The organism is Marinobacterium sp. xm-a-152 (assembly GCF_013282965.1).
GTDB lineage: Bacteria > Pseudomonadota > Gammaproteobacteria > Pseudomonadales > Balneatricaceae > Marinobacterium_E.
Genome location: NZ_WBYI01000007.1, coordinates 112370 through 170040, shown reverse-complemented (window position 1 = coordinate 170040; position 57671 = coordinate 112370). Strand labels below are relative to the sequence as shown.

44 protein-coding genes and 4 pseudogenes (2 of these 48 running past the window's edge) are annotated in these 57671 nt (G+C 48.3%); 34 read left to right on the top strand and 14 right to left on the bottom strand.

Going from position 1 to position 57671, the window contains the following annotated elements; all coding sequences use genetic code 11:
- A protein-coding gene (locus XMA152_RS08760; RefSeq protein ID WP_173480430.1) for an insulinase family protein crosses the window boundary here: on the bottom strand, positions 1-2104 show its 5' portion. The gene continues 641 nt to the left of window position 1, outside the view; only the first 2104 of its 2745 coding nucleotides appear in the window; its start codon is at positions 2102-2104; its stop codon lies off the left edge, out of view.
- A gap of 141 nt (positions 2105-2245) precedes the next feature.
- On the opposite strand from XMA152_RS08760, the gene XMA152_RS08755 reads away from it, so the two are divergent.
- The 8 genes from XMA152_RS08755 to nadA all read left to right on the top strand — a co-directional run bounded on the left by XMA152_RS08755 (position 2246) and on the right by nadA (position 9359).
- Positions 2246-2629 carry a DUF6394 family protein gene (locus XMA152_RS08755; RefSeq protein WP_173480431.1) on the top strand — a complete coding sequence of 128 codons (384 nt, stop codon included), beginning with the start codon at positions 2246-2248 and terminating at the stop codon, positions 2627-2629.
- Positions 2626-4320 carry a TrkA family potassium uptake protein gene (locus XMA152_RS08750; RefSeq protein WP_173480432.1) on the top strand — a complete coding sequence of 565 codons (1695 nt, stop codon included), beginning with the start codon at positions 2626-2628 and terminating at the stop codon, positions 4318-4320. The genes XMA152_RS08755 and XMA152_RS08750 overlap by 4 nt, the downstream gene beginning before the upstream one ends.
- A complete protein-coding gene (locus tag XMA152_RS08745; protein WP_217361980.1) occupies positions 4317-5231 on the top strand; it encodes a DMT family transporter in 915 nt (304 codons plus the stop codon). Before XMA152_RS08750 ends, XMA152_RS08745 begins: the two co-directional genes overlap by 4 nt.
- Positions 5232-5249: 18 nt before the next feature.
- Positions 5250-6113 (top strand): Tim44 domain-containing protein, encoded by an 864-nt coding sequence (locus XMA152_RS08740; protein WP_173480433.1) that lies wholly within the window; start codon positions 5250-5252, stop codon positions 6111-6113.
- Positions 6114-6208: 95 nt separating this feature from the next.
- Positions 6209-6727 (top strand): peptidoglycan-associated lipoprotein Pal, encoded by a 519-nt coding sequence (gene pal / locus XMA152_RS08735; RefSeq protein WP_173480434.1) that lies wholly within the window; start codon positions 6209-6211, stop codon positions 6725-6727.
- Positions 6727-7569 carry a tol-pal system protein YbgF gene (gene ybgF / locus XMA152_RS08730; RefSeq protein ID WP_173483364.1) on the top strand — a complete coding sequence of 281 codons (843 nt, stop codon included), beginning with the start codon at positions 6727-6729 and terminating at the stop codon, positions 7567-7569. Before pal ends, ybgF begins: the two co-directional genes overlap by 1 nt.
- Positions 7570-7583: 14 nt before the next feature.
- Positions 7584-8258, top strand: a complete 675-nt coding sequence (gene queC / locus XMA152_RS08725; protein WP_217363676.1) for a 7-cyano-7-deazaguanine synthase QueC — start codon at positions 7584-7586, stop codon at positions 8256-8258.
- Between the two features lie 57 nt (positions 8259-8315).
- Entirely contained in the window at positions 8316-9359 is a 1044-nt protein-coding gene (gene nadA / locus XMA152_RS08720) for a quinolinate synthase NadA (RefSeq protein WP_173483362.1), read from the top strand.
- Between the two features lie 44 nt (positions 9360-9403).
- Here the strand turns inward: nadA and XMA152_RS08715 are convergent, their stop codons facing one another.
- Positions 9404-10813 (bottom strand): M48 family metalloprotease, encoded by a 1410-nt coding sequence (locus XMA152_RS08715; protein WP_173483361.1) that lies wholly within the window; start codon positions 10811-10813, stop codon positions 9404-9406.
- Positions 10814-10888: 75 nt separating this feature from the next.
- On the opposite strand from XMA152_RS08715, the gene XMA152_RS08710 reads away from it, so the two are divergent.
- Together XMA152_RS08710 and XMA152_RS08705 are read left to right on the top strand one after the other, a co-directional pair.
- Entirely contained in the window at positions 10889-11125 is a 237-nt protein-coding gene (locus XMA152_RS08710; RefSeq protein WP_173480439.1) for a sulfurtransferase TusA family protein, read from the top strand.
- A gap of 7 nt (positions 11126-11132) precedes the next feature.
- Entirely contained in the window at positions 11133-12206 is a 1074-nt protein-coding gene (locus XMA152_RS08705) for an AI-2E family transporter (RefSeq protein WP_173483360.1), read from the top strand.
- Positions 12207-12262: 56 nt separating this feature from the next.
- On the opposite strand, the gene bcp is transcribed toward XMA152_RS08705, so the two are convergent.
- Positions 12263-12712: a thioredoxin-dependent thiol peroxidase gene (gene bcp, locus XMA152_RS08700; RefSeq protein WP_173483359.1), complete on the bottom strand. Its 450-nt coding sequence runs from the start codon at positions 12710-12712 to the stop codon at positions 12263-12265.
- Between the two features lie 153 nt (positions 12713-12865).
- Between bcp and dapA the strand changes: the two genes are divergently transcribed.
- Genes dapA through purC form a run of 3 tightly spaced genes read left to right on the top strand, consistent with a single transcriptional unit; the run spans position 12866 to position 15860 of the window.
- Positions 12866-13741 carry a 4-hydroxy-tetrahydrodipicolinate synthase gene (dapA, locus tag XMA152_RS08695; RefSeq protein ID WP_173483358.1) on the top strand — a complete coding sequence of 292 codons (876 nt, stop codon included), beginning with the start codon at positions 12866-12868 and terminating at the stop codon, positions 13739-13741.
- A 10-nt stretch (positions 13742-13751) separates the two neighbouring features.
- A complete protein-coding gene (gene bamC / locus XMA152_RS08690; RefSeq protein WP_173483357.1) occupies positions 13752-15110 on the top strand; it encodes an outer membrane protein assembly factor BamC in 1359 nt (452 codons plus the stop codon).
- 39 nt (positions 15111-15149) lie between these two features.
- On the top strand, positions 15150-15860 hold the full coding sequence (purC, locus tag XMA152_RS08685; protein WP_173480444.1) for a phosphoribosylaminoimidazolesuccinocarboxamide synthase: 711 nt from the start codon (positions 15150-15152) through the stop codon (positions 15858-15860).
- A gap of 52 nt (positions 15861-15912) precedes the next feature.
- On the opposite strand, the gene XMA152_RS08680 is transcribed toward purC, so the two are convergent.
- Genes XMA152_RS08680 through XMA152_RS08670 form a run of 3 tightly spaced genes read right to left on the bottom strand, consistent with a single transcriptional unit; the run spans position 15913 to position 19096 of the window.
- Complete coding sequence (locus XMA152_RS08680; RefSeq protein WP_254446080.1) at positions 15913-16515, bottom strand: RluA family pseudouridine synthase; 603 nt, start codon at positions 16513-16515, stop codon at positions 15913-15915.
- A gap of 26 nt (positions 16516-16541) precedes the next feature.
- Complete coding sequence (rlmD, locus tag XMA152_RS08675; RefSeq protein ID WP_173483356.1) at positions 16542-17891, bottom strand: 23S rRNA (uracil(1939)-C(5))-methyltransferase RlmD; 1350 nt, start codon at positions 17889-17891, stop codon at positions 16542-16544.
- A gap of 38 nt (positions 17892-17929) precedes the next feature.
- Positions 17930-19096: a cation:proton antiporter gene (locus XMA152_RS08670; RefSeq protein WP_173483355.1), complete on the bottom strand. Its 1167-nt coding sequence runs from the start codon at positions 19094-19096 to the stop codon at positions 17930-17932.
- A gap of 137 nt (positions 19097-19233) precedes the next feature.
- Here XMA152_RS08670 and nfuA point away from each other — a divergent pair, with 137 nt between their 5' ends.
- The 3 genes from nfuA (at position 19234) to XMA152_RS08655 (ending at position 22959) form a co-directional block, all read left to right on the top strand.
- A complete protein-coding gene (gene nfuA / locus XMA152_RS08665) occupies positions 19234-19830 on the top strand; it encodes a Fe-S biogenesis protein NfuA (protein WP_173480448.1) in 597 nt (198 codons plus the stop codon).
- Positions 19831-20111: 281 nt separating this feature from the next.
- A complete protein-coding gene (lon, locus tag XMA152_RS08660) occupies positions 20112-22532 on the top strand; it encodes an endopeptidase La (RefSeq protein ID WP_173483354.1) in 2421 nt (806 codons plus the stop codon).
- Positions 22533-22683: 151 nt separating this feature from the next.
- Complete coding sequence (locus XMA152_RS08655; protein WP_173480450.1) at positions 22684-22959, top strand: HU family DNA-binding protein; 276 nt, start codon at positions 22684-22686, stop codon at positions 22957-22959.
- A 702-nt stretch (positions 22960-23661) separates the two neighbouring features.
- Here XMA152_RS08655 and XMA152_RS08650 read toward each other — a convergent pair.
- Positions 23662-23964: pseudogene (locus XMA152_RS08650) on the bottom strand (transposase); the annotation flags it as partial.
- Positions 23965-24525: 561 nt separating this feature from the next.
- Here XMA152_RS08650 and XMA152_RS08645 point away from each other — a divergent pair.
- The 10 genes and pseudogenes from XMA152_RS08645 (at position 24526) to XMA152_RS08600 (ending at position 36679) form a co-directional block, all read left to right on the top strand.
- The gene (locus tag XMA152_RS08645; protein ID WP_173480452.1) at positions 24526-26313 is read left to right on the top strand and encodes an acyl-CoA dehydrogenase C-terminal domain-containing protein; all 1788 of its coding nucleotides are present in this window, start codon (positions 24526-24528) and stop codon (positions 26311-26313) included.
- 120 nt (positions 26314-26433) lie between these two features.
- A complete protein-coding gene (locus XMA152_RS08640) occupies positions 26434-26751 on the top strand; it encodes an SCP2 sterol-binding domain-containing protein (protein ID WP_173480453.1) in 318 nt (105 codons plus the stop codon).
- 67 nt (positions 26752-26818) lie between these two features.
- On the top strand, positions 26819-28489 hold the full coding sequence (locus XMA152_RS08635; protein WP_173483353.1) for an AMP-binding protein: 1671 nt from the start codon (positions 26819-26821) through the stop codon (positions 28487-28489).
- 18 nt (positions 28490-28507) lie between these two features.
- Positions 28508-29065, top strand: coding sequence for a DUF2889 domain-containing protein (locus XMA152_RS08630; RefSeq protein ID WP_173480455.1), 558 nt, complete (start codon positions 28508-28510; stop codon positions 29063-29065).
- Positions 29066-29085: 20 nt separating this feature from the next.
- Positions 29086-29811 (top strand): enoyl-CoA hydratase-related protein, encoded by a 726-nt coding sequence (locus XMA152_RS08625; protein WP_371731416.1) that lies wholly within the window; start codon positions 29086-29088, stop codon positions 29809-29811.
- Positions 29812-30216: 405 nt separating this feature from the next.
- Entirely contained in the window at positions 30217-30966 is a 750-nt protein-coding gene (locus XMA152_RS08620) for an electron transfer flavoprotein subunit beta/FixA family protein (protein WP_173483352.1), read from the top strand.
- Between the two features lie 12 nt (positions 30967-30978).
- On the top strand, positions 30979-31908 hold the full coding sequence (locus tag XMA152_RS08615; RefSeq protein ID WP_173483351.1) for an electron transfer flavoprotein subunit alpha/FixB family protein: 930 nt from the start codon (positions 30979-30981) through the stop codon (positions 31906-31908).
- A gap of 69 nt (positions 31909-31977) precedes the next feature.
- Positions 31978-34140, top strand: coding sequence for a fatty acid oxidation complex subunit alpha FadB (gene fadB, locus XMA152_RS08610; RefSeq protein WP_173483350.1), 2163 nt, complete (start codon positions 31978-31980; stop codon positions 34138-34140).
- A gap of 12 nt (positions 34141-34152) precedes the next feature.
- On the top strand, positions 34153-35328 hold the full coding sequence (fadA, locus tag XMA152_RS08605) for an acetyl-CoA C-acyltransferase FadA (protein ID WP_173483349.1): 1176 nt from the start codon (positions 34153-34155) through the stop codon (positions 35326-35328).
- Positions 35329-35577: 249 nt separating this feature from the next.
- A pseudogene (locus XMA152_RS08600) lies at positions 35578-36679 on the top strand (IS3 family transposase).
- A gap of 131 nt (positions 36680-36810) precedes the next feature.
- Here XMA152_RS08600 and XMA152_RS08595 read toward each other — a convergent pair.
- From XMA152_RS08595 to XMA152_RS08580, 4 genes are all read right to left on the bottom strand, one after another.
- The gene (locus tag XMA152_RS08595; protein ID WP_173483348.1) at positions 36811-39177 is read right to left on the bottom strand and encodes an RND family transporter; all 2367 of its coding nucleotides are present in this window, start codon (positions 39175-39177) and stop codon (positions 36811-36813) included.
- Positions 39174-40280, bottom strand: coding sequence for a YCF48-related protein (locus XMA152_RS08590; RefSeq protein ID WP_173480462.1), 1107 nt, complete (start codon positions 40278-40280; stop codon positions 39174-39176). The genes XMA152_RS08595 and XMA152_RS08590 overlap by 4 nt, the downstream gene beginning before the upstream one ends.
- 249 nt (positions 40281-40529) lie before the next feature.
- Positions 40530-42554 (bottom strand): FAD-dependent oxidoreductase, encoded by a 2025-nt coding sequence (locus tag XMA152_RS08585; RefSeq protein ID WP_173480463.1) that lies wholly within the window; start codon positions 42552-42554, stop codon positions 40530-40532.
- 27 nt (positions 42555-42581) lie between these two features.
- Positions 42582-43430, bottom strand: a complete 849-nt coding sequence (locus XMA152_RS08580) for a crotonase/enoyl-CoA hydratase family protein (protein WP_173483347.1) — start codon at positions 43428-43430, stop codon at positions 42582-42584.
- Positions 43431-43528: 98 nt separating this feature from the next.
- Between XMA152_RS08580 and XMA152_RS08575 the strand changes: the two genes are divergently transcribed.
- The 3 genes from XMA152_RS08575 (at position 43529) to XMA152_RS08565 (ending at position 45243) form a co-directional block, all read left to right on the top strand.
- A complete protein-coding gene (locus XMA152_RS08575) occupies positions 43529-44155 on the top strand; it encodes a TetR/AcrR family transcriptional regulator (RefSeq protein ID WP_173483346.1) in 627 nt (208 codons plus the stop codon).
- Positions 44152-44913: an alpha/beta fold hydrolase gene (locus tag XMA152_RS08570; RefSeq protein ID WP_173480466.1), complete on the top strand. Its 762-nt coding sequence runs from the start codon at positions 44152-44154 to the stop codon at positions 44911-44913. Before XMA152_RS08575 ends, XMA152_RS08570 begins: the two co-directional genes overlap by 4 nt.
- 153 nt (positions 44914-45066) lie before the next feature.
- Complete coding sequence (locus XMA152_RS08565; protein ID WP_173483345.1) at positions 45067-45243, top strand: hypothetical protein; 177 nt, start codon at positions 45067-45069, stop codon at positions 45241-45243.
- A gap of 125 nt (positions 45244-45368) precedes the next feature.
- Here the strand turns inward: XMA152_RS08565 and XMA152_RS08560 are convergent, their stop codons facing one another.
- Positions 45369-46709 carry a DUF1329 domain-containing protein gene (locus XMA152_RS08560; protein WP_173483344.1) on the bottom strand — a complete coding sequence of 447 codons (1341 nt, stop codon included), beginning with the start codon at positions 46707-46709 and terminating at the stop codon, positions 45369-45371.
- Between the two features lie 29 nt (positions 46710-46738).
- Complete coding sequence (locus XMA152_RS08555; protein WP_173483343.1) at positions 46739-48631, bottom strand: DUF1302 domain-containing protein; 1893 nt, start codon at positions 48629-48631, stop codon at positions 46739-46741.
- A gap of 280 nt (positions 48632-48911) precedes the next feature.
- On the opposite strand from XMA152_RS08555, the gene XMA152_RS08550 reads away from it, so the two are divergent.
- From XMA152_RS08550 to XMA152_RS08540, 3 genes are all read left to right on the top strand, one after another.
- Complete coding sequence (locus XMA152_RS08550) at positions 48912-49970, top strand: AraC family transcriptional regulator (protein WP_173480469.1); 1059 nt, start codon at positions 48912-48914, stop codon at positions 49968-49970.
- Positions 49971-50172: 202 nt separating this feature from the next.
- Positions 50173-51951, top strand: coding sequence for an acyl-CoA dehydrogenase (locus tag XMA152_RS08545; protein ID WP_173480470.1), 1779 nt, complete (start codon positions 50173-50175; stop codon positions 51949-51951).
- Between the two features lie 27 nt (positions 51952-51978).
- Complete coding sequence (locus XMA152_RS08540) at positions 51979-53637, top strand: electron transfer flavoprotein-ubiquinone oxidoreductase (RefSeq protein WP_217361981.1); 1659 nt, start codon at positions 51979-51981, stop codon at positions 53635-53637.
- Between the two features lie 13 nt (positions 53638-53650).
- On the opposite strand, the pseudogene XMA152_RS08535 reads toward XMA152_RS08540, so the two are convergent.
- Positions 53651-54829, bottom strand: a pseudogene (locus XMA152_RS08535) (IS3 family transposase).
- A gap of 31 nt (positions 54830-54860) precedes the next feature.
- On the opposite strand from XMA152_RS08535, the pseudogene folE2 reads away from it, so the two are divergent.
- Positions 54861-55553: pseudogene (gene folE2, locus XMA152_RS12615) on the top strand (GTP cyclohydrolase FolE2).
- A 582-nt stretch (positions 55554-56135) separates the two neighbouring features.
- A protein-coding gene (locus XMA152_RS08520; protein WP_173483342.1) for a SurA N-terminal domain-containing protein crosses the window boundary here: on the top strand, positions 56136-57671 show its 5' portion. It continues 321 nt past the right edge of the window; 1536 of the gene's 1857 nt are visible here — the first part of the coding sequence; its start codon is at positions 56136-56138; the stop codon falls past the right edge of the window.

Sequence of the window (57671 nt, the reverse complement as noted above, 5' to 3'; positions counted from 1 at the left end):
CTTGTTCACGACTGATATTACCGTGGATAAACAGTTTTAACTGACCTTCAGCAAGCAGTTTCTCTCTCTGCTTGGAAAGATCAGCCAGTGTCATCGAATCAATCACCGCCAGTTTCTCTTCACTGCTCCAGCTATTATCCAATAACTCTTGGTAGAGCAGGGCAAAGGTTCGGTTGTAGGGTTTCTCTTTAAGGCTGTTGGCAAGATCCTCTTTAAGGTTCTGCTTCAATCGAGCAAACAACGCCTCATCCTGCAAAGGCATACTCAGAGACCTGAGCAGTGTTTCTAACAGACGATCCAGACGCTGGTTGTAGCCACTCACTTTAATGGATAGGCCTCGCAGGTGAGGGTAGATCTCGGCGTTCAGTCCAGCCAGTGCGGCATCGTAGAGCGCTTCGTTGAGCTGTTCATTGATCATGTCGGTCAACAGTGAATTGGCGACGGATGCGGCTGCATCAGGCTGAGCATTATTCGACAGTATCGCCAGATTGATTGCTCCTCTGGGCTGCTTGTAGCTGACATCAACCTTGTGCAGCGCAGTGAGATTACCCTCTTTAAAAACAGTCTCAGGCAACTCTGCTTGCGTCTCTTCGAGAAGATCGAACTGATCAGCAATATAGGGATTCAAGGGTTTAATGCTGAGGGCCGGAATGAGTTTTGGACTCTTCCAGCGCTCTAGAAGGGCGGAGTCGATCGTTTTAATGCTGTAGTCGATCTCATATCGAGGTTCTTGCTGATCGGTCTCAACCTGCTGTGAATAGAGGCCTAGCACTAAGTTGTCCGGCGTCATGTACGAGAGGTAGTCATTAATCAACGCGGCATCAAACTGATCAAACGCGTAGGAGGCCCTGATCAATTCAGCCTCAGGGTAGTCCACCATCATCTTAGAAAGACGCATCACGTTGTGGATCGGTTCTGAACTCTGCTGGAATCGGAACTCATTCATCGCAAGAAGAGCTTGTTCATCAAAGAGTGACTGTTGAACACCGGCCTGTTTAATAAGCTCAATTTTGCTAAACACTGCCTCAATCACACGCTCTTTCTGCTCCAGACCTTTTAGGGTGAGATCGATATGGATATCAAAGGTCGATTGTTCGGGTTGATCGATGCCAATCCAAGCCCCGACGCTGTCGGCTAGACCTTCATCCTTAAGGTAAGAGAGGAGTGACCCTTTGCCCTCATAGCCGATTTGGTTTGCAATAAAGTAGAGCGGTTTTTTCTTCCAGTAACCTTCTCTGGGGGGAACAGGAAAAGTGAGCGTTAGTTGGCGGCTCTCTTTGAGGGTTTTGATGCGAATCTCACGACCTATCTCGTTCTCTGTGAACAGCGGCACCGCATCGCTGTAGGGCGTGGCGTTGCTGTTTTTAACCTTAGAGAAACGCTGAGTTACTAGCGTCTCTAGTTCGTCTAAAGAGAGCGGTGCGCTGACCACTAGTGTCATCAAATTGGCCGAGTAGTAACGGTTGTAAAAGTCGATCAAATCGGGGCGGATGGGGTTCTCTGGCGTGTTTTCCAGAGTATCGAGGTTGCCGACCGAAAACTGGGTCCAGTTGTGCTCTGGGTTCATCGCCTCTTTTTTAGCCACGTAGATGCGACGTCCATCATCCAGCCGTTTTGACTCGTACTCAGAGTGGACGGCATTTCGTTCACGATCCACGTAAGCCTCAGTGAAGAGTGGTGCTATGAAAAATTGAGCGAAACGATCGAGCGCTTCTGGGAACGCCTCTGCTCGGACATCAAAAAAGTAGTTCGTATCATCGTAGGCGGTGAAGGCGTTGTGGCTGCCGCCATTAGAGTTAATGAACGCTTGATAGGCGTCCGCCTCTGGGTATTTTTCGGTGCCTAAAAAGAGCATGTGCTCTAGGAAATGGGCCAGTCCTGCACGCTCCGGTGGGTTGGCGCTACTACCTACTTGTACATTCAAGGAGGCGGCTCCTTTGTCGCTCTGCATATCCGAGATCAGCAATGCTCTTAACTGATTGTCCAGCTCAAGAATTCGATACTCACGAGTGTCGTTGAGGCTTTTGATTACGTCGGCACCAACGATCGACGACAGTGATAAAAAAACGAGAAATAGAAGAGAAACGATCGATTTCTTGATCACGATGTGAAATACCCCCTAGATAAACAGTCACGATAAGTGTTAGCTTCAGTCATTAATATTAAGCCTAACTTAAACGTCGTTAAGATGTTGAACAGAAATACGTTTTAAGCTGACTAACTGGATTATTGGGAGCGCTTGTTGATGAACCGTGAAAAGGTTGTATTTGGATTCTTTATCATCTTAGCCCTGACGCTGAATGTCGGCTTTGTTCTTGGGGATATCGATAATCCTGCACATCATGAAGTGTTTGAGCTCTTTTTGGCCCTGGTAGTTAGTTTAATTTGTACGGTGTTGAAGTTTGGTGACCGCAGCCACCTTGGAGCACTGTTGCTGGCGACCAGTTTGGTTGCCGATTTGCAATTGATTGCAGCTGCGGTGGTCTGGGCGTATGCCGAGCAGATCTCGTCACTGGGAATGACGGATGGGACGATGGCGAGTATTGTGTCGCTTGCTGCTGGTGCACTGGTGGCGAATGTTGTGTCGGTGGTTCTGCTAGTGGTTGAGAGTGCGTCGATTCGTCGATGAATACACTGCTTTATATTCTACTTAGGCGGCTAAGACTGCCCCTGAGCGTTCTAATCGGCGTTTACGCCGTCTCTGTGCTTGGGTTTGTTTTAATACCTGGGCTTGATGATCAGGGTCAGCCTTGGCGTATGGATTTCTTCCACGCCTTCTACTTTGTCTCGTTTATGGGTTCCACCATCGGTTTTGGTGAGATTCCTTACCCATTCACCAGTGCTCAGCGGATGTGGACCCTGGTCTGCATCTACGCAACCGTCATTGCTTGGCTCTATGCCATCGGTGCCATGTTGAGTGTGCTGCAAGATCAAGGATTCTCGCGTCTGTTGCGCACTCGCCGTTTTGCTCATCAAGTTCGATCGATTCGAGAGCCCTTCTATCTAATTTGTGGCTTTGGCACAACGGGCCGAGATGTGGTGGCTGGACTAGAGCAACAGGGTATCAAGTCAGTGGTCATCGATATCGATCAGAGCCGAATTGATGCTTTAGAACTTGAACAGTATTCACTGCCGGTGGTGGGTCTATGTGCCGATGCTTCACTGCCAGAAAATCTCGATCTGGCCGGTTTGCAGAACTCAAGTTGTCTGGGTGTGTTGGCCCTGACCAATGATGATAACGTCAATCTGTCGGTCTCGATTGCCAGCAAGCTGCTCTATCCGAAACGCATTGTGGTGAGCCGCAGCGAAAATGATACGACCACTGCCAACCTCTACTCCTTTGGCACCGATCTGGTAGTTGACCCCTTTAAGCAGTTTGCCGAGTACCTTGGCCTAGCGGCCCACAGCCCGCAAAAGCACCTGATCGTTGATTGGCTAATTTACTCTGAGCACCGCTCAATCGCATCAACCTATAAGCATCAATCGGGTCGATGGATTTTATGTGGCTATGGTCGCTTTGGTCGCGCGTTAGCTGGCTCAATGCGTGCTGAGGGGACAGAAATTACGTTAGTGGATCCTCATATGGATAGCTTCAGAGGTGATGAGCCCACATCGATTGTCGGTATAGGTACTGAGGCGTCTACCCTGATTCAAGCGGGTGTTGAAGGGGCGGTGGGTATTATTGCCGGTACCGGTAATGATGCGGATAATCTGTCGATTATCATGACCGCTCGCGAATTAAATCCTAGGTTGCAGACGGTTGTTCGCCAAAACTTGGACTCTAATGAGTTAATTTTTGAGCGACTTAAAGCCGATTTTGTCATGAACCCAGGACGTACCATTGCCAGTCGCATTCTGGCTCATCTCCGTACACCCTTGCTAGCTGAGTTTTTAGACCAATCGATGGCGCTTGATGAAGTGGATGCCAGAGAGCTTATTCAGCGCCTCAATCGCTTGGTAGGTGATGGCCAGGTTCGCATTCAAGCCTTTACACTGGGCGATGAGACGCCTGCTGTAAAAGAGTGGATAGAATCTGGTCAGATCCTGACGTTACGATCACTACTCAAATCCCCAGCAGATCGAGCAAAGGAGCTGAAATGTTTGGCTCTGCTGGTGAAGCGTGGTGGTCAATTTATGATCGAGCCGGGTGAGCTGACTGAGCTGCAGTTGGGAGATCAGATCCTGTTTGCCGGGAGAGGGGCGGACCTGTCTCAACAGCGCTGGTTGTTTGAGAACGCTCGTACTCTCAATTACGTTGTGACAGGTGAAGAGCCGCATTACGGTCTGTTGAGTTATTTTGCTAAAGGAAATGCACGTTGATCGCCTATCTATTGTTGATCTTAACGCCACTATTTTGGGCGGGTAATCATGTCGCGGCTAAAGGAGTGGCTGATATTGCCGACCCACTATTGATGGCATTTTTACGCTGGGGACTCGCCTTTTTGATCCTATTGCCTTTCTGGCTGCCCAAAGCGATTCGACAGTGGCCGATTATAAAAGCGCATTTTCCACTGCTCTTTTGGTTATCACTCACCAGTGTGGGGTGTTTCAATACTTTCATCTATTTGGGGGTTGAGACGACCACCGCTACTAACACGACCTTGATGCATGCAATTATTCCCGTTCTAATTTTGCTCTTGAACCGACTCTTTTTCAAAGAGTCTGTGGGCGGGCTGCAGTGGTTAGGGATAGCGGCTTCACTAATGGGAGTTCTTGTACTGATTACCCAAGGTGAGTTACAGCGAATTGCCTCACTGCACCTTAACCCAGGGGATGTCTGGATATTGGCTGCGATTGTGACTTGGGCTCTCTATTCGATCACCTTAAAGTTCAAACCTAAAGAGCTAGAGCCGTTCACCTTTTTCGGGCTGTCGGTTTTGATTGGTTTGCTTGTGATCTTCCCATTCGCACTGTTTGAGCAGGGTGGCTTTGTCGTGCCGACTCTCGAGACGCCGGTCTGGGCGGTTGTGGTCTATATTGCTATCTTTCCCTCGATACTCTCTTACTCTTTCTGGAATCGTGGTGTGGCGCAGTTGGGCGCGTCGACCGCTGGGCTGTTTATCTATCTGATTCCGGTATTCGGTACCCTCTTGTCTATCTTGGTGTTGAATGAGACTATGCACAGCTTCCATTTAATCGGAATTGCCCTCATTGTGCTCGGCATCTGGTTGGCCGTCGTAAGACGAGTGATAGCAGGTATTCGACAAAACCGTACTAAAACCGTTAATTGATCTGAGGTTTATAAAATAATGAAACAACTCTTTACGCTCCTGTTTGCATTTTGTTTGGTGGCAGCTATTCCCCATCAAGCGGAGGCTAAACGTTTTGGTGGCGGTTTTAGCTTGGGCAAAAGCTACTCCATGCCTAAGAAGGCGGCTCCGGCTCCGACCAAACAGGTTGCCCCTTCTCAAACCGGATCAAAAACGGCACCGACCTCAACGGCAGGCGGTAAAGCGGGTATGGGTGGTTTAATGGGTGGACTATTGGCCGGCGGTATTCTGGGAGCTCTCTTTTTCGGTGGTGCCTTTGAGGGTATCCAGCTGATGGATATGCTGTTGATTGGTCTGGTCATCTTTATGCTGTTTAAACTGTTCGGGTCGCAAAGAAGGGCTGCTTATGCTGGCGCCTCTCAGGGAGGTTACGCCCCGAATGAAGTACCCATGGCTAGAAATGCTGAACAGGGATTGGGTGGTGCTTCAAACGCTTCAGGTATGAGCGCGACGTTCGCTAAGATTGATACGCCTGAGTGGTTTGATGAAGACGCTTTCCTGGCCGGCGCTAAGGATCACTTCAAAAATTTGCAGAGTGCATGGGATCGTCAAGATTGGCAGGAGATCTCTTCTTACACCTCACCAGAGCTATTGCAGTCGCTTAAAACCAATCGAATGGTGTTACCAGAAAACCAAGTAACTGAGGTTTTGTCAGTTGATGTTGAGTTGGCTAACTTCCAAACGCTGTTGGGTGAACACATTGTAAGCCTCTATTTTGAAGGTGAAATTCGTGAAAACGGTTCGGCCACCACTACACCGTTTGCAGAAGCATGGCACCTCAGTCGAGATGCGGATTTAGACTCTGGAAACTGGACTCTGGTCGGGATTGAGCAGGTTTCTTAAGTTTTTTTAGGTAGTCGCTTGAAATCCTTTAGCTCAGCCTATAGTTTAAGCACTATCCAATAGGACCAATAAAAATTTATTTTAGGAGATTGACGATGCGCGCAATCGCAATGACTCGAGTAGCAGCACTTGCAGCAGCCGTAGCGCTTGTTGCAGGTTGTAGTTCAACTAGCACAACAACGGATGGCGGTGCAGATGGTGCAGCTACCAATAATGCAGCAACCACTCAAGGCGCTGATGGCAGCAATGTGACTGCTGGCTCTTTTGCTGAAGTTGCTAAACTGCGCACCGTTTTCTACTTCGACTTCGATCAGGCTGTTGTTAAACAAGAAGGTTTCTCTGATCTTGAAGCGCATGCTAAGTATCTATCGAACAACCCAGGTGCAACTGTTCGTCTAGAAGGTCACGCTGATGAGCGTGGTACTCGTGAGTACAACATTGCACTGGGTGAACAGCGTGCTAACGCCGTTGCTCGTCTTCTGATGGTTAACGGTGCTGGTAGCAACCAGATCGAAACTATCTCTTACGGTGAAGAGAAGCCAGCTATGCTTGGCCACACTGAAGCTGAGTGGGCGCTAAACCGTCGTGTAGAACTGAGCTACACTAGCCGCTAATGAAATTGCGTCTACTGATTGCTCTACTGACTGCTGGCACTATTGCCAGCAGTTCTGTTTCTGCAGCACAACATTCTCAATCAGCTAACAGCGAATTGGTTCTTCTTCTGCAGCAGCTGCAGGCTGAGGTTCGCCAGTTGCGTGGTGAGATTGAGACACAGCAGTATCGTTTACAAAAGCTCGAAAAAGAGCAGTTGGATCGTTACCGTGATATGGATCGCCGCCTAAGCTCTTTAGTGCTTCAACAAGCTGACCCGCTTGCTGCGCCGGCTCCTGTTGCTGCTGACCCAGTTACTACTAACCCTGTTGTTGAGACAGCGTCTCCAAGTGTGGCTCTTGGTGAGAATCGGGCTGCTTCCGAAACAAATGCACCCGTATCAAGTAGCGCTGCTGCGACACAGCCAGTTGAGACGACCGTCGCTGGTTCTCCTGTTGAGGCGGAAGCACCTGTAGCCCCTGCTGAACCTACAGTCAGTGATCGAGTGGCTTACCAGCAGGCGTTTACACTGGTTCGTGAACGTAAGTTTGATGAGTCAGTTCAAGCCTTTGAACAGTTTATTCAGACCTATCCTAGCAGTGATAACCTAGCGAATGCCTACTACTGGATTGGCGAAGTGAAGCTTGCTCAACAGCAACTAGATTCAGCTAAAGCCGCATTTGAAACGGTGGTTTCTCAGTTTGTTGGCCATCGCAAGCGCCCAGATGCACTTTATAAACTGGGTGTTGTGCAGGATCGTTTGGGTGATTCTGCAGCGCAACAGAGCAGTTTTAAACAGCTGATTGATGAGTATCCTAAAAGCTCTGCTGCTGGCCTAGCTCGTAACTACAAGCCTCGCTCATAACTATGAATCAAAAGATGAAACGTGCGGTCGTCCTGCTATCAGGCGGCCTTGACTCTGCTACGGTATTGGCGATTGCTGCTGATCAAGGTTATGAGTGTTACGCGCTAAGCTTTGACTATGGGCAGCGCGCTTTGACTGAACTGAATGCGGCCAAGGCGGTTTGCGCCTCTGTTGGTGCAAAAGAGCATCGTGTCTTCTCGCTTGATCTTGCTCAGTTCGGTGGCTCTGCCCTGACCGATAGTTCGATTGAGGTGCCTGAGGGTGAAACCGAAGGTGTGCCTATCACCTATGTGCCAGCTCGTAATACGATTTTTCTCTCCATGGCGTTGGCCTGGGCGGAAGTATTGCATGCCGATGCGATCTTTATAGGTGTTAATGCCGTGGACTATTCGGGCTACCCTGATTGTCGTCCAGAGTTCATTAAAGCCTACGAAGAGATGGCAAATCTAGCGACTAGAAACGGCATCACGGGTGAGCCATTCAAAATTGAGACCCCTTTGATCGATCTTACCAAAGCAGAGATCATTCAAGCCGGTCATCGCTTGGGTCTGGACTACGCTTTGACTGTCTCCTGCTATCAGTCAGACGATGATGGCAGGGCTTGCGGTCGCTGTGACAGTTGCCGCTTGCGAGCGAAAGGCTTTGATGATGCGGGTGTTCCCGATCCGACACGTTATATCTCAGTTTAACTCTTAACTAATTGACTCGTTACGACGTCGCTTGAAACGTCACTTTTTGAGGTTGCTATGCAAACAAAAGCAGATCTTGATCAACGCATTATGGTGCAAGAGCATTTTGCTCAAGAGCATCTGCCAAGTGATCTCACGCCTGCTCAAGTCGCTGATCTTGAAGAGCAGATAGCGGTTGAGCTGAAAGAGCGCGATGCATGCCTGGTTGCTCACTATTACACGGATCCTCTGGTTCAAGCACTGGCCGAAAAGACCGGTGGTTGTGTCGCTGACTCGCTTGAGATGGCGCGCTTTGGTGCAAATCATTCTGCATCCACTTTAGTGGTTGCTGGCGTTAAGTTTATGGGTGAGACGTCTAAGATTCTTAGCCCGGATAAGCGCATCTTGATGCCTACTTTGGAGGCAACCTGTTCACTTGATATCGGTTGTCCTATCGATGACTTTAGTGCGTTTTGTGATGCACATCCTGATCATGAAGTAGTCGTTTATGCGAACACCTCTGCCGAAGTGAAGGCGAGAGCGGACTGGGTGGTGACATCGAGTATCGCACTGCAAGTCGTTGAACATCTGGTTGATCAGGATAAAAAGATCATCTGGGGTCCTGATAAGCACCTAGGCAGTTACATCGAGAATCAAACGGGCGCTGAGATGCTGTTGTGGGATGGCTCGTGTATTGTTCACGAAGAGTTTAAAGCGAAAGGGTTGTTGGATCTTAAAGCGGTCTACCCGGACGCTGCGGTGCTTGTTCACCCAGAATCGCCCGCCTCTGTTGTTGAGCTTGCCGATGCAGTAGGCTCCACCAGTCAGCTAATTAAAGCGGCTCATGATCTACCAAACGATACGTTCATCGTAGCAACCGATCGAGGCATCTTCTTTAAGATGCAGCAGGCTGCTCCAGGCAAAACCTTTATCGAAGCGCCCACTGGTGGTTCTGGTGCAACCTGTCGAAGCTGTGCTCACTGTCCCTGGATGGCAATGAACGGCCTTCAAAATATTTTGAATGGACTGCGTCATGGCCGTGAAGAGGTCTTTGTCGATCCAGAACTTCGTCAACGTGCGCTTCGCCCACTTGAGAGAATGTTGAGCTTTCAAGCCCGCTAATCTCTAATTGAGTGAGTGACTTTCTCAGTTGCTCACTTCAATCTTTATTTAAACAGTTCATCAAACCTCAGTTGGTCTGATCGAATCTCTCTCTCCCTCTGTTCGAGCCAACCCAGTTGAACTCTATTGTTCCTAGCATCCCTGCGGGCAAACTCTACCTGCCTGAGCGCTAGATCAAACTCAGCTCGCTGAAAAAAGAACTCAATTCGGGTACGGTGAAGCTGCTCTATATCATTGATCAAGCCATAGAGCTCGGCGAGATGGTATAAAAACAGTGTATTGTTGGGGTGATCTCTAAGCAGTTTTCTGTAGAGGCTGATCGCTTGTGAGACGTTTCCCTGCTCTCTATAGGTCTTGGCCAGTGCCGCTTGCACGGCAAGGTCATTAGGGTAGAGGTCCGTTAGCTCATCCATTAACTGTCCAGTCGCTTGCCCGCTGAGAGAGAGTTGAGTTAAACGACTGAGTTGCACCCAAGGGTGTTGTTGCCAGCTTTTGGAGAGTGCCTCCCAGTGGTTTTGCGCTTCCTCGTTGTTATTCACAGAGAGCGCTTTTAAGTAGTGAGTAAAATGCTTGGCTGACTCATCTAATTCTGAGTTGTTAAGTAGCTGATTTTCAGCGCCATACTTAACAGCCACTCTCGATTTGGCAATCATAAAGTTTTGGTGGTCACGATTCTCTGTGCTTGCGCTCGGTAAATTCATGGCACGGTTAGTGGAATCAGCGATTCTCGATTCAGTCACTGGGTGGGTTCGTAAAAACTCGGGTACAGCGCTGCCCGAAAAACGATTGGCTTGCGCTAGCTGTGCAAACATCTGTGGCATCGCTTGAGGGTCATACCCTGCGGCAACCAGCGTGCGCATACCTGCTTGGTCTGCATCGAGCTCATTTTGTCTACTGAAACTAAGTCGCGCATTTTCTGAAGCACCAATAGTGCCTTGAAGTGCGGCCGCTCCTGCGTTGGGATTGATGCTGGAGAGTAAAATACTGCCGACGATGCCTGCTAATACCAGTGGTTGTCGCTGCTCGCTGGCCGCCTGTTGTTGTGCAAAGTGACGCTGACTTAAGTGGGCAAACTCGTGAGCGATCACCGACATTAATTGATCTTCTGTCTCTGTTGCTAATAGCAGTCCCGCATTGATACCAATGATGCCACCCGGTGCGGCAAAGGCATTAACCTCCTGTTGGTCGATGACCAGGAGATCTAACCGCTTATCTTGTAGCTCAGAAAAGGGTGATAGGTACCACAGTCGATCCTTGAGATAGCTCTCGACAATCGGATCGTCCAGAAGCTGGGCTTGGGCTTTCATCATGCGCATCCAGGCTTGGCCAAGTGCTCGTTCTTGCTCAAGCTGATAGCTCGAGTTGGTGCTGCCTGCTAGGGAGGGCAGGTTCTCTGAGCCTTGCACGTTAAAGCAGATAAGGCTGGATAGTAGAATGATTAAAGGGGTTCGCATCAGAGGTAGCATAGCCTTTGTTCTGTATATCAGTTACATTGCGCCGATAGATTCGCTTTTTACACTGACTTTAGTATGACAGAGATTCACATTGATAAAAGAGTCGACGCGACCGGTTTAGCTTGTCCGCTGCCGTTATTGAAAGCCAAGCAGGCGCTGAACACCCTTGAAGTGGGGCAGGTCCTTGAGTTGATTGCGACGGATGCGGGTTCTGTACGTGACTTTAAAGCTTATGCTGATCTGTCGAATCATGAGTTGATCTCTACGACAGAGAACAACCAAACCTATATTCACCTTCTTCGCAGAGGTTAATTGAGCGATGCAAAAGATTTTTAGTAAATGGGTACAACGTTACTTCTCAAATGAGGAGGCACTGTTGCTGTTTTTACTGCTGTTTGTCTCTGGTTTGGTGATTTGGCACTTAGGTGGTGCGCTGATTCCGGTCTTTGCAGGGCTCATTCTTGCTTTCATGATGCAGGGCGGTGTCAATCGATTGAAAAGCATTGGCTTGGGTCACAAAAGTGCCGTTGCAACGATGTTTATCGCCTTTACCGGTTTTGTTGTAGCAATGTTCCTGTTCATTCTCCCTGCTGTTTGGACGCAGTTGGTGAACCTGTTCAATGAGCTGCCCGGCATGGTGACCAAGCTGCAGCAGGTATTGATGCTGCTCCCTCAGAACTACCCTGAATTGGTCTCTGCTGAACAGATTCGCAACCTTATCGGCACCGCTGCCGCTGAGCTGAGTCAGTTAGGGCAGTGGCTACTTAGCTTCTCGTTAAGCTCTCTAACGGGTGTGTTAACCGCGCTGATCTACTTCGTTTTGGTGCCTTTTCTGGTGCTCTTCTTCCTGTTGGACGGTGATCGTTTGATCGCTGGTTGGACCGCATTTCTGCCTAAGAAGCGGGAGATGATGGATCAGGTCTGGAACGAGATGGACTCTCAGTTGGCTAACTATATCCGCGGTAAGGCGATTGAGATTTTAATTGTTGGTGTCGCAACCTTTATCTCTTTTGCACTGCTGGGTATTAACTATGCCGCGCTACTCGGTTTGTTGGTTGGTCTGTCGGTGTTGATTCCTTATATTGGTGCTGCGGTGGTGACCGTTCCAGTGGCGCTGATCGCCTTCTTTCAATGGGGTTGGAGCGATCAGTTTCTCTACCTGATGCTTGCCTATACGATCATTCAGGCGATCGATGGTAACGTGATCGTGCCCTTGCTCTTTTCCGAAGCGGTTAATTTGCACCCGGTCTCTATTATTGTCGCTGTATTGGTGTTTGGAACGCTATGGGGGTTCTGGGGTGTGTTCTTTGCTATCCCGCTAGCGACTCTGGTTAAGTCGATTGTTTCAGCTTGGCCTACAGCGGATGAACTGCCTCCACCTGATGCAGGGTGAGTTGAACCGTCGATGTTAAAAAAGAAGGGGTGCTGAGCCACCCCTTGTTGTATCGGCTACTCGCCCAATATTTGAGCGGTGTGCTCTTTGGTTTTGACTTTGGCAATCACATCAGAAACCTTGCCCTGCTCATCGATGATGAAGGTGGTTCTGACCGTGCCCATGTACTCTTTGCCGTAGTTCTTTTTCAGCTGCCAGGTTCCGTAGAGTTCATGAACGGCATTGTCTGTATCGGCAATAAGTGGAAAGGGAAGATCATACTTTTCGATGAAGTTACGATGCTTGGCCTCTGAATCTGTGCTCACCCCGATCACTTGATAGCCATTGTCCGCCAATCGCTCAATATTATCTCGTAGGTCACAAGCTTGAGCGGTGCAGCCAGGTGTGTTGTCACGCGGGTAAAAGTAGAGAACAACCTTTTTACCCTTGTACTGGCTTAGCGTGATTGTCTCTCCATTCTGGTCTTTTGCTTCAAAGTCCGGAGCTGTTTGACCGACTTCAACCATCTTTATCTCCTAGTAATGCAATAAAAAGTTACTGTGCCTCTACGAATGTTACCCGGAAATCGTTTAAAATGGTTGGCTAAATAGTATTCTTGCTGATCATTAAAAGGATAACTCCTTAGAGATCAGCAACCGAGCCATAATAAGGTGAAATATATGATTCTTGGCAGCCTCGTTGCGCTGGTAACACCGATGCACAATAACGGTGATATTGATTGGCAGGCTTTAGATCGCATTGTCGATATGCACATCGAACAGGGCACAGCCTCAATTGTTGCTGTAGGCACCTCTGGAGAGTCTGCGACACTGGATTATGATGAGCACCTAGAGGTGGTGGCTCGCGTTGTTGAACGTTGTAAAGGCAAAATGCCGGTCATTGCCGGTACAGGCGCTAACTCTACTCGTGAAGCGATTGAGATGACTCGCGGTGCCAAAGAGGCGGGTGCTGATGCCTGTCTTTTGGTGACCCCTTACTACAACAAACCGACTCAAGAAGGTCTCTACCAACACTACAAAGCGGTCGCTGAAGCCGTTGATATTCCTCAGATTCTCTACAATGTTCCCGGTCGTACGGCCTGTGATATGTTGCCAGAGACAACGCTTCGTCTGGCTGAGGTGAAAAATATCGTCGGAATCAAAGAGGCGACCGGTGATATCGAGCGTGCTCAATACCTGATCGATAACGCACCAGCCGACTTCGCAATCTACTCAGGCGATGATGCCACCGCGATCGAGCTCATTCTTGCTGGCGGTCACGGGAATATCTCTGTTACCGCTAACGCAGCGCCTAAGGCGATGGCCGAGTTATGCCAGCTCGGCTTGGATAAAAAGTTCGACGAAGCTCGAGCACTACAGCAGAAGCTGATGCCGCTGCATAAAGATCTATTTGTTGAATCCAACCCTATTCCAGTGAAATGGGCCATGTATGAGATGGGTTTGATTGGTCAGGGGATTCGTCTGCCTTTGACGCCGCTATCTGAAGAGAATCGCCCAACGGTTGTTGCTGCGCTGAAACAGACAGGTTTGATTTAAGGTCCCTACTATGAACGCTCGCTTTTGGATGCTGTGTGGAACGTTGGTTGTATCGGGTTGTACGATGCAGGATGCAATCAAGTCGAACCCGATATACGGCGAGAAGGGTGTTATCCGTGATCGCGGTCAAGAGTACGCTCTTGCACAGCCGGGTAAACGTCTTGTCATCCCTGAGGGTATCAATGCCAAGAGCACTGAAGATCTACTTCAGGTTCCTGAGATAAATGAATCAGAAGCCGTATCAAACGAACTGGTTCCAGAAGCGCCTCGCCCAGAGTTCTTTTTTGCCGTTGATGGCAATGATCGTGCATCGATTCGACCACTTGAAGGTGAGCGTGTCATTCTGGTCGATGAGCTGATTGACCAGGTGTGGGTTGAACTAAAGCCATTCTGGCAGGATGCCAACATCAACCTGGCCATTGCAGACCCAAAAACGGGCGTGATGGAATCTGAGTGGATAGAGGTTGCAGGCGAGGATCTTAACTACTTTCAGCGTCTATTGAATACCGTTAAGTTTAACTCTGAAGCAAATGAGCCCTCACTCAACAAACTGCGAGTGCGTTTGCGTCCTGACCCTGATAACACCGAGAGAACAGCCATCAGCATGGAGCATGCTCAGATTGCATTGAGTGCTGATAAGAGTGAACTTGATTGGAGCAGTGATGCGACTGAGTTGGCGTACTCTAATGAGATCATGTTTGCTATGTTGAACTACCTGGGTAAGGGGGATGTTGCTTCTACCGCGCCTACTCTATCTCAGTTCCAAACTGCCGACCGTTTAACGGCGACTATGGGGCGTGACTCACGTAACCGTCCCTTGTTGAATGTTAAAACCAGTGGTGATCAGGCTTGGGAACTTGTGAATAAAGCTCTTGATAGTGCCGGCGTCGACGTAGGTACTCGCGATCGAGACGAGGGTATCATCTATCTAACCTTTAAACAGACTGTAGCAGAAGAGAAACCTAAAGGTTTCTTGGAGTGGCTCCGTTCCAACGAGATGGGCCCTATCACTCTGGACACCGAACTGCTGTCAGGCAAAGCAACTGATGAGCAGCCCTCTGATGTGGTTTATAGTTCAGACCCCAATGCGATTGTCGCTGGTGCGCAAGCAACTCAGGAAGAGCTTCAGGCAATGGAAGGCTTTAAAGTTTGGATGGGCGGTCGAGTCGTTTATGTCTTTGGGCAAGATAACCAGAAGCGCCTAAACGATGCGACTGGTGAACTTGAGTTGATTAAACGTTTTCAGTTGAGCTTCAATCGTGCTCGTACTGGTGTTTTGTTGACGGTCAATGATGATAAAGGTAAGCCTGCTGACGCGGGTGGTGCTGAACAGCTTCTATGGTTGATTAAGGATAATCTGCCTCTTTGATTATAAGTTGCAATAGATGCAGCTGCTTTGGAGTTTTGAATGGAAAAGCGTGAAGAGCTATATGCCGGTAAAGCGAAATCGGTATTTACGACTGATAACCCAGATCTAATGATCATGGAGTTCAGAGACGATACCTCGGCGTTTGATGGCAAAAAGATGGAACAGCTTGATCGTAAAGGTATGGTCAATAATAAGTTCAACGCTTTTATTATGACGGCTCTTGCGAATGCGGGTATACCTACTCATTTCGTTGAGCTGCAGTCTGATAACGAATCTGTGGTAAAACGACTCGACATGATGCCTGTTGAGTGTGTTGTTCGTAATATCTCAGCGGGTTCGCTTTGTCGCCGTATCGGCGTCGAAGAGGGGCTGGAGCTGAATCCGCCGACCTTTGAACTATTTCTTAAGAACGACGCGTTGGGTGACCCGATGGTCAATGAGTCTCTTGTTGAGACCTTTGGTTGGGCTGAGCCTGCTCATCTAGCCACAGCAAAAGAACTGACCTTCAAAGTTAACGATGTGTTGAAGAAGATGTTTGATGATGCTGGTATGTTACTGGTGGATTACAAACTTGAGTTTGGCGTCTTCAATGGTGAAGTGTTATTAGGTGATGAGTTCTCTCCAGATGGCTGTCGTCTGTGGGATAAAGAGACCCGTGAAAAGATGGATAAAGACCGCTTCCGTCAGGGGCTGGGTGGTGTCATCGAAGCCTATGAAGAGGTGGGTCGCCGTCTTGGAATTACTTTTTAATTCCAATCAAAACGCATCAAGAAGCCGGCTTAATATGCCGGCTTTTTTGTCTTTAGAAGGGAGCGGGGGATGAAAAGCTCAGGCGTTCTCCAGAAATAGGGTGGTGAAGCTCAAGTAGGTCAGCGTGGAGCATCAGTCTATCTGAACAGGTCAACGCTTCCCCTTCAGCATATAGGTTGTCGCCTAATATTGGCTGACCCAGGTATTGGCAGTGGACTCTAAGCTGATGGGAACGCCCAGTAATCGGGTAGAGTGATAATCGAGTGGCTGTGTGCCCATTGATTAGCTCCAGGCCTCGGTTACGGTAGAAGGTGAGCGCATGCTTTCCCTGTTCGTGATCAATGATCTGAAGGGGACGGCGATCCCAGTCACAACGAAGGGGTTGTTCAACCCAGCCATCAGCTTGACTCATTTCGCCGCTGACTAGGGCGGCGTATCGTTTGAATGGAATACGATTTTGAAACTGTATGCTGAGCTCGCGATGAGTCATTTTTGAGCGAGCAAGCACCATCAGCCCTGACGTTGAACAGTCGAGACGATGAACGATCAACGCATCAGGCCACTGTTCAACGGCACGACTCCATAAGCAGTCTTGCTTATCCTCTCCTCGTCCAGGAACAGAGAGCATTTCAGCCGGTTTTTCTAAGATCAGCATATCCTGATCTTCATAGTGACACTGGATCATGGTGTCGGCTCAAACAGTGCAATTGATTCGACGTGATGAGTCTGCGGGAACATATCAGCGACTGTGAATCGCGTCATTGAAAAGCCAATATCAGACAGTGTTTTACTGTCGCGCACCAGCGACATTGGGTCACATGCGATGTAGAGTATGGCTCTTGCTCCAAGATTTTGCAGGTGAGGAATCAGGTCAGCTGCACCACTTCTTGGCGGATCAAGAAGAATAAGATCGTACTGGCTATTCAACCAAGCTGTCTCTGTATTGACGTTGCTAAGATCTGATTTGATGGATGTTAAGTTGTCGATCGCATTGAGTGCTGCATTGGCTTGTGAACGTTTGACCATAGCTGAAACACCCTCTACTGCCACCACCTCTTTGGTTAGTTTTGCCAAAGGCAGGCTAAAGTTACCGAGCCCTGAGAATAGATCGAGAAGACGATCCTCTTGTTTAGGCTTTAGCCACTCAATTGCGCACTCTACAAGAGCTTCGTTGACAGAAGCATTCACCTGTATAAAGTCATTGGTATCAAACTGATATCGGATATCACGCTGTCGATTAATGAACTCCGGTTCTTCAATGCTATTCAGAGTCAGGGTTTGATCATTAAAACTGACTCGTAAGTTGATGCCCTCAGTGACGGCTAGTGAGGTTAGGGCACCTATAATCTCGTCTGATGGGCGCTTTTTAGCACGGATCTCAACCGCCAGTAAGTTGTCGCCATCGCTCAAAGAGAGGTGCGTTAATGTCTTAAGTTTATCCAGTCCATCCAGGCGTTCGCGCAGTGCAACTAAAAAACGGTTACACCGATCGGTCAGGACGGGACAGCTAGGTATATCTATTAGCTTATTAGATTCAGAACGCCTAAAACCGATGATTAACTCACCACTCTCACGTTGATTAATACCGACACGAGCGGAGCGGCGGTAGTTGAGTTTTTGTTCCGAGACGATAGGGGGCTCAGTGATCTGTGGCTCAAGATTGGATTGACGCTTAAGTGTGGTGAGTATATGGTCACGCTTCAATTCTACTGCACGCTCAGGGTCTAAATGCTGAAGATCACAGCCGCCGCACTCACCAGCATAATCACAGCTAGGTTGGATGCGGGCATCTGAACCCGTTTGAATCTCAGTTACAACCGCCTCATCAAAGCGCTTACCTGCTTTAGTCAAAGTAGCACTGACCGTTTCACCTGGTAGTGCTCCCTGGATAAACAGTGCCTTGCCGTCGACTCTTGCGACTCCGCGACCTTCCAAAGAGAGAGATTCAATCTGAATACTCTCTGGCAGGGAACGAGTGGCTTTTGCAGGGGCCTTTTTAGGGCCTCCATATCTAACGGTGCGTCTGCGCATGGGAACTTAGTACTCTTAAATGTCGGCTTTTAGGCCAGTTAATCTTTTCTAAGCGAATCTTTAACTGCGATCGGTGAAGGGTAGTTAAATATGACAATGTAGGTCGACAACAGGAAGCTCAAAATCGCGGTGGCTTGAATAACGTGGGACGCTTCAGTGCCAATTAAACCGGATGCAAACGCGAGATAAGCGATCAGTAACGAAAACTCAGAGATTTGTCCCAAACGAAAGCCTATCTCCCAGCCTGTTGAAGGTGATTCACTGATTCGACCTAAAAGCAGTCGGAAAATAACCGGTTTTAATAGCAGAACGGCGATGGTTAAGATCAGCGCAGGTACTATGATTAATCCAATTAAATTTAAATTGAAGCTGGCGCCGACTGAGAAGAAAAATAGAATCAGGAAAAAATCGCGCAACGGTTTTAGATTGGTTGCGATGTATTGCGAAATTGGGCTGGTTGCCAGAGCAATGCCCGCGATAAAGGCACCCATTTCGGCCGAAAGGCCACCCAGTTTTGCCGCCTCAGCCATGCCAAGACACCAGCCAATCGCCACTAAGAAAATGTATTCATGAAAACGGTCAAACTTCATCAGTAAGGGCAAAATGACATAGCGAACGCCTGCCCATGCAAAAATACCCAATGCCGGTAGTGCGATGGCCGATTTGACGAAACTGCTCATCGGATCGCTGTCACCTCCCGAGTTGAGTATCAACAGGACAATAATGGCGATCACGTCCTGCAACAGTAGAAGACCGACGACCAGTTCTCCGGTGTGTTTGTGGTGTAGGACGGTCGTGGGTAGCAGCTTAATCCCTATGATCGTGCTGGAGAACATCACTGCAGCACCGATGATAACTGACTCAGCCTGACTGAATCCAAACAGGCTACCCACGCTAAAACCTAAGCCTAAGAACAGTGCCGAACTGGCAATCGCCACCAGTGTTGCCTTCTTGAGCATATGGATCAGATGGGCAGGCTGCATATCCAAACCCAGTAAGAACAGCAGAAAGATAATGCCGATATGAGCGATATCGCTGAGTAGATTAGTATCGGAGACCAGTTCAAGACCGTAAGGTCCGAGCAGTGCCCCAAGCACAATATAAGCAACAAGCAAGGGCTGGCGTGTAAACAGTGCTACAGATGCTAGCACCGCTGCGCCGGTAAAAATAAGAAAGAAAGATGTAAACAGACTGTGCTCTAGCATGAGTGCTCTCCGGTGGATGAGCAAATTGTAACAAGTGAGAGAGAAAATCGTTACGTTTAAATAATTGAGTGTTTTACTCGGAATTAATAACTCGCTATCCTATAGCGCATTATCGGTACGACTACTGGAGAGTTTTGATGTTAAATATTGAAGTGACAGAAGGTGCACAAGGTTACCTTGCCGAGCTTCTAGAGAAGCAGAACGTTGAAGGCATTGCGGTCCGTCTGTTTGTGACACAACCGGGCACAACCTATGCGGAAACTTGTCTAGCTTACTGCCGTCCTGATGAGGTCAATGATGAGGACGAGGTGATGCAGCTTGAACAGGTTCGCTTCTACATTGAGAAGAACAGCATTCCCTACCTTGATGAAGCGTTTATTGACTATGCTACTGATCGTATGGGCGGTCAGTTAACGATTAAAGCGCCGAATGCCAAAGTGCCTAAGGTGTCTGCCGACAGCCCAATAGAAGAGCAGATTAACTACATTCTCTACTCAGAGGTTAACCCTGGTTTAGCTTCACATGGTGGTGAAGTTAAGCTTGAAGAGGTCTCTGAAGAGGAGGCTGGACTTGTCGCTATCCTTCGTTTCGGTGGTGGTTGTCAGGGTTGTAGTGCCGTTGATATGACCTTAAAAGACGGTGTTGAGGCGACGCTAATTGAAAAAGTACCTGGTCTGGTCGGCGTTCGAGATGTCACAGACCATAGTCAGCGTGAACAGGCTTACTACAAATAAACTTGATCAGTTACAAGACACAGCGCCTCATTAGAGGCGTTTTTCAATTTGTAAGCCCCGTAGGGCGCGACGTGAAACATCCATCTACAGCGTTGGATCGCTTATTAAGGACGACGGCCATTAATTGCGCAATCCGCCTTGTATCTGAATGTTTCAGATCGCGCTGAGAAATTATGGACTTGTTCGTAGGGTCCCTCGCTTGCATTTTCGTAACGGATCCCCATAAATGACTTATAGTCAGTTTAAAGATCGGTAAAAGATTCACTACAGAGGTATGCATCATGGAAAATAATCAGAGCAGTGTTCAAATTGAACTACCGGTTCTCCCGCTTCGAGACGTGGTTGTATACCCTCACATGGTCATCCCTCTGTTTGTTGGGCGCGAAAAGTCGATCCAAGCACTGGAAGAGGCTATGCAGCGTGATAAACAGATTCTGTTAGTTGCACAACGCAGTGCATCCGAAGATGAGCCTAAGATGGATCATCTTTTTCATACAGGTACGGTCGCGACCATACTGCAAATGCTTAAGCTTCCCGACGGCACTGTAAAAGTGTTAGTTGAAGGTGAGTACCGAGCTTCTATTAGTGACTTCTTTGAAGAGGCGGAGCACTATGCGGCTCACCTTCAAGTGCTTGAAGAGGAGGAGGTTGCCCAGTCTGAGGCCGAGCTCTACAAGCGCTCGACGCTAGAACAGTTCGAGAAGTACATCCAAGTTAACAAAAAGATCCCTAATGAGGTGATGACCTCGTTGAACAATATCGATGAGCCAAGTCGTTTGGCCGATACGATCGCGGCTCATATGTCGCTTAAGCTTGATCAAAAACAGTCCATTCTCGAAATGCTGGATGCGAAAGCTCGCTTAGAGCATTTGATGTCACTGATGGAGTCTGAAATTGATCTAGTCGAGGTTGAAAAGCGCATTCGCGGTCGTGTTAAGAAACAGATGGAGAAGAGCCAGCGCGAGTACTATCTGAATGAGCAGATGAAAGCGATTCAGAAGGAGCTGGGTGATCTGGATGAGAATGGCGGTGGAGAGCTCGACGAGCTAGAAAAACGCATTGATGAAGCGGGTATGCCGCAAGAAGCGTTGGATAAAACTAAAGCTGAGTTCAATAAGCTAAAAATGATGTCACCAATGAGCGCTGAGGCGACCGTTGTTCGTGGCTACATCGATTGGATGCTACAGATTCCTTGGAGCAAACGCTCTAAAGTTCGTCTGGATATGAAGCGTGCTTCAGCAGTATTGGATAAAGATCACTTTGGCTTGGATGAGGTCAAAGAGCGTATTCTTGAGTACCTAGCGGTACAGAAGCGTGTACGTCAGCTGCGTGGTCCAATTCTCTGTTTAGTCGGACCTCCTGGCGTCGGTAAAACCTCTTTAGGGCGTTCTATCGCCCGAGCGACCAATCGTGAATACATCCGTATGGCGCTGGGTGGTGTGCGAGATGAAGCCGAGATTCGTGGTCACCGTCGAACCTACATTGGCTCTATGCCAGGTAAGCTAGTTCAGAAGATGGCCAAAGTCGGTGTTAAAAACCCGCTATTCCTTCTTGATGAGATCGATAAGATGGGTATGGATCAGCGTGGCGACCCTGCATCTGCTCTACTAGAAGTGCTGGACCCTGAGCAGAACAGCACCTTCAATGATCACTACCTAGAGGTGGATTATGATCTCTCTGAAGTGTTGTTTGTCTGTACCTCTAACTCGATGAACATTCCGGGTCCATTGTTGGATCGTATGGAGATTATTCGCATCCCGGGTTACACAGAGGATGAAAAGCTGAACATCGCACGTCGCTATTTGATCCCTAAACAGATCAAACAGAATGGCCTTAAGGTGAAAGAGTTGGAGATTGATGATTCAGCGATCATCGATATGATTCGATACTACACCCGTGAAGCGGGTGTGCGTGGCCTTGAACGAGAAGTGGCTAAAGTCGCTCGTAAAGTCGTTAAAGAGATTGCGCTCGGTGAATCAACCGCTAAATCCGTTCTTGTGAACAGTGATAACCTTGAGCACTACCTTGGGGTTCAGAAGTTTAACTTTGGCCGTGCAGAAGATGAGCATCAGGTGGGTCAAGTAACAGGGTTGGCTTGGACGCAAGTCGGTGGTGATATTCTGACCATTGAGAGTGCAGTAGTTCCAGGTAAAGGCCGTCAGGTTTTGACAGGCTCATTAGGCGATGTCATGAAAGAGTCGATCCAAGCCGCTTTGACGGTCGTTCGGAATCGCGCTCAGTCTCTAGGCATCGCACCCAACTTCCATGAAAAACAGGATATTCATATCCACGTTCCTGAAGGCGCAACACCAAAAGATGGTCCCAGTGCTGGTATCGGTATGTGTACGACTCTTGTTTCAGCGTTGACAGGGATTCCTGTTCGCTCAGATGTGGCCATGACGGGTGAGATTACTCTGCGAGGTCAGGTTCTTCCTATCGGTGGTCTCAAAGAGAAGCTACTTGCTGCGCACCGCGGTGGTATTAAAACGGTGCTTATTCCAGAAGAGAACCGCCGAGATCTGAAAGAGATTCCAGATAACATTAAGGCAGATTTAGAGATTAAGCCGGTTAAATGGATTGATCAGGTGTTGGAAGTTGCATTAGTAGAGCAGCCTGTTCCATTGGATGATGCCGAAGTTGAAGAGCTAACCAGTGAGACTAAAGGTGAAAAATTAACTACTGGGTCAAGAACGGCACACTAGACTTAAGTGTCAATTTTATGAAACTCGCTGAAAACACCGTATTTTCTGGGTTTTTAATGTTGACACTGGTTTTAAACAGTTGGTATAAAGTGTTTACGGTTATTTCATAACACAAAACAAACAAAACATACTCTCTTTTAAGGGGCACAACGTGAACAAATCAGAACTTATCGATTCTATTGCTGCATCTGCAGATCTTCCAAAAGCAGCTGCTGGCCGCGCTCTAGACGCCGCTCTAGAAGCAATCACTGGCGCACTAGCTAAAGGCGACTCTGTTGCACTAGTTGGTTTTGGTACTTTTGGTGTTAAAGAGCGTGCAGCACGCACTGGTCGTAACCCACAGACTGGTCAGCCAATCCAGATCTCTGCAGCGACTCTACCATCTTTCAAGCCAGGTAAGGCTCTGAAAGATGCCGTGAATAAATAAGAAACTGTTTCAATAGCTGTTGATAGATTTCCAAAGGCTCCTGTTCATAGGAGCCTTTTTTGTTTCTTGCCTTTCTTGTTCTAAATTGAAGTGTTTCATTCTTCAATCGAAGTAAAAATATTCGTTCATAAACCGATCGTTTCAAATAATTTCTTAATTTTATACTAAGCTGTCTTAATCGAATCGTTTAATAAACAGGGTGTTTCATTAGATGGCAGAGATCAAAATTGAGGATGTTAGATTTGAAAAACTAGGTGGTATCACCTTACCAATTGTGATGGTAGGCGGTCTTGTTGATCCGCTAGCGGCTTCTTATACTTTGCAGAGGTTCCAATCAGGAAAGCGGGTTAATACTGTTAGAACGGATCAGCGAGCGATTCAACACCTCTATCGCTTCTATGATGAGCGTTCATTGAATTTTAAAGAGGAACTTAGGAAGCTTAAGCCGTTAACGGCAGGAGAAATTGAAGAATATTCTTCATCATGCAGTGTAAATTCGGTTACGGGTGAGCTTTATAGTTCTAGTTGGTATGCAATTCGTTTTCTAGGGGCTGAACGTTATCTAAAGTTTGTTTGGATGTTTTATCAATCATTAGAACATGACCCGGAGAAGCTATTAGTCAGTGAAAAGCATTGGGAAAGAATGAAAAGGGGATTTTCCCTTTATGCCAAGGCACCCTATAACTCTGATGGGAAGATGAAGGTAGCCGCTTCACAGATCGCCTCAGCATCATTGCGATCGTTCTTATCACTTTTACGATACGGCGCTACAAACTGGGGTGCCATCATGCGAACTTCATGTCCGAGCTTCTGAAGCTCTCTGGCCCAGTAGTGTGCCCCTCCGCAACTTTCCATGCCCACAATACAGGGCTCCTGTTGAGCGAAAAACTCTAATACCTTGGCGCGCTTGATCGTTTTCCGTACAACAGGCTTTTCTTGGTGATCGACAGCAAAAACTTCAAAGACGTTTTTGGCCAAATCGAAACCGATACGTATACTTTTCATGGTGGACTCCTGCTATTCGATTGATTATCTCACCTTCAATGTGGCACAAGATGCCGGGATTGGGGGAGTCCATCCCATTTCCCTAAGCTAGTGGAGCTTTTTCATTTTGCTTCCAGCTTTGTTGGTGTGGTTTCTATGCTGTTATCGGTTGTTTTTGGTTCCCTGATCGAGCAGTTATATAACCAGACGCTTCTGCCGTTGGTTGTTTTTTTTTTTTGCTCTTATCGATTTGCTCCTATGCCGTCACTTGTTGGGCAGTTTGTCATAGGACTGGCGAATAGCTCCTCCCGGGTAAAAACATCTTCTGATTGAAATTGTCATTTTCTTTGGCTGTTTATGTAAGTAAACAGCCCCTCAATCCCTCGTAATTCTTGGCTTTAATGGTTTCTGAAATCTTTTGTCAGTAAAACTGGTGGGTTTTGTCATTGGCGGATCATGCCCTTTGAACCAAGCTTAATAAAACCAATAAAGCTTAGTTGGACCAGTAAAAAGGTTCAGCGAGACTATCAGTATTACCCTCTAAGAACTGGTAGTCATAACAAGAATGATGAGGATGATGTAATGCCAGAATATAAAGCGCCACTTCGTGACATGGATTTTGTGCTGAACGAAGTATTGAATGCAGAGCAGCACTATCAGAGCCTGCCTGGGTGCGAAGATGCGACTCCGGATATGGTGTCTGCGATCATGGAAGAGGGTGCTAAATTCGCGGAGCGTGTTCTTTCACCATTGAATCAGATTGGTGACCAGCAGGGCTGCCAGTGGAGTGATGGTGCAGTAACGACTCCAGAAGGATTTAAAGATGCCTATCAGCAGTTTGTTGAAGGTGGTTGGCCATCGCTGGCTCATGAAGAGGAGTGGGGTGGTCAGGGCTTGCCTGAATCCATTGGTATCATCATCAACGAAATGGTGGGTACAGCCAACTGGTCCTGGAGTATGTATCCGGGTCTGAGTCATGGTGCGATGAATACGCTGGATGCTCACGGCACCGATGAGCAGAAAGAAACTTATCTGACCAAACTGGTGTCTGGTGAGTGGACCGGCACGATGTGCCTGACTGAGCCTCACTGTGGTACCGATCTGGGTATGCTACGAACTAAAGCAGAGCCTCAGGAAGATGGCAGCTACAAACTAAGCGGCACCAAAATCTTCATCTCGGCCGGTGATCACGATATGGCAGACAACATTGTGCATATCGTACTGGCACGTCTTCCGGATGCACCTGAAGGCACTAAAGGTATATCCCTGTTTATTGTGCCTAAACATCTTCCACAGTCTCTGGGTGAGAACAACGGTGTGTCCTGCGGTTCGCTTGAACACAAGATGGGCATTCACGGTAACGCAACCTGTGTCATGAACTTTGATGATGCAACAGGTTATCTGATTGGTCCGCCAAACAAAGGTCTGAACTGTATGTTCACCTTTATGAATACTGCACGTCTGGGTACCGCATTGCAGGGCCTGGCTCATGCCGAATGGGGTTTCCAGAACTCTCTGGTCTACGCAAAAGACCGTTTGCAGATGCGTTCATTGAATGGTCCTGCAAGCCCGGATAAACCTGCCGATCCAATCATTGTTCACCCTGAAGTGCGTAAGATGTTGCTGACCCAGAAAGCCTTTGCAGAGGGTGGTCGGGCATTAATCTATTACTGTGCACAGCTCGTAGACCAGGTGAAGCTGACAGAAGGTGAGGAAAAAGAGAAAGCAGATGCGCTGCTCGCATTCCTGACACCAATTGCCAAAGCCTTCCTGACTGAAGTGGGTTTCGAATCCGCTAACCACGGTTTGCAGGTCTTTGGTGGTCACGGCTTTATCTCCGAATGGGGTATGGAGCAAAACGTACGTGATAGCCGCATATCAATGTTGTATGAGGGCACCACACAGATTCAGGCGCTGGACCTGTTGGGTCGCAAAGTGCTGATGTCTCAGGGTGAGTCTCTGAAAGGCTTTACCAAAATCGTACACAAGTTCTGTCAGGCTGAATCAGATAACACTGAACTGCAGGCGTTCATCAAACCTCTGGTTGAACTGAACAAAGAGTGGGGTGAACTCACTATGCAGATCGGTATGAAAGCAATGCAGAACCGAGATGAAGTGGGAGCTGCTTCGGTGGATTACCTTATGTACTCCGGCTATGTGGTACTGGGTTATTTCTGGGCTCGAATGGTAAAAGTGGCTCAGGAAAAACTGGCTGCAGGCGAGGGTGATCAGGCGTTCTACGAAGCCAAACTGGCAACCGCTAAATTCTACTTCGAACGCATCCTGCCGCGCACACGTTCTCTGGTGGTAACTATGCAGTCAGGCTCAGATAACCTGATGGCACTGGATCAAGAGAAGTTTGCGTTTTAGGGCGGCAGTATGAAAAGAGTTCTGAACAACCCAGTAGGCCGCACAATGTTGCGCGGCCTGCTCAAACTGAACGCCAAACGTTATCAACTTAAAAATAAAAACAGTTCCGGGAGTACACAAATGGCTGATATGAATTCAATCTTTACCGAAATGAAAAGTCGCTTTAATGCAGATGCTGCAGCGGGCACAGATGCAGTGTTCCAGTATGAAATCAGTGACGGTGGTGAATGGTTTGTAACTGTACAGGACGGCAGTTGCGAAGTGACAGAAGGTAGTAATGATGATGCGACCGTTACCCTGCGAATGGACACTGAAACACTTGAAGAGGTGATGTCAGGAGAAACTGACGGCATGCAGGCGTTTATGAGTGGCCGTATCCAGGCAGATGGCGATATTATGCTGGCAACTAAACTGGCTGCGATTTTCCCTGTAGCCTAAAATTTATTACAACAAATAAATTTGAACCTTCAGGTTCTCTATAAGAATAACTATTGAGGAGCCCACGATGGTGCAGCAGCTACCTGCGGCGGATACTATTCCGGCTGATATAAATTCATATGGCTTTCAGACCGTACCCGATGTCCTGCGGTACAGTGTCGAAAAATATGCAGCGCGCCCTGCATTCACCAGCTTTGGACGTACCATCGATTACCAGGAGCTGGATGAGTTATCGGATGCGTTTGCAGTCTATCTACAAAAAGAAACCAGTCTTCAGCCCGGTGACCGCGTCGCTATCCAGCTACCCAACCTGATTCAATACCCTATTGTGCTGTTTGGCATTCTCAAAGCGGGGCTGGTGGTTGTGAATACCAACCCGCTTTATACCTCCAATGAGATGGAACATCAGTTTTGTGATTCCGGTGCCAAGGCGCTGATCATTCACAAAAGCATGGCGCACAAAGCAGAAAAAATATTGCAGAACACCGCCATTGAACATCTGATCGTGACGCAGGTGGGAGACCTGCATGATTTCATTAAGCGTAATCTGCTTAATGCAGCCGTTAAATATCTCAAGAAAATGGAGCCGGATTACAACCTTCCTCAGGCCGTGCCACTGCGTAAGGCTTTAATGCAGTATGTGGGTGAATCACCCGAAGCAGTTGAGGTAAAAACGGCGGATGTTGCCGTGTTGCAGTACACCGGGGGTACAACTGGCGTGTCCAAGGGTGCGGTACTCACTCATGCAAACCTGATTTCCAATATGCTGCAAGCTGAAGAGCGATTGGTGATGCCGGGTGTGAACTGGGCTGAAACCGTTATTTCACCGCTGCCTCTTTATCATATCTATGCCTTTACGGTTGCCCAGGTGGTCTCCCTGTTGGGTGGTCACAGCGTACTTATTCCAAATCCGCGTGATATTCCGGGTTTTGTTAAGGAGATGGGCAAGTGGAATATGAGTACCTTTGTGGGCTTGAACACTTTGTTTGTTGCACTCTGCAATAACGAGGATTTTCCAAATCTGGATTTCAGCAGCCTTAAATTCACCGCATCCGGTGGCATGGCCCTGAATCCATCAACCGCAGCTTTGTGGAAAGAAAAAACCGGCTGCGAAATCATTGAAGGATACGGTCTGACCGAAACTTCTCCAGCCGTATGCTTCAACGATCCAAACCAGACTCATTTGGGCACTATTGGTAAACCAATGGTACATACCGATCTGCGTCTGATTGGCACAGATGGCGAGGATGTGCCAAATGGTGAAGCGGGTGAACTTTGCGTCAAAGGGCCGCAGGTAATGCGTGGTTACTGGCAACGTGAACGCGAAACCAGCTCCGCATTCACAGATGATGGTTACTTCATTACTGGTGATATCGCGACCCGGGATGATGAAGGCTATATCCGCATTGTGGATCGTGCCAAAGATATGATTCTGGTATCCGGCTTCAATGTTTATCCAAACGAAGTTGAAGATACTCTGACCCTGCACCCGGATATCGTTGAGTGTGCCGCCATTGGTGTACCAGATGATATCTCAGGAGAAGTAGTGAAAGTCTTTGTTGTATCCAGTAATCCATCTCTTACCGCAGAAGAAGTGCGCGGATGGTGTAAGGATAAGCTGACCCGCTACAAGGTCCCTAAACAGGTTAAGTTTGCACAGGAACTGCCCAAATCCAATGTAGGCAAAGTTCTGCGTCGAATGCTGAGAACACCTGAAACTAAATCTGATGCTGCCTGAATAGCGAGAACATTGCTTATGCCGCTCTCAAAACCCGTTCGTCGTAAAAAGCATCATAATCGTAATGTGATGTGTAATGGCTTCGAACGTGATGATCAGCTATGGGATATTGAAGCAAGAATGACCGATATCAAAGCCTATGATATCGATAACCTTGAGCGGGACGGTTATGTCTCTGCAGGTGAAAACTACCATGATATGAGCATCCGGGTAACTATGGATCGCCGGTTCTTAATTTATGAAGTGGAAGCCTGTATCGACAGCAGCCCCTTTCGCATGTGCCCCAGAATTGCGGATGCCTTTCGTAAGTTAGAAGGTACCCGTATTGGTCCTGGGTGGCTAAGGCAGGTAAAAGAGAAGTTGGGTGGCGTTTTAGGCTGTACCCATATGAATGAGCTGTTGCCAGTGGTAGCGACCACCGCCGTACAGACTCTATGGCCTGTGAGCAAAGAGGATGTTCTGGAAACCGGAGCTAAGCTCATGCTCAATAGTTGCCATACCTGGGGGCAGAGCAGTGAGATGGTAAAGACCTACGCGCCGCAATTTTACCAACCGGAAAGTGAAGTGAACGGATGACGGACCTGGTTCTATACACGGTGGACGATGGTGTCGCTGAGATTGCGCTGAATCGACCGGATAAAAAAAACGCGATTACCCTGAATATGTACGAACAGGCCGTATCCTATCTGGAGCAGGCCGCTACGGATGAAAATGTCAGAGTGGTCCTGTTGCGGGGAGAGGGACAAAGCTTCTGTGCCGGAAATGATATTCAGGATTTCGTTTCAGGTATGGGTTCCCGCGAAAATCTGAAAGGCGTGGTCAGTTTTCTGCATCATATAGCCACCTATAATAAACCTCTCATGGCGGCTGTTCAGGGCAATGCGGTTGGTATTGGAACCACCATGATGATGCACTGTGATCTGGTGATCGCCTCTGAGGATCTCAAATGCCAGATGCCTTTTGTACATCTGGGTTTGGTTCCTGAAGCCGGAGCGACTTTGATCATCCCTTCGATGTTAGGCCAGAGGCAGGCTTTTGAACTCCTGGTTGAAGGCCGCCCGTTTGGTGCACAAAAAGCACAACAGAGCGGTTTAGTAAATGTGATAGCCGAAGTTGAAACCTATCTCGAGGTTGCCAGAGAAAGAGCACAAGCGCTGGCTCGTTTACCCAAAGAGGCGGTTCTGGAATCCAAGCGTCTGATGAAAAAGCAGTATCAGGAAAACCTGCTTGCTGTGATTGATGAAGAGCTTGAGGTATTTTACGAGAGACTGTTTTCGGACGAAGCGTGTCAGGCGTTTATGGCTTTTTTACAGAAATCATAAAGGGGCAACAGCCCCTTTTCTGTTTCCCTAACTTATTTATTTTTCAATGAAAATTTCCGTTTATAAGGCGCTTTATGTCGCTAAGGATAACGGCCGAAACCGCTACGCTATTGCCAGCTATAGCGATAAAGATAGCAACCAACAGCCCTCGTTTTTCTGACTTTTCATACTTTATCTGCCAGCAGCAGATGTTGCTGTGCAGACCTTTCTGCCTTTTTTGGTGTTTTTTGATTGTTTTTGTTTGTTTGTAAACGCCTCTGTAAGCCACTATTTACGAGGCTTTGTTGCTTAATGCCATTTTTTGTCAGTTATGTAGCTGCTTTTTGTCATTGTTGAATTTTGGTCCGCAACTAGTATTTAAACATAACTAAAAACAACAGCCGGAAAGAAATAGAAGAGGCAGTTATGAAAGTACTGGTCGCTGTAAAGCGTGTCATAGATTACAACGTCAAAGTGCGCGTTAAAGCAGATAGCAGTGATGTTGATCTGGCCAATGTAAAAATGGCCCTGAACCCTTTCTGTGAAATCGCAGTGGAAGAAGCAGTACGTCTTAAAGAGGCGGGCACTGCGGATGAAGTTGTTGTGGTTTCTATTGGTAGCAAAAGCTGTGAAGAGCAGATTCGAACTGCACTGGCACTGGGTGCTGACCGCGGTATTCGTATCGAGACTGAAGATGCACCGGATTCACTTTCCGTTGCCAAGCTCTTGGAAAAAGTCGTTGAGAAAGAAGCACCAGGTCTGGTGATTCTGGGTAAACAGGCGATCGATTCAGACAATAACCAGACCGGTCAGATGCTGGCTGCGCTTCTGGATCGTCCACAAGGTACGTTCGCCTCTGAAGTTAACGTATCGGGTGACAGTGTTCAGGTAACCCGTGAAGTCGATGGCGGCCTGCAAACGGTTGAACTGGCTATGCCAGCCATTGTGACTACAGATCTGCGCCTTAACGAGCCTCGTTATGCAGCCCTGCCAAATATTATGAAAGCGAAACGTAAACCTCTGGAAGTATTGAGCCCGGATGATCTGGGTGTCAGTGTCGGCAGTAATCTCACTCTACTTCGCGTAGAGCCACCTGCAGAACGTCAGGCAGGCATTAAGGTCGGCTCGGTGGATGAGCTGGTCGAGAAACTGCGCAACGAAGCAAAAGTGATTTAAGGAGGTTGAGTGATGACTACGTTGGTAATAGCTGAACACGATAACAAAGAACTTAAACCAGTTACCTTAAATACACTGGCGGCAGCACAAGCAATTGGCGGTGACGTGCACCTACTGGTGGCGGGTAGCGGTTGTGGTGCTGTGGCAGATACAGCGGCACAGATTCCTGCAGTAAGTAAAGTACTCACTGCGGATAGCCCGGCATATGAACATCAGCTGGCAGAAAATGTCAGCAAACTGGTTCTGAGCATTGCTGCGGATTACAGCCACATTCTCGCGTCTGCGACCACAACCGGTAAGAACTTCCTGCCACGGGTTGCTGCGCTGCTGGATGTAAACCAGATCTCAGACATCATCTCTGTAGAGGCGGATGATACGTTCAAACGTCCAATCTATGCAGGTAACGCAATTGCCACTGTGCAGTCGGCTGATGCTGTCAAAGTCATTACCGTGCGCGGTACCGCTTTTGATGCGATTGAAAACAGCGGCGGCTCAGCTGAAATCTCCACTGTAGGCGAATCCTGTGATGCGGGTATTTCCAGCTTTGTCGGTGAAGAACTGGCGGAAAGTGACCGTCCGGAACTGACTGCAGCATCCGTAGTGGTATCCGGTGGTCGCGGTATGGGCAACGGCGAGAACTTTGACCTGCTTTACAAAGTGGCAGACAAACTCGGCGCTGCAGTGGGTGCATCCCGAGCCGCAGTTGATGCAGGTTTTGTCCCTAACGATATGCAGGTAGGCCAGACCGGCAAGATGGTTGCACCGGATCTGTACATCGCGGTGGGTATATCCGGTGCCATTCAGCATCTGGCAGGCATGAAGGACTCCAAAATCATTGTTGCGATCAACAAAGATGAAGAAGCCCCAATCTTCCAGGTGGCAGATTATGGTCTGGTGGCAGACCTCTTTGAGGCAGTACCCGAGTTAGAGGGCAAGTTGTAAGCCCTCAATGAATTCCAAAGTGCCTCGTGAAAACGGGGCCAAAAATAAAAATTAGACGGAGCAACTTAGATGCTTTTCGAAGGAAAATCGATTCAGGTTCAGCCGGTCGAAAACGGAATCTACGAAGTGGTTTTTGACCGCAAAGATGATGCTGTTAACAAACTCGACCGTGCCACCACTGCAGAACTGCATGAAGCCGTAGCTGTCGTGCAGGCGATTGATGACCTGCAGGGCGTTATTTTTACCAGCGCTAAAGAGAGTTTTATTGTCGGTGCCGACATCACCGAGTTCATGGGCTTCTTCACACAGGAAGACGATGTACTGATTGCCGGTTTAATGGAGACCCACGGTCTGTTAAATCAGATCGAAGACCTAAAAGCCCCCACCGTTACAGCAATTAACGGACTTTGCCTCGGTGGTGGGTTTGAGGTCGCCCTGGCGACAGATTACAGAGTACTGGGTGATCAGGCCAAAGTGGGCCTGCCTGAAGTAAAACTGGGTATCTTCCCCGGTTGGGGCGGCACCATTCGTCTGCCTCGTCTGATCGGTGTTGATAACGCGAATGAGTGGATCTGCGCAGGTGTTGAAAAACGTGCCGATGCAGCGCTTAAAGATGGCGCGGTTGATGCGGTAGTGACCACAGCACAGGTACGTGAAGCCGCGCTGGATCTGTTGAAAGGCTGTATTTCCGGCAAGTTTGATTATCAGGCCCGTCGTGATGAGAAGAAGAGCCCGATCAAACTGAATCAGGTTGAGCAGATGATGGCGTTTGAATCCGCTAAAGGTGTCATCGGTGGTAAGGCGGGTCCTCACTATCCAGCACCTATGGCAGCTCTGAAAACGGTTCAGAAGCATGCCAACCTGCCACGTGAAAAAGCCAACGAAGTGGAAGCGAAAAATTTCGTCAAAGTGGCTAAAACAGATGTCTGCGCATCACTGGTGGGCCTGTTCCTTAAAGATCAGTATGTGAAAAAAGTCAGCAAAAGCTTTGAGAAACAAGCAGAACCTGTTGCCAAGGCTGCCGTACTGGGTGCCGGTATTATGGGCGGCGGTGTTGCGTATCAATCCGCGGTTAAAGGCACGCCAATCCTGATGAAGGATATTAACGAGGGTGCCCTGCAACTGGGTCTGGATGAAGCCACTAAACTGCTGAACAAACGTGTATCCCGCGGTCGTATGGATGCCATGAAAATGGCAGGCGTACTGAACAAGATCACCCCAACACTGAACTACGGTGATTTCGGTAACGTTGATCTGGTGGTTGAAGCGGTAGTTGAACATCCTAAGGTTAAAAAAGCGGTTCTCGCAGAAGTTGAAGAACAGCTACAGGAAGGCGCGATCCTGACCTCCAACACATCAACGATCTCGATTACAGAGCTGGCTACGGCTCTGAAAAAACCTGAAAACTTCTGCGGTATGCACTTCTTTAACCCCGTGCATCAGATGCCGCTGGTTGAGGTTATCCGCGGTGAGAAATCTTCGGAAGCAGCCGTTGCGCGTACCGTCGCTTATGCAAAAGCGATGGGTAAAACCCCAATTGTTGTGAATGACTGCCCAGGCTTCCTGGTTAACCGAATTCTGTTCCCGTATTTCGGTGGCTTTACGGCCCTGATGGAAGATGGCGCAGACTTCAGGCAGATCGACAAAGTGATGGAAGGGTACGGCTGGCCAATGGGCCCAGCGTATTTGCTCGACGTTGTTGGCATCGATACCGCACACCACGCCGATGCGGTGATGGCGGTAGGTTATCCAGATCGCATGAGCCATGAAGGCGAAAACGTGATCGACCGTATGTTCAAACTGGAGCGTTTCGGCCAGAAGAACAACAAAGGTTTCTACCAGTACGAGCTGGACCGCAAAGGTAAACCGAAGAAAATTGTTGATGAAGACGTCCCCGCACTGCTGGAAGGCATTGCCAAAGAAAGCCGCGAATTCAGCGATGAAGAGATCGTTGAACGTATGATGATTCCACTGTGCATCGAAACGGTACGTTGCCTCGAAGATGGCATCGTAGACAGCCCGGCAGAAGCCGATATGGGCCTGATCTACGGTATCGGTTTCCCTCCATTCCGTGGCGGTGTATTCCACTACCTGGACCAGCTTGGCCTGGATAACTTCTGTGCCCTGGCAGCGAAATACGAATCTCTGGGGCCGTTGTATCAGCCAACAGAGAAAATGAAAAAGATGGCCGCCGCAGGCGAGACATATCTACCAGCAACTGCACAGGCTTAAGGGGTAAGACAAATGAACTTAAAACCAAATGACGTAGTAATCGTTGACGGTGTTCGTACCCCGATGGGTAAATCGAAAAACGGCTCGTTCCGTAACGTCCGTGCCGAAGCATTGTCAGCAGCTGTAATGAAAGGCCTGCTGGAACGTAACCCAGCGGTAAAAGCCGGCGAAATCGAAGATATCATGTGGGGTTGTGTAAACCAGACTAAAGAACAGGGCTTCAACATTGGCCGTAACGCTGCTGTTCTGGCAGGCATTCCTCACACGGTAGCAGCGCAGACCATCAACCGATTGTGTGGTTCTTCCATGGCAGCGTTGCATGCAGCAGCACAGGCGATCATGACTGGCAACGGAGACATCTTTATCGCCGGTGGTGTGGAGCATATGGGTCACGTATCCATCATGCACGGTGTGGATATCAACCCGGAAATGTCTAAGCAGGTGGCAAAAGCGGCCATGATGATGGGCGTAACCGCAGAAATGCTGGGCAAGATGAACGGGATCAGCCGTGAGATGCAGGATGAGTTCGGGGCACGTTCCCATCGTCTGGCGCACGAAGCTCATCTTAAAGGCCTGTGGGACAGCGAAATCATCCCGGTAGAAGGTCATGATGAAAACGGCTTTAAATCCCTGCTGGAAGCGGACGAAGTAATCCGTCCGGAAACCACAGTAGAAACTCTGAGTGCCCTCAAGCCAGTGTTCGTGCCTAAAGTGGGAACCGTTACTGCTGGTACATCCTCTGCTTTCTCCGATGGCGCATCAGCACTGCTGGTGATGTCAGCAGCCAAAGCAGAAGAGCTGGGCCTGACGCCACGTGCCCGCATTGTGAGCATGGCAGTCGCAGGGTGTGATCCATCCATTATGGGTTACGGCCCGGTACCGGCCACTCAGAAAGCACTGAAACGTGCAGGTCTCTCCATCGACGATATCGACTATGTCGAGCTCAACGAAGCGTTTGCAGCACAAGGCCTCTCTGTCCTAAAAGGTCTGAAATTGCTCGATAAGATGGAAGACAAAGTAAACCTCAAAGGTGGTGCAATTGCACTGGGTCACCCTCTGGGCTGCTCCGGTTCCCGTATCACCAACACGCTGATGAACGTACTGGAACAGAACGATGGCACATTAGGTCTGGCGACCATGTGTATTGGTATGGGCCAGGGTATTTCCACCATCATAGAGCGTGTTTAACCCAGCCCTAACTCTTTCTTGCAACACTCGCTTTTCGCTATTTGCCCCGCATTTGCGGGGCTTTTCATTTAATATTGCCTAAAATCAGGCGATAGAATCAGAAAGCAATTTTAACCAACTCACACTCATGTAAGGATTACCCACAGTATCCAAGAGGAAGGCTAATGGCGCTCTACATTATCCCAGTTCATCGCCACTAGTTTGCTAGACACCTCTCAGCCATAGAAAATGGCTTTTAAAGAGGTGCTTATGAGCAACAAACGTTATCCCGAAGAGTTCAAAATCGAAGCGGTTAAACAGGTCACTGACCGAGGCTACAGCATTGCAGATGTGGCTAATCGGCTCGATGTTACAACCCACAGCCTTTATGCCTGGGTCAAGAAGTACGGCCCCGATTCAGCCGAGTATAAAGCGAAGTCAGATGAGCAGTTAGAGATACGCCGCCTCAAGAAAGAACTGAAGCGAGTCACTGAAGAGCGAGATATATTAAAAAAAGCGGTGTACTTCGCCAACCAGTCCGATTGAGGTAAACCTTTATCCGTGATCATCATAAGGATTGGCCCGTACGCCAGCTCTATTCATTACTGGATGTGCATCCTAGTGGGTATTACGCATGGCGTAAGCAGCCTTCTTCCAGGCGCTATGCAGCAGATCAACGGCTCACTGGATTGATCAAGCAGTACTGGCTGGAGTCAGGTGGTTTGTATGGCTATCGGAAGATCCATAGTGATCTGCGCGAGTATGGTGAAACCTGTGGCCCCAATAGAGTTTATCGGCTCATGCGGTTAGCTGGGTTGAAGGTTCATATTGTTACTCCGAACCGACTACAGCAGCAATTCAGTGTCGCTGCCCCTAATAAAGCTTGGGTAACAGATATCACCTATATCAAAACCCATGAGAGGTGGCTGTATTTGGGTGTTGTCGTTGACCTGCTCTCAAGAAGGGTGATTGGATGGTCAATGCAATCCTGTATCACAAAGCAACTGGTGCTAGATGCGTTGCTCATGGCTGTATGGCGACGTAATCCTCAGTCAGAGGTAGTCGTTCATTCTGGTCAGGGAAGTCAGTACACAAGCTATGATTGGCAATCCTTTTTAGAGATACATGGCCTAAAAGGCAGTATGAGCCGACGAGATAACTGCCACGACAATGCCGTTGCTGAGAGCTTTTTCCAACTACTGAATCAGAAAGAATCCGCGGCAAGGTTTATGCAACCAGAGAAGATCCACGCAGTGATATCTTTGAATACATAGAGCTGTTTTACAACAGCAAACGATGTCATGGTTTTAATGATCAGCTATCACCGAAAGAGTATGAAAACCGATATGAAAAACGGCTGCTGAGTGTCTAAAGAACTAGTGGCGATTCAAATTTATATAAAGGGGAGAGCAAAATCATTTGGAGTTTGGTTTTCTATCCAAACTCTATCGTGTTTGATTTTGCTCTTTTCACCAGCCTGCACACCTTTAAACTCTAAATATTCTAAGGCTCTACTTTGTTGCTCGTCTTACCGTAAGGATTTAGCAGGCAGGCAATCGCCGGTAACAGAATCAGCGCACCCAGCATGTTCCAGATAAACATAAAGGTCAGCAGGATACCCATATCCGCCTGGAATTTGATGGGTGAGAGTACCCATAGGACCACACCAATACCTAACGTAAGGCCGGTGAAGGCAACAGATTTACCGGTGCTTTGCAGTGTTTCCAGATAAGCGTTTGGCAGACTATGGCCCTGTTCCAGGTAGGTTTTCATCTTCGAATAGATATAGATGCCGTAGTCGACACCAATACCTACACCCAATGCGATGACGGGCAGAGTAGCGACCTTAACGCCAATACCCAGTTGGGCCATCAATGCCTGACAAAGCACGGATGTCAGTGCCAGTGGCGCGATGATGCAGATCACGGTGCTGATGGAACGGAAGGTCAGCAGGCAGAGAATACTGACGACGGAATATACCCAGATCAGCATCTCGTACTGGGCGTCTTCAATCACTTCATTAGTTGCGGCTTCAAAACCGGCTTTACCCGCGGCCATCAGGAACTCGATGCCTTCAACCTGATGGTTGTCGGTAAAGTCTTCTACGGCAGCGGTGATGGTTTTCAGGGTCTCGGCTTTGTGGTCATCCAGGAAAACGATGACAGGAAGAAGCGAGCAGTTGCTGTTCATCAGACCTGCGGGAACGTAAGCTAGGGAGGCGTTGATTACGAACTGGTTGCGGCTGACAGAACGCCATTTCAGGTTCCATTCGTTAAGGCCCGCAGTTACCCGCTCAGAGACATCAGTTAAGGATATGCTGGATTGCACGCCTTCAATGCCTTGCAGGTAGAACTGGAAGCGGTCAACCAGTGACAGGGTCTGGAAGCTGCTGCACTGTTCCTCTTCAGTTGCGACCATCACCACAAAGACATCGCTGGAAGTGGAGTAGTTGTCGGTGATAAAGGCGTTATCCAGATTGTAACGGGAGTCCAGACGCAGCTCCGGTGCGCCTTTATCCAGATCACCGATCTTCAGATCTTGACTGAAGTACAAACCACCAACCAGCATAAACAGGGCAACGGTAATCGCCATGGTGGCACCTTTAGGTGTGGCGAACACAGAGAACATGCGCCAGTGAGAGTTCTCTTTTGCAATATTGCGTTTTGCCCGCGCGATCGCATTTTTACCCACGCCAACATAGCTCATCAGCAGTGGCAGTAGCATCAGGTTGGTCAGTACGATTACAGCAACACCAATTGATGCAGCGACTGCCAGATCCTGAATCACCTGAATCTGAATTACCATCAGAGTAATAAAACCGATGCCGTCTGAGATCAGGGCTGTGAGTCCGGGAATATAGATGGTTTTAAATGCATGGCGCGATGCCTGAATCTTATCGGCGCCATTGGTCGCGGATTCCAGAGTGATGGTATTTACAATCTGCACACCGTGGCTGACGGCGATGGCAAAGACCAGAAACGGCACCAGCATGGAGTAGGGGTCGATACCATAGCCCAGCATCTTGAGCAGGCCCAACTGCCAGATAACCGCAGCAAGGGAACAGATCAGTGGCACAATCGTACCCATAACACTGCCGGAGTAGAGATAAAGCAGGGCCAGGGTAATCAGGAAAGCCACGGCAAAGAACAGAGCCATTTCAGTCGCACCATCAATCAGATCGCCGACGATTTTGGCAAACCCAGTGATGTGAATATCGACGGCGTCTGAGCTGTATTTGTCACGAATCAGCTCTTCAACCTGTTCCGAAAAGCTCTGGTAGTTAAGGCGTTCACCGGTATCCGGGTGCTTATCAAACAGCGGCACCTGAACCATCGCAGAGCGGAAATCGTTAGCAACCAGAATACCTACCTGACCGGAACGCAGAATGTTAGTCCGTACCTGTTCCAGACTTTGCGCGGAACCATCGTATTTAGCGGGAATAACCGGACCGCCGACAAAACCTTCTTCGGTAACCTCGGTCCAGCGGACGTTAGGGGTCCAGATAGATTTCAGGGCGGAGCGGTCTACACCGGGAATGAAGAACAGCTCATCGGTAACGTTTTTCAACGTTTCCTGAAATTCAGCTGTGAAGATATCCCCATCTTTTGCAGCCACCACCACACGGATACTGTTGCCTAATCCGGCAAGGTCATCGCGGTAGTTGATGTAGTTCTCAACATAAGGGTGCGAGGACGGGATCATCTTGATAAAACTGGCATCCGGGCGGATCTGGCTGGCTTGCCAGCCCAGAATCACAGTAGCAATCAGGAACAGGCCCAGTACCAGTTTGCGATGTGTATAGAGAAAGTATTCGGCCAGGCGTTCACTGGTCTGGATAGGCCACAAAAGCAGAGCGGATAGCTTGTTCATTGTGCAGCCTCCTTACCAATAAGCGATAGGTGCACAATGCCGGTTTCACCGGTAATCACCAGTGAATCAGCCACCTGTGTCAGGGACGTAAATGTTCGTAGCTGACGTTTACCCAGAGGCTCAAATCCAGTGCCTTCCTGACGCAACAGCGTGCCGCCCTGACCGACCATAATAATCTGATCTTCAACCACAATGGCATCGTTGATGGTGGCTGCGACCGGCAGCTGAACTCTTTGCCAGTTCTGGTTTTGATCATCAAAACGGAAGGTGTTGCCGCGTAACCCCATGATGTACAGAGCATCCGATTCTGCTGCTGAGAAGAAGGAACCATCGTAAGGAAAATCAAGGTTTAGCCAGCTTTCTCCTTTATCGTCACTGACGAGCAGAAGCCCGGCTTCACCGAGAATAAGCAAGCGTCCGGATTTAAGTTGATAGATGCGGTTAAGATGGAAACCTTCCGGGTTCGGTAGCATATGTCCGATAAACTGCCAGCTTTGTCCTGCATCTCTGGTTTCGAGCATCGTACCGTAGGCACCGACCAGGAAACCGTGGCTGGAATTCAGAAACAGCATATCCAGCAGGGGTGAAGTTGGTCCTTCTTCCTGTGCGATGACCGCATCATCCAAGGCATATTCGGTATCTTCAATCTGTTCGGGTGTGAAGTTATCGGTCGTCATGGAACCGAGCAGATTCTCAAGAGCCGAGATTCGTAACTGGTTAATGTCGTTACCGCTAAGAACGGATTTCCAACTGGAGCCACTATCGTTGGTTTTAAGCACCAGACCATCGTGACCAATCGCCCAGCCGGTCTGATTATCCGTGAATTTAATACTGGTCAGCAGTGTACTGGCGGGTACTGATGCCTGTTGCCACTTCTTGCCCTGATCATCCGAGTAAACTATGACGCCTTGCTCTCCGGCAGCAACCAGTCTTTTGCCTGTATTAGCGACGGATAACAGCAGTGACTTTTCAGCACCTTCACGGGTGAGGGCTGAAGTAGACAGGCGATCTGGCGTCAGTTGTTCTGAGGCCGAAGATGAAGATAGAGGTGTAAATAGTGAGCAGAGTATCAGTAACGAACTGCCAGTAATTCTTTTGAACATCTGATAACCAGTAATTATTTTTATATTTGGTGGCCTTTCTGGATCTGCCTGAAAGGTTACCTGAATCATGCTTTATTAGGTATAGAATCGCCAATAACAAAAGTCACCAGTTTTTATGACATTATTTTTCAAACCCTGCTTAGGTGCTTGAATTACTGTGAAAATTGATAGGGAAAAAGGTGGCGTTTACGGTCATAAAAAAGGGCAGGGTTGATCAAAACCGCTGCCCTTTATAGATGGAATGGGTGTTTAAATTGTTGCAGCCAACTGCGTGCCCTGATGAATCGCGCGTTTGGCATCCAGCTCCGCAGCCACATCAGCACCGCCGATCAGATGGACCGGCACATCTTTAATCTGGTCAGCCAGATCACGTTTAGGCTCCTGCCCAGCACAGATAATGACATTATCAACTTCCAGTAATTGCGGTTCGCCATCGACCAGCAGGTGTAAGCCCTGATCATCGATCTTCTGGTACTCACATTTGTTGAGCATTTTCACACCTTTCTTGGCGAGATCGGTACGATGTATCCAGCCGGTTGTTTTACCCAGACCGCTGCCGACCTTGCTTTTCTTACGTTGCAGCAGGAACACCTCTCGAGCAGCCGGTTCAAAGACAGGTTTCATGTTCTCTACACCGCCTCGGGCGTTCATGCTCATATCCACTCCCCATTCTTGCATAAAGGCGGAGATGTTCTGGCTGGTGGATTCACCCTGATGCACCAGTACTTCGGAGATATCAAAACCAATACCGCCTGCGCCGATAACCGCGACTTTCTGACCAACCTCAGCACCCTTCATAACATCCAGATAGCTGAGCACTTTCTGGTGGTTAACACCCTCAATATCCGGGGTGCGGGGGCTAATGCCAGTGGCAAGTACAACCTGATCGAATCCGCCTACCTGAAGTGTTTCTGCAGTTACTTTAGTGTTTAGCTGAAGGTTTACTCCCGTAAGCTCAATCTGCTTACCGAAATAACGCAAGGTTTCATAGAACTCCTCTTTGCCTGGAATGCGTTTGGCAATATTAAACTGGCCGCCGATCTCGGATGCTTCATCAAACAGAGAGACTTTGTGGCCACGTTGAGCTGCGGTGGTGGAAAAGGCTAAACCGGCTGGCCCTGCACCGACTACTGCAATGTTCTTAATATCGGTGGCTGGGGTAATCACCAGTTCTGTTTCATGACAGGCACGCGGGTTAACCAGGCAGCTAGTCAGTTTGCCAACGAAAACGTGATCCAGACAAGCCTGATTGCAACCGATGCAGGTGTTGATCTCATCGGCTCTGTTTTCGGCGGCTTTTTGCACGAACTCCGGGTCTGCCAGAAACGGACGGGCCATAGAGACCATATCCGCATCACCACGGGCCAGGACCTCTTCAGCCACATCGGGCATATTGATTCGGTTTGAGGTGATGACCGGAACATTAAGTGCCTTACGCACCTTGGCTGTCACCCAAGTGAATGCAGCACGAGGTACCTTTGTGGCAATAGTGGGAATGCGGGCTTCATGCCAGCCGATGCCGGTATTGATGATGGTGGCACCGGCTTGTTCAATCGCCAGTCCAAGTTGAACGATCTCTTCGTAGCTGCTACCGCCTTCAACCAGATCCAGCATGGAAAGGCGGTAGATAATGATAAAGTCAGTACCGACGGCTTCACGCACCCTTCGAACGGTTTCCAGAGCAAAGCGGATACGCTGGTCATATTCACCCCCCCAGCCATCATCGCGCTGGTTGGTGCGTGCGGCAATAAACTGGTTAATCAGATAGCCCTCTGACCCCATAATTTCGACACCGTCATATCCAGCTTCCTTAGCCAGCGAGGCACAGTTCACAAAATCTCTGATCTGTTGCTCAATATCGTCTTCCGAAAGCTCTTTGGGTGGGAATGGGTTGATCGGTGCCTGAATCGCAGAGGGCGCAATTGGCTGAGGGTTGTAGGCATAGCGGCCCGTATGCAGGATCTGCATACAGATCTTGCCACCTTCCTGATGTACCCGATCCGTCACGATGCGGTGGTTTTTTACATCTTCTGATGAAGCCATTTGCGCAGCATGACCATGCACAGCACCTTCCTTGTTTGGACCTATGCCTCCGGTTACGATCAGGGCGACGCCACCACGGGCACGTTCTGCGTAGAACTCAGCCATACGTTCAAATCCATTGGGTGCTTCTTCAAGGCCCAGATGCATAGAACCCATCAGGACACGGTTTTTCAGAGTTGTGAAACCCAGATCCAGGGGCTGTAAAAGATTAGGGTAGGCTGTTGTCGTCATTCTTAGTATCTCTTTATCGTTATTGTTTTAGTCGGCAGCTTGAAGTGGCTGGGTTATTTTGCGTAATGGTTCAAATACAGCGGCTTTTCCAGAAACCTTCGCGCTGAAGCTTTGCATCATGTCATTAGGTTGAAACATGCCGGACTGCCAGGTAGCCATGTAACTGAGGCTGTCATGCAGGCTGTGATCCCGAGCATAGTTGATCATCTGCTTGGTGCCAGTGATTGCCAGAGGGGAGTGGGCAGCAATCTGTTGGGCAATGCCCATTACTGCATCCAGCATCGATGCCTGATCCGGGAAGGTCTGATTTACCAGTCCGGATGTTTGAGCTTCCTGAGCATGCATTTTACGTGCGGTATACGCGAGTTCTCGGGCGAGCCCAGACGGTATAAGGCCTGGTAAACGTTGCAGGGTCCCCAGGTCTGCAGTCATGCCCAGCGCCGTCTCTTTTACGGTGAAATAGGCATCCTCAGTGCAGTAACGCATATCAGTGGCACACACCAGATCCAGAGCGCCGCCTATGCAGCCACCCTGAATCGCGGAGATAACCGGAAAGCGTGCGGTTTCCAACACCATAAAACATTCTTGCAGTTGCATAACCAGACGGCGCACAGATTCTGCTCTGCGACCGGCTTCACCATTGAACAGGCTTTGGTCCGGCTGAGTAAAAACCTCCAGATCCATTCCGGAACAGAAATGTTTGCCCTGAGAACTGATGACCAGTACCCGGGTGTCTCCCTCAATATCCAGCGCTCTGATGGCTTCCGGAAACTCTATCCAGAAGTCCCTGTTCATGGAGTTGCAGGCTTCGGGGCGTTTAAATTCTAGCCGGGCAATGTGGTTCTCAACGTTGAGGTTAAAACAGCTATAGCTCATCTGAAAACAATCCTGTTTAGGTTTTTGTTATTAAACTAGACGGTGTCAAGATAGTGATCTATTTTGACACTGTCAAGATTGGTTGATAGATTGCGTTCATGAACAGTAGAAAAAAACCATATCACCACGGTGATCTCCGGATTACCTTGTTGCAGGCAGCCACGGATCTGATTGCTGAAGGGGGCGTTGAAAGCCTCTCTATCCGCAAACTTGCGGACAAGGCAGGCGTGTCTCGCACTGCGCCTTATCATCACTTCAAAGACAAAAATGAACTGCTTTGCGCAATAGCAGAACAGGGCTTCCATCTTCAGGATCAATTGATTGAAGCCTTGAACGAAAACGCTAAAGAGCTGAATCCTGTAGAGCAGTTTGAGCGCTATGTGATTACCTACATCCGCTTTGCTGATGAGCAACGCGAAACTTATGACCTGATGTATGGCCGCGATATCTGGAAAACCGGAGAACCTACGCAGACATTGCAGGAAGTGTCCCGAAACAGTTTTCGCGTTTTGCTGAACTGGGTTGAAGAGCTGCAAGCCGAGGGCGTTTTTGAACCTTCTTTACCTGCATTGAGGATCGCTCAGTCTGCCTGGGCTTCTATTCATGGTTTGTGTAGGTTGTTTAATGACGGTATCTATGTAAATCGTGAAGATCTGCAGGATATTGCCCGTACATCGGTGCAGTTACTGATTAATCAGAATTACCCGGCAGAGGCAGAAAAGTGATTCAGTTCAGCCATGCTAACGGATTCCCCGGCAGTTGCTATGGCCACTTGTTCAGCTTATTACCTGAGCATGAAGTCAGCTGCGTTGAAAAGATGGGGCACGGGGATTACCCACTGAATGGCAGTCTGCGTAATTACGCGGAGGAACTGATTGCTGAGATCGAACAGCAGCATAATAAGCCCGTAATTGGGGTTGGTCATTCAGCCGGAGCTGTTGTCACCCTGATAGCCGCTGCGTTAAAACCTGAACTTTTTAGACAGGTTATCCTGCTCGATCCGGTGGTATTCAGTAAACGCAAACGTTATGCCTTGAAACTGTGTAAGGCCCTGGGCCTTATGGATCGGATTACTCCTGCCGGAAGAGCCGCTAAAAGGCGGGCTCAGTTTGCCAGTCGTGAAGAAGCGGAAGCTTATTTTGCAGGTAAAAGCCTGTTCAAAGATTTTCATCCTGCATGTTTTGCTGACTATATCAAACACGGTTTAACCGAAAACGAGCAGGGTGTTGAGCTGAGCATCTCAGCAGATATCGAAGCGGATGTTTTTCGCAATGTCTTACTGGATGTACCCCGGTGCCTTAAGCGTGTACGCGGTACTGTCATCTACGGTCGTAAGAGTCATTTGTTTAACCGTCATGATAAACGCTGGTGGCAACGCAACTTTCCTGAAATGAATCTGGTTGCTGTTGATGGCGGCCACCTTTTCCCTCTTGAATCCCCGGAAATCACAGCTGAACTTATTAATTCAGCGCTTTCAAAATAAGCCTGCCCTCGATTCTCCAGTCACCTGTTTATCAGTCATCAGCTATCAGCCATTTGGACTTTGGTAGAGAGTGGTTCTAATTAGGAAAAACTCCTAAAGAAAGTTCTGACACAGCGTCTACTATTATTAGATCACGTCAGTAGGAGTGGGTTGATGAAAGCGAGTGTGGATATCCCGGTTGAATGTAACCAGTGTTTAGAGGAAGTCATGCAAGATGCGATGGCAAAAAAAGAACTCGACTGGGAACGTTATGGTCGTGAAATGCCTCAATGCAAGGAATGTTTACAAGCCCTGAAAGAGGATATGGAAAAACCATTGGAACAGGATTGAGTTTTAACCCAAGTGAGCAAAGAAGTTAGCAAAGACTGCTGTAACAGCTAATACACTTCAGAATTCAAATGGAAAGCCCTCCATATGAGAGGGCTTTTTGTTGTTACCTTGCTGGAGATAACTTGTTATTTTCCCAGTCGACGGATCGCCTGTGGAGTAAAATCTTTATGTTCAAAGCGCTGGGTGAAGTCGAAGCCTTCCCCCTCTTCGTTGGTTAAACTACCTACCAGATATCGACCAGACTGCAGATCATATAACGCTTCCGCAGTTAACCAGGGTACGTTGGCATCACGATACTGGAACTGATGCGCTTCACCTACGCGCCATAGCTCGCCACGGCCATCGTAATGGTCCACTACGGCGATCTGCCAGCTGTCTTCGTCAATATAGAAAGTACGTTTTGCGTAGATGTGGCGCTCGCCTTCTTTCAAAGTCGCTTCGACTTTCCATACACGGTGTAATTCATAACGTGTGAGTTCAGAATTCAGGTGTCCTGGTTTGAGAATGTCTTCGTACTTAAGACCTCGGTCTGCAAGCTTAAAGCTGTTGTATGGGATATACAGCTCCTGTTTGCCAACCAGATTCCAGTTGTAGCGATCAGGTGCGCCGTTAAACAGGTCCAGATTGTCGGTTGTGCGCTGACCATCGCTTGCTGTACCGGGTGCATCATAGGCGATCTGAGGAGCCCGACGCACTCTGCGCTGACCTGCATTGTAGGTCCATGCCTGTCGTGGCTGTGTAACCTGGTTCATGGTTTCATGGACCAGGAGTACGTTACCGGTCAGACGGGCAGGGGCTTTTACCTGCTGAACAAAGTAGAACAGGATGTTCGCATCTTTTTCCGGGTTTGTGCCGCCTTTGAGGTGAGTTGGCCAGGACATCTTCTCGTTGATTTTAACCGGTGTGAAGCTACCGTTGGCCTGAACCGGAACCTGCACAAAGGTACGTTCCAAAGCACCGCCGCGATAGCGGGTCATATGGTTCCAGATTACTTCCAAACCATCGTTCGGAACAGGGAATGGAATGGCAGTGTTAAACCCCTGAAGGCCATTACCACCATCAGTGAGCTGTGCTGTTGTCGCATTGGATTTAGCCGCGTCATAAACTTCCTGAGGCATCGCCGCAGTTCGGTGAGTTGGATACACTGGGATGCTGAAGGTAGGGTATTTATTCAGCATCGCCAGCTGTCCCGGAGTCAGCTTGTCTTTGTATTGTTCTGCATTGGCAGCGGTAATCGTGAACAGTGGTTGTTCGTCGGCAAACGGATTGTTGTAGCGATCAGAGCTGCCAGCCAATCCACCGTTCCAGGCCGGAATCGTGCCAGCCGCATTACCTGCTTTTTCTGCACCTATAGGCGTGAGTGAAGCACCCAGCTCAGCTGCTTGTTCAGCGGTGGTAGCCGCTAAAAGTGAGCTGGAACTTAATAATAATGCAGTGCTCAGCAGTAATTTTTTAGTGTTATACATTGATGATCTCTCCATCTGTCTGCTGATAATTAGAATGAAACGCTTGCGCTAAGCGAGATAAAGTCACGATCTTCGATGGAGTTGAAATTACCACCGAAGTAATCAGTGTAAGACAGTGAAACGCTGTATTTATTCAGGTAGTCAGCTGTCAGACTCAGGCCCAGTGTTTTTTCATCTTCATTAAAAGCAGGGCCAGGCTGTGGGCCGTAACCATCAATACCGTGTCTGAAACTGATCTGTGGTGACAGGTTTACACCGGCAAACACGTTTGGATAGGTCAGGTTTGCACGAACGGCATAACCAAAGGAATCCTGAGTTACAAAACCGTCGGTATCGCCCGCCGTGTAACCGTACGCACCGTTTCGACCATATTTGAGTGCATTTGCTCCTTCATCAAGGCCGTGTACATGTGTCCATCCAAGTTCTCCAATCAGCGCTAAGCGGCTAGCGCCAAGTACTTGATCATAGAATTTTATAAAGCTGGTTTGAACTTGGGTAATATCGAATTCTGAGTACCCCTGAATTTCTCCACCTAAGCCCGCGTTTGAAACTAAAGCGTCTGCTGCTGCATTGCCTGATGCTTGTGCTCCTAGTGCAGGCGTATGCTGGCGTAATATCGCGGCTACCAAAAGTGGTCCGTTGATTTGCACGGGGACATCACGTTTATGACTAATTTCGCCAGACCAAGCTATATCACCAATATTGGTGTTGAAGCTCATACCAACCATTTTTATATCTTCGGGGTATTCTGTGAAGTAAGTAGTATCAACCAATGTTCCTGTTGCTACTACTGATGCTTGTTCCTGTGAAGCATCACCATCGATTGCAGCACCGAAAGTAGCGGCATAAGTGGCTGCATCAGTGTTGGTATTTACAGCGCTCGTAACAGGTAAGCGGCTATGGTATTTTGCGAAATAGAAGCCAAACTCAGTATTGTTGAGCTCTTCTGAAAAATAGCGTGCTGAGAATCCAAACTGCCCATTATCATCCGCTTCACGCCGACCATTGGCATTACGATAAATCACTGGGTCATAACGGAAAACGGCAGTTGCTGCGGTTGGATTAAAGTAGGTGGCATCTCCAACTGGAAGGGGTATACGGATACCATTACAGCCTTCTGCTGCGAAGTCGATGTTAGAAAAGTATGTGCCGCATCCGTCAATAGCTGTTGGCTCCCATTCTATCTGATAGAAACCTTCAACACTTAGATTATCAGTAATACCCAGAGAGGCGAAGGCCATGTTTACGGGTAGTAGGCCTTCTTTTACTTCAGCGCCGGGGCGGCGGAAAGCATTAACGTCAAATGGGTTTATGGAGTTGAGGCCGCCTTGAACAAAGGTACTTTCACCCCAGTTCACAACCTGTCGCCCTAATCTTACATCTAGTGGTTTATCCCCTATGTCAAAGCCACCAAATACATATGCATCGAGGACTTCGAAACCAGAAAACTTGGAGAAATCATTGAAATCGGAGTCATCAAGCTCTTCTCCGGCACTGTAGCTATTTGGTGAGTGGCCATGGGCTCTTGTGCCATCTTCTAGTTCGGCATCGTACCAGTACTTAGCTCGGCCAAAAAAACCAATGTTATCTTTTCTTAGTTCTAGGTCGTGCACGCCTTTTACAATTTGGGAAAAGGTTTCACCCTTTTTAAAGTTTTGGTTGCCGTCATCATAGCTTCCTGATCCGGAGCTACTTCCGCCATTTGGCGATGAGATCAGGCTGCTTTTTGGATCATCCATACGCCAGCTTGCACCGACAGAGATTTGAGAGTCAAAACGTCCTTCAATCTCTCCCAGATTAAATTCAATCGCCTGAGCTTGGCTCATGAAAACTACACTGCCTATGAGGGTAGGCAGAAGACGGCGGGAGAATGCCGGGGATTGGTTTTTGCTGCGCTGCAAAATCCGGTTTTTTATTGCCATTTCGTTCACCTGACTTCTTATTTTTTTAAAAGGTTCTGACTATATATTTATAGATTTTAGTCAAAACATCCAAAAATACTGAATAAATAGAGGGTTAAAGCTCTATATGCAGGTTTTTGGATGTTAGTAATCATTGTCGGTCTTAAAACAGTTCTCAATGACAATTGCCGCCAAGCTTAGTAACAAATTTGTTCTTTAGGGTTGAAAAAAATGACCTTAAGTGCCAAAAATAAAAATGGGAAGTGCGTTTCTGGTTAACAAAAAACAGGTTAGAGAAGCAATGGAACGTAAGATAACGGTTCCTGCTGGCTACGTGCGGCAGTTACTGAAACTGGTTGAAGAGCAGGGTTATAGTGTTGATGAACTGCTGAACTATGTTGGTATCGATTCAAGCATGATTGATACCCAAACAGAGTTTCCGGCGGATAAGTTTGGACTGTTGTATCAGCGAATCTATTACATTGCGCAGGATGAATATTTTGGCATGTTGAGTGGAGGAAAGGTGCCTAATGGTACCTTCCGGATGATGTGCCATTGCCTGATTCACTGTAAAACTCTTGAACACGCCATCTATCGTGCCAGTGATTTCCATGAAATTTGTCGTGGCACACAGGTCAAACCTTTTCTGGTGAGAAAAGGCCGATACGCCAAGGTTTCTTTCACCACTACTGATGCCTCTGGAATGGATCTGGAGGAACTGTTGAAGGATTCTACACCGGAAAAAATTCGGACCTCTTTGTCGATGTGGCATCACTTCTTATGTTGGTTGCTGGGCGCCCGACTGGACTTGAAAGCGGCCTATCTGTCATTTCCGGAACCTGAAGATATCTCCTTATACAAAACCGTTTTCCAGTCTGAAGTTAAATTCGATCAGCACGATAACGCAATTGTTTTCCCAGCAAGATTCCTCGATTACCCCATCGTCCAGACCCCGGATACGTTGCGAAGCTTTCTGAAAACGGCCCCTTATCAGTTGATTGTGATGGTAGATGACGATGCCAGTCTGAAGGCTCAGGTAGTTGCTCTGATTGGTAAGGATTTCAGCCAGGAGTTGCCGAGTGCAGAAGACATTGCCTACAGGCTGCACATGTCATTTTCCACCTTGAGACGGAGATTACTTGAGGAAGATACTTCCTATCAAAAAATTAAGGATGAATGCCGCAAAATGGCAGCTTTGAATTATATGAATTCACCGCAGCTTTCGATTAATGATGTGGCCGGCTTGATGGGCTTTGAGGAGCCATCGGCATTTTTCCGATCCTTCAAAAAATGGACCGGGATGACACCGGGTGAATATCGCCGCAGTGACACCTATTGCCAGCAATTAGAGCAAACATAAACCGCGCTGAGGCCTATAATTGCTGAGTTTTTATAGCGTATGAATTTTTTTGTCAGTAGATAAGGCTTGAATTGTTATTGTTTGGGGCGTGCTCTGAGAAGATCATGAATTAAGCATTTCCCAAATGTAAAAACGCTTTCGAAGAATAATAAAAGCAGGCCGGAATGTATTCAGGCTTGCGAGGAACGGAGCAACATGAGCGATGAGTGAGTATCGTTTTCCTTATCAGGATGCATTGTTTGTATTAAATGACTTGGTGGGTCTTGAACAGATTTGTCATCAGGCAGGGCTTGATGAATTCGCTGAAGGCCTTGGTGAAGCTGTGCTTGATGAAGCGGCTAAGCTGGGCGAAGAGCAACTGGCCCCACTTAACCGGGTAGGCGATCTGAAGGGTGCAACCCTTGCTGATGGTAATGTTCAGCAAACCGAGGGTTTTTCTGAGGCTTACCAGCAGTTTTGTGAGGGTGGCTGGCCATCTCTGGCGGGCAACCCGGAATTTGAAGGGCAGGGGTTGCCTTTATCACTGTCTGTTGCTGTGAATGAAATCTGGCAGTCTGCAAACCTTGGTTGGGCGCTTTGCCCGTTGCTGACTCAGGGGGCAATTGAAGCGATTGAAACCCATGGTAGCGAAGAGTTGCAGAATACCTACCTGCCTAAACTGATCAGCGGTGAGTGGACAGGTACCATGAACCTGACTGAACCCGATGCCGGCACCGATCTGGCCGCTCTGAAAACCAGAGCCGTCCCTGAAGGTGATCATTACCGTATCACCGGACAAAAAATCTTTATCACCTGGGGTGATCATCAGATGACAGACAATATCGCTCATCTGGTATTAGCCCGGTTACCGGATGCGCCAGCAGGCGTGAAGGGTATCTCTCTGTTTGTTGTGCCTAAGTTCATGCTGGATGCAGAGGGTAATATCACTGACCAAAGAAACGATGTGGCCCCTGTTGCTCTGGAGCATAAGCTGGGTATTCATGGCAGCCCGACCTGTGTCATGAGTTTTGGTGATAACGGCGGTGCAGTGGGTTATCTGGTGGGTGCTGAGAACAATGGTCTCGCATGCATGTTTACCATGATGAACGATGCTCGTCAGGCAGTAGGATTACAGGGGTTGGCAATATCTGAGCGCGCATACCAGCATGCGCTGGCGTATGCCAAAGACCGTATCCAGGGAACCCTTCGGGATGGTTCTCGCATCAGCATCATTAAACACCCGGATGTACGTCGTATGTTACTGCAGATGAAATCGGGTACTCAGGCAATGCGGGCCCTTGCATATGTGGCGCGAGCAGAAGCTGATCGCGCTAAAAATGCGCAGGATGAAGAGACAAAAGCGATTCACCATGCACGTACCGAACTCTACACCCCAATTGTAAAGGGTTGGATGACTGAGTTGTCTCAGGAGCTCACCTATCTGGCTGTGCAGGTTCATGGCGGTATGGGTTTTATTGAGGAAACCGGGGTTGCGCAGCATTACCGTGATGCACGTATCCTGACCATTTACGAAGGCACAACAGGCATTCAGGCTCTTGATCTGATTGGCCGTAAGACCCTCATAGATAAAGGTGCGGCGCTATCTGCATTGCTGGAAGAGATTAAAGCTGATCTGGATGGCATCAACTCCGAAGCCATGAGCGCTATTGTAAAAGCGGTAGATTCAGCTCTCGATGATGCTGATGTTGCGCGTAAGTGGGTACTTGATAAAGGAGCTAAAGACCCCGCTGCAGCAGGCGCTGCCAGCGTGAACTTCATGATGTTACTGGGTTACCTATGCGGTGGCTGGTTGATGGCGAAGTCCGCGGCTATTGCAGAAGGCAAGCTAGGGGCACCTGATGCAGATAAAGATTTCCTCGAGAGTAAAATCGTCTGTGCGCGTTTTTATGCTGAACAGTTATTACCAAGAACCGGCGCTCTTCTTAAGGCGATGCAGAGCGGTGGTGAAGCGGTAATGGCGCTTTCTGAAGATCAGTTTTAAGCAATAACAGCATAAGTGAGGTTTACGATGAGTGAGATAACGCGCGAATCCATGGAGTTTGATGTTGTTATTGTAGGTGCAGGCCCGGCGGGTTTATCCGCCGCCTGCCGACTGATGCAACAGGCAAACGAAGCAGAGCAGGAACTGACTGTCTGTGTAGTAGAAAAAGGGTCTGAAGTGGGCGCCCATATTCTCTCTGGCGCGGTGATTGAAAGCCGTGCTCTGGATGAGCTGTTCCCGGACTGGAAAGAGCTGGGCGCACCGCTCAATACTCTCGTCACAGAAGATCAGATTTTCCTACTGAAAAACGAAGAAAAGTCCGTTCAGGTACCGAATGCGTTTGTACCCAAAACCATGCATAACCATGGTAACTATATTGTCAGCCTGGGTAATGTTTGCCGCTGGTTGGCGGAGCAAGCGGAACAACTTGGCGTAGAAATCTTCCCGGGTTTTGCCGCTGCTGAAGTGCTGTACAACGATGATGGCAGTGTTAAAGGCATTGCCACCGGTGATATGGGCATCAGTGAATCCGGCGAGCAAAAAGACAGCTATATGCCGGGTATGGAACTGCATGCGAAATACACTATCTTCTCAGAAGGCTGTCGTGGTCATCTGGGTAAAGAGCTGATCGAGAAGTTTGAACTGGACTCAGAAGCGGATGCGCAGCATTACGGCATCGGTATTAAAGAACTTTGGGATATTAACCCGGAGAATCACAAGCCAGGTCTGGTTCTGCACGGTTCAGGTTGGCCTTTAAGCGATGGCGCCAGTGGCGGTTTCTTCCTCTATCACACCGAAGGTAATCAGGTGGTAGTGGGTCTGATCATTGATCTGAACTACAGCAACCCCTACCTGAGTCCATTTGATGAGTTCCAGCGCATGAAGCACCATCCAGTACTGAAACAGTACCTGGAAGGTGGAAAGCGCGTTTCTTATGGCGCTCGAGCAATCACCAAAGGTGGTTTCAATGCTCTGCCGAAGATGACCTTCCCGGGTGGTATTGTTGCTGGCTGTAATGCCGGTACGCTCAATTTCTCCAAGATTAAAGGCACGCATACGGCAATGAAATCCGGCATGCTGGCCGCAGAAACGATCTTTGAAGCTCTGATTGAGGGATGTGAAGGCGGTAAAGAACTTAACAGCTTCACCGATAAATTTGAAAGTTCATGGCTCTATGATGAGCTGTTCCGCTCCCGAAACTTTGGCCCTGCATTGCATAAGTTTGGTCCGATTATGGGTGGTGCCTTTAACTTTATCGATCAGAACCTGTTTAGCGGCAAGATCCCGGTCACCCTACACGATGATAAAGAAGACTATGCACAGATACGGCCGGCCAGTGAATGCACACCGATTGACTATCCAAAACCGGATGGTGAGTTGAGCTTTGATAAGCTGGGTTCAGTGTTCCTGTCGAATACTAACCATGAAGAAGATCAGCCTTGTCATTTGCAGCTTAAAGACAGCTCAGTGCCGTTGCAACAAAACCTGCCGAAGTTTGCAGAACCTGCTCAGCGTTATTGCCCTGCGGGGGTGTACGAAGTGGTTGAAGATGATGCCGGACAGCACTTCCAGATTAACGCCCAGAACTGCCTGCATTGCAAAACCTGCGATATCAAAGATCCGGCTCAGAATATACGCTGGGTAACGCCAGAGGGTATGGGCGGACCGAACTATCCGAACATGTGAGGATGTGTAGTGGTCAAGTAAAACTGGCCACCACTTTGTAGTCATTCCAGTATATTTCTTCTGCCAAATTCGGTGGCAACATCCCGTTATGCTGATGCGGCCTTTGCTGGCTGTAATATCCAACGATGTAGTCAGTAATTGAGTTCCTAGCCTCTGTTATTGAGGCGTAACCTATCTCTGGAACCCATTCGGCTTTCAAGCTGCGGAAGAAACGCTCCATTGGAGCATTATCCCAGCAGTTGCCGCGTCGACTCATGCTCTGTTTTATCTTGTGCCGCCACAGTAGCCTACGATACTTCACACTGGTGTACTGGCAGCCCTGATCGGAGTGGAACAGTAGGCCTTCAGGTCTACCCCTTAATTCAAAAGCCATCGTTAGGGCTTTACTTGTCAGGTCACTATCTGGATTAAGAGAAAAAGCCCAACCAACAGGTTTGCGAGCATATAAGTCCAGTACGACTGCCAGATAGGCCCAACGCCGCCCCGTCCAGATATAAGTAATATCGCCACACCATACCTGGTTTGGAGCCGCAGACTTAAATTGTCTTGCCAACAGATTGGGGGCAACGGGATGCTCTTGTGTTGCTTTCCTAATAACGGTGCTTGGGTTGCTGGCAACTAAACAGTTGTAACTCTGACATCAGTTTGCCCGCAACATAACGACTGAGCGGTGTGCCTGAGAGCGTCACCATAGCTGCTACACTTCGTGCACCTGCTGAACCCTCGCTAATGCTGAAGGCCTCTCTGACTTTCTCTTTCAAAAGGATGCGAGCAGGGTTTTCCCCTTTGGCATAATTCCGCCAGTATTTGTAACTGCTACGGTGTACGCCGAATAGATGGCATAGTCGTGTTGCAGAGTAGCTCCCTTGAAGTCGACGTATTACCGCAAACCTTTCAGCTCGTCGGACATCAAGAGAGCTGAAGCCTTTTTTAATATCTCTTTTTCCATCTCAAGCTGCTTTACCTGCTTCTCCAGCTCTCGAATACGACGTTGCTCTTCTGTCATCGGCGTGGCTTTGGGGGATTCTCCTTTACGCTCTGCTCGCAGCTGTCGAACCCACTTATCCATGGTGGATTTACCCACGCCCATTGCTTCAGCAGCCTCTCGTACCTTGTATCCTTGATCGACAACAAGTTGCGCTGATTCTAGACGAAATTCGGGGCTAAAGTTAGGTCGTTTTGGTTTTGTCATAGTGTCACCTGTGTAGTCAGGAGGCGATCATATCACCTCTAATCAGGTGGCCAAATTCACTATGCCACTACAGTCCGGCCATGTAGGATTAAGTGATAAAGCACTTTTAAAACTAGATTTTGAGTTGCCTATAAAGCGTAAAGCATTACTCAGTGATAACAGTGGCTGGAAAAGTTATGACATAAGCATTCAGGCAGAAGTAAGTAGTTCTAGTTTCACTTTTGATCTATCGGTAGGAGTTGATTATTCATCAACATGCCCCTGTTCTGCTTCATTGGCAAGACAGCTTTTGCAGGAAAAATTCTCTGCAGATTTTACTACCAGGGAAACAGTGTCAGTTTCTGAAGTTGAGGGATGGTAATTGAGTGCCAACGGTTCACATGCGACACCGCATAGCCAGAGAAGTAGGGCAACTGTAACCGTGAGACTGGGTAAAAGCTTCGAGCATTTCCCAATTTTTGAGCTGATAAATAAGGTAGAAAAAACCTTGAAAACTCCGGTACAAACTGCGGTTAAACGAGAGGATGAACAAGAGTTTGCGAAAAGGAATGGGCAAAACTTGATGTTCTGCGAGGACGCCGCGCGGAGAATTAAACGCGAGTTAAGTCTGGATCCAGTCTACACGGACTTCAAAATCAAAGTGGAACACTTTGAGAGCTTACATGCGCACGATGCTGTTGCCATGGTGGTAAAAGGGGTTCCTGGCGGTTTGAGCTATTCGTAGATCCTTGAGCATATGCTTTTTGTCGGCAATTTACGGCTGTTCTATCGGAAGTTAATTAACAGTGCATTTGCCAAACATTGTTTGTAGGTTCCAGCAGGTTATTATACGTAAACAGCCACCATGATTTGGACAGGAATTTCTTCTTTTGGACTCTAAGAAGACCTCCTCATAAGTCGGTTTAAAATCTTCATAAGTATGCTCATTTTGAAGCCTTTTGGCTTTTTGTTTTGTTTCAAAAAATTCTTTCTTGCTTATGGCATAAGAGATGTTATCATCCGTGCAATCGTTTCATTCTTGCCCAGACAATCGAGCTAATATGCGCTTGTAAGTAAGATTATATAGTAGTTTGAAACAATGGCTGTTTACTTTACTGAAGATATGCTCTCAAAGCGTTTGTTTACGTGGCTGCTAAGCATTCACATGAAATGAAACATTTCTCTTTGAACTTATTGAAAGACGCTGTAAACAAGTAATATCGGTTATTCCAGGGGCGCGCTTTTGCGCATAAGAGTTTCAGACTCTCCCCACTAAAAAAGCGCATACCTCAGGTTGCGCTTTTTTTAATTCATAGGACACTCAGTCATGTTGCAATCAATGCGTGATAATTCACAAGGGATTATTGCTAAAGTTCTGGTTGGTTTGATCATTGTAGTTTTCGCTCTGTGGGGCGTTGACTCACTTGTCGGCCTAGCTACAGCCGAACCACCTCCCGCTGAAGTCAATGGTAAAGCCATTACTAAGAATGAGCTCTATCGTGGTATCGATCTGCAACGTCGACAAGTTCTAACTCAAATGGGCGACAATGCTGATCCAGCCATGTTAGACGATGTTGTTCTACGCAAAGTGGTTTTGGACAATCTCATAGATCGCAACGTACAGATCAGTGCAGCAGAAGAGCTAGGGCTTTTTGTGTCTGATCAAATGCTGGACCAGATGATCGTTGCAACGCGGGAGTTTCAGGTTGACGGTCGATTCGATCGCAACCAGTTTGAATCCGCTCTACGAGGAGCTGGTTTTACTCCTTTGACGTACCGTGAGCTTCTTAAGAGTGAAGCGCTGATGAATCAGGTGCGCGGTGCTTACGAGCAGTCAGCTTTTTTAACCGCTTCGGAACTTGATCATCTTCTTGCTTTGAATACACAGACGCGTGATATCCGAGTGGCGCGTTTCTCTGTTGACGCTGATTCACAGACAGTGAATGATGCGGATGTGCAAGCTGCTTATGACAGTATGGGCGATCAGCTAATGACCCAAGAGCAGGTCGTTGTTGACTATGTTGTACTGGACCAAGCGGATTTTGTTGACCCAGACAGTGTGACCGAAGCCGAAATTAACTCTGCCTATGATCAGTTAAAAGCCGGTTTTGAAGGTGGTGAAGAGCGTTCTGCTAGTCACATACTCCTTGAGATAAGCGATGCCCAGCCTCTGGATGCAGCGCTGGCAAAGGCTGAAGAGATTCGTACGAAGTTGGCGGCCGGCGAAAGCTTCGCCTCACTAGCTGCTGAGTACTCACAAGATATTGGTTCAGCTAATTCAGGCGGTGATCTAGGTTACCTGACGCCAGGCCTTTTTGAAGGTCCCTTTGATGATGCTCTGTTCTCATTAAATGCCGGCGAGTACTCTGAACCTGTCGAGACCGAGTTTGGTGTGCACATCATCAAGTTAAACGATGTACGTGCTAAAGAGGTGCCAGCACTGAGCGAAGTGCGCGAGGATCTCATCTATGATGTTGCTGAAGCGAATGCAGAAGAGGTTTATGTCAGCGCACTAGAACGTTTAACGGATTTGGCCTTCTCTTCAGGCGACCTTGCCGTGCTTGCTGAGGAGCTGTCACTCGAGATACAAACCTCAGAGCCTTTGACTCGTAATGGTGGGACTGGCGATTTTTCTGACCAGAAACTGGTTCGTGCAGCCTTCTCTGATGTTGTGACCAAAGAGCGTCTAAACTCTGACCCTATTGAGGTGAGCAGTGGTCGTACCTTTGTTCTTAATATGAATGAATTACGACCCGCACGTCAGCTTGAACTTGCTGAAGTGCGTGATGATTTAGTCAGCAGGCTTAAGTCTTCCCAAGCGGCTAAACAGGCCTTTGAACAGGCTCAAAATGCTCTGACTGCT

What these genes read in the sequence shown, in the direction of transcription:
- XMA152_RS08755 (WP_173480431.1), top strand. Translation starts at nt 2,246, where the DNA reads ATGAACCGTGAAAAGGTTGTATTTGGATTCTTTATCATCTTAGCCCTG.
- XMA152_RS08750 (WP_173480432.1), top strand. Translation starts at nt 2,626, where the DNA reads ATGAATACACTGCTTTATATTCTACTTAGGCGGCTAAGACTGCCCCTG.
- XMA152_RS08740 (WP_173480433.1), top strand. Translation starts at nt 5,250, where the DNA reads ATGAAACAACTCTTTACGCTCCTGTTTGCATTTTGTTTGGTGGCAGCT.
- pal (WP_173480434.1), top strand. Translation starts at nt 6,209, where the DNA reads ATGCGCGCAATCGCAATGACTCGAGTAGCAGCACTTGCAGCAGCCGTA.
- ybgF (WP_173483364.1), top strand. Translation starts at nt 6,727, where the DNA reads ATGAAATTGCGTCTACTGATTGCTCTACTGACTGCTGGCACTATTGCC.
- queC (WP_217363676.1), top strand. Translation starts at nt 7,584, where the DNA reads ATGAAACGTGCGGTCGTCCTGCTATCAGGCGGCCTTGACTCTGCTACG.
- nadA (WP_173483362.1), top strand. Translation starts at nt 8,316, where the DNA reads ATGCAAACAAAAGCAGATCTTGATCAACGCATTATGGTGCAAGAGCAT.
- XMA152_RS08715 (WP_173483361.1), bottom strand. Translation starts at nt 10,813, where the DNA reads ATGCGAACCCCTTTAATCATTCTACTATCCAGCCTTATCTGCTTTAAC.
- XMA152_RS08710 (WP_173480439.1), top strand. Translation starts at nt 10,889, where the DNA reads ATGACAGAGATTCACATTGATAAAAGAGTCGACGCGACCGGTTTAGCT.
- XMA152_RS08705 (WP_173483360.1), top strand. Translation starts at nt 11,133, where the DNA reads ATGCAAAAGATTTTTAGTAAATGGGTACAACGTTACTTCTCAAATGAG.
- bcp (WP_173483359.1), bottom strand. Translation starts at nt 12,712, where the DNA reads ATGGTTGAAGTCGGTCAAACAGCTCCGGACTTTGAAGCAAAAGACCAG.
- dapA (WP_173483358.1), top strand. Translation starts at nt 12,866, where the DNA reads ATGATTCTTGGCAGCCTCGTTGCGCTGGTAACACCGATGCACAATAAC.
- bamC (WP_173483357.1), top strand. Translation starts at nt 13,752, where the DNA reads ATGAACGCTCGCTTTTGGATGCTGTGTGGAACGTTGGTTGTATCGGGT.
- purC (WP_173480444.1), top strand. Translation starts at nt 15,150, where the DNA reads ATGGAAAAGCGTGAAGAGCTATATGCCGGTAAAGCGAAATCGGTATTT.
- XMA152_RS08680 (WP_254446080.1), bottom strand. Translation starts at nt 16,515, where the DNA reads ATGCTGATCTTAGAAAAACCGGCTGAAATGCTCTCTGTTCCTGGACGA.
- rlmD (WP_173483356.1), bottom strand. Translation starts at nt 17,891, where the DNA reads ATGCGCAGACGCACCGTTAGATATGGAGGCCCTAAAAAGGCCCCTGCA.
- XMA152_RS08670 (WP_173483355.1), bottom strand. Translation starts at nt 19,096, where the DNA reads ATGCTAGAGCACAGTCTGTTTACATCTTTCTTTCTTATTTTTACCGGC.
- nfuA (WP_173480448.1), top strand. Translation starts at nt 19,234, where the DNA reads ATGTTAAATATTGAAGTGACAGAAGGTGCACAAGGTTACCTTGCCGAG.
- lon (WP_173483354.1), top strand. Translation starts at nt 20,112, where the DNA reads ATGGAAAATAATCAGAGCAGTGTTCAAATTGAACTACCGGTTCTCCCG.
- XMA152_RS08645 (WP_173480452.1), top strand. Translation starts at nt 24,526, where the DNA reads ATGCCAGAATATAAAGCGCCACTTCGTGACATGGATTTTGTGCTGAAC.
- XMA152_RS08640 (WP_173480453.1), top strand. Translation starts at nt 26,434, where the DNA reads ATGGCTGATATGAATTCAATCTTTACCGAAATGAAAAGTCGCTTTAAT.
- XMA152_RS08635 (WP_173483353.1), top strand. Translation starts at nt 26,819, where the DNA reads ATGGTGCAGCAGCTACCTGCGGCGGATACTATTCCGGCTGATATAAAT.
- XMA152_RS08630 (WP_173480455.1), top strand. Translation starts at nt 28,508, where the DNA reads ATGCCGCTCTCAAAACCCGTTCGTCGTAAAAAGCATCATAATCGTAAT.
- XMA152_RS08620 (WP_173483352.1), top strand. Translation starts at nt 30,217, where the DNA reads ATGAAAGTACTGGTCGCTGTAAAGCGTGTCATAGATTACAACGTCAAA.
- XMA152_RS08615 (WP_173483351.1), top strand. Translation starts at nt 30,979, where the DNA reads ATGACTACGTTGGTAATAGCTGAACACGATAACAAAGAACTTAAACCA.
- fadB (WP_173483350.1), top strand. Translation starts at nt 31,978, where the DNA reads ATGCTTTTCGAAGGAAAATCGATTCAGGTTCAGCCGGTCGAAAACGGA.
- fadA (WP_173483349.1), top strand. Translation starts at nt 34,153, where the DNA reads ATGAACTTAAAACCAAATGACGTAGTAATCGTTGACGGTGTTCGTACC.
- XMA152_RS08595 (WP_173483348.1), bottom strand. Translation starts at nt 39,177, where the DNA reads ATGAACAAGCTATCCGCTCTGCTTTTGTGGCCTATCCAGACCAGTGAA.
- XMA152_RS08590 (WP_173480462.1), bottom strand. Translation starts at nt 40,280, where the DNA reads ATGTTCAAAAGAATTACTGGCAGTTCGTTACTGATACTCTGCTCACTA.
- XMA152_RS08585 (WP_173480463.1), bottom strand. Translation starts at nt 42,554, where the DNA reads ATGACGACAACAGCCTACCCTAATCTTTTACAGCCCCTGGATCTGGGT.
- XMA152_RS08580 (WP_173483347.1), bottom strand. Translation starts at nt 43,430, where the DNA reads ATGAGCTATAGCTGTTTTAACCTCAACGTTGAGAACCACATTGCCCGG.
- XMA152_RS08575 (WP_173483346.1), top strand. Translation starts at nt 43,529, where the DNA reads ATGAACAGTAGAAAAAAACCATATCACCACGGTGATCTCCGGATTACC.
- XMA152_RS08565 (WP_173483345.1), top strand. Translation starts at nt 45,067, where the DNA reads ATGAAAGCGAGTGTGGATATCCCGGTTGAATGTAACCAGTGTTTAGAG.
- XMA152_RS08560 (WP_173483344.1), bottom strand. Translation starts at nt 46,709, where the DNA reads ATGTATAACACTAAAAAATTACTGCTGAGCACTGCATTATTATTAAGT.
- XMA152_RS08555 (WP_173483343.1), bottom strand. Translation starts at nt 48,631, where the DNA reads ATGGCAATAAAAAACCGGATTTTGCAGCGCAGCAAAAACCAATCCCCG.
- XMA152_RS08550 (WP_173480469.1), top strand. Translation starts at nt 48,912, where the DNA reads ATGGAACGTAAGATAACGGTTCCTGCTGGCTACGTGCGGCAGTTACTG.
- XMA152_RS08545 (WP_173480470.1), top strand. Translation starts at nt 50,173, where the DNA reads ATGAGTGAGTATCGTTTTCCTTATCAGGATGCATTGTTTGTATTAAAT.
- XMA152_RS08540 (WP_217361981.1), top strand. Translation starts at nt 51,979, where the DNA reads ATGAGTGAGATAACGCGCGAATCCATGGAGTTTGATGTTGTTATTGTA.